Genomic DNA, 57671 nt, shown 5'->3' with positions numbered 1-57671 from the left:
TGCAATTGAAATTCTTTCCAAACTAGTAAGAATAATAGATGGACAAGATGAAGGAAATTTAATTCGATCATCGATAGACACTGTACATGTTGAAGATGTAAAAAGTGCTTCATCTCGATGTGTTAACTCGATAAAAAATTTTTGTAAATATATCGGTATCAAAAAAAATCCGACTCCGCATCAACTCAGACACACTATGGCATTTATTATCGTTTATCTAAGTAAAGGGAGTGGTCTAGAGTTAGCTAGACTTTTCCTGGGACACACTTCAATTACAATGACATTACGTTATTTAGGGCATTATAACCACTTGTATCAGACTGCAATCAAAGAATTAGAAGAAGATGATGCAAAATTACTTGCAACAGTTATTTCTGATGAAATTCGTGGTGGCAATAAATTGTATGGAAAAAAAGGAGAATATATTACTCAAGAAGGGGTATTTATGGGTAGTTATGCAGAAGAATTTGGAGACCTACTTGAGCTAAGTATTGTAGGTTTGGTAAAACAGGGAAAAATTGCAATTCTTCAAACTCCAGTATGTATCTGTATTCATGATCTCTCAAATCCCAAAGCAATGAATTGTCAACGAGGATTTGATATTGCTGATTTTACAGGTGAACGTCCATTGACTGCACGCTGTGAGCCAGGAGATTGCAATAATGCAGTATTTACAATATCAGATATCCAAAAACTGCAACAAGATCAGCTTGTAGAAGAGATACCTGAAGAATTCAAAGCACGTCTCATGAGGAATATGTATGTAGTTAATGATGGAGGGTTGGAAGAAATGATGACACCTCTAGAGAAAATTATTAAATCTTATGAAATGGATATAGGAGCATAAATGTCTGGTGGAAGATTAACTGAAGAAGAAAAAACATCAAAACTGATAGATTTAAATCAAGCAGTAGAGGACCTAAAAGAGCAGTCTACTATAGAAAAAAACCTTGTAACCTTTCCAAGAGTGTGTGAACTTGCAAATCAAGGTTGGGAAAAAAAAGGATGGAATTCTCCCATTAGTGAAGCATCACTAAAAAGCAAAAGTGAAAAAAGTTTCTGTAAAGAAGTACGAGACAAGATAATCACCTTTAAAGAAGAACGAAAAGAACTTAAATTGGCTGCTGACAAAAAGGTAGTTGGTGATATCAAAAATAAACAACATACTATCGATAACCTACTTATACGAATCTCAGAGTTACTTGATAATGAAATCATGTTGCAAAAAAGGCTCAAGGAGAAAGATCAAACGATACGAAGACTTAAAAAAGAAATTGATAAGGATTAAATTATGAATTTTAGATTAGAAACTGTTCCACATCCAAAAATAAATAATAGAGATATTACTTTTATACTTGAAAATAACGATATTCATTTACCTGCAGCTAAATTTTTAGCAAAAGAGGCTAGAAGTGGAGGAAAGAATGGAACAATAGGTGGAATTACTAGTCATTTACAAAGAGCCAAGCAGCTGCGTGAACTTTTTCACCATTTACAAGATATTGGTATCAACTGGCATGAAGCAACCGAATCGGATATTATCTCCATAAGGAATGCTATGTTGCATTGGGACTCAAATGATAATCCAGATAAAAATAATAAATACGATTATAAAAAAATCAAAAATAACACTATGAACAGCAAACTAAGTGTTTGGTTTAAGTTTTTTCAATATATGCAAGAGATCGAAGAAAGATGTGATATCGTACTTTCAACAAAGCTTGTAAAAATCAATAAATATTCAAGCAGTATGAAGAAGCATATAGAGGCCCGTAAGAAAGAAGTAGAATATATTGAAGTTTGGGACTTGATGGTTCCTTCGGATCACGTAAGTAAAACATTCAAAACCATTACACGAAAAGAATTTGAATATTTTAGTAAAAAGTTACGAGAAGATGATGTTGTTTACGAAATGATCGCTTTGGTGATGGCTACCACAGGATTACGTATTGATGCTGCTTTAAAGCTCCGTCCGGACCAATTCAGAAGTTATTTCAGATACTTCCACTCAGGCAAAAGCCTCAATAGTAAAGTTTCTCTTAGTTATATTGGGAAAGGGGACAAATATCTTGAATGTAAAATCCCGCTTCGTACGATCCATACACTCAAAGGCGAATATCTCAATCGTGCATATACAAAACGTCTTAAAAATCATGGAGAGAGAAGTAAAAGAGGCTTAGAAGAATATAATAATAAATATATGTGGTTTAACTCAAAAGGAAGACCAATTAATGCTACGGATGTTAGAAAAGCATTCAAAAAAGCCTCTTTGGCACTGGGAAGAACACAAAGGCCAATAACTCCACACTGGTTAAGACATAGTTTTGCAACATGGGCATTAATTGACTTTTCTGTACGAGAAGGAGTATTTTTAAAAGGAACAACACCGGATCCACTTTTTATAACGCTTCTTGCAGATCTACTTGGGCATGCAGATGAAAAGACTACGATGCAATATGTAAGAACAGCAATTGCAATTATCGAAATGGAGCGCCTTGAGAAAGAGAACCAGTCAGATAAATATTATGACGGTCCACTAATGACGTTCCAGCTATTTAGAGAAGATCCAGGGGCACAAGCAATTGTAAAACAAGAAGCCATAGATGAATTTGGAGAAAAATTTGATGAAAAATTGTTTGATCCTATTCAATATGCCCAATCACGAGGTATGTTGGTAGATAACTCTTACTAATTAAAAACCTCATAAAGTTATATATTGAGCCACTTGCAGATTCAACATCACAAAGTGGCTTATTGAGACTGTTCAGTATTTTGTGTCAACCGATAGATAAGAATTATATCATAATTAGTCGTCTATCAGTGATCGACTTCACATAAGAGAATCATCCGTTTTTTAGACTCTTTTGGGGATGTGCTTTCATTGATACTTTTCCTTATANCGATAGATAAGAATTATATCATAATTAGTCGTCTATCAGTGATCGACTTCACATAAGAGAATCATCCGTTTTTTAGACTCTTTTGGGGATGTGCTTTCATTGATACTTTTCCTTATAAAAACCTCCTATATAGAACATTTTATAAGGTTTTCTATTGAAGGGTACAATTTTATGGTCTGCAAACGCCGATACAGCGAATAACGTTATAAAATATGTTAGATTATAAGGTTTTAATAGATTGCTTCAAAAGGGTAAGCGCAAATAATGCGCCTCCCAAATTGTTTGATAATTGTTATTCCCTTTTAAAAAATAGAACATATAGGGATGGCAGTACCAGCAACGTTAAGATTGTTGAGGAGATAATTCCTCCTGTAACTACTACTGAAAGTGGATATTGTATTTCTGAACCTACGCCTGTAGCAAAAAGAAGTGGAAGAATACCAAAGAGCGTGGTAAATGCTGTCATAAGTACGGGTCTCAGTCTTAGCAAAGTGGCATTTTTTACCATATCTATCATTTTCACTTCTGGGAATTTTTTACGCAGATCATCAATGAATGATACGAGCACTATCCCGTTGAGTATTGCTATGGCAAAGATAGCAATAAACCCTACAATTGCAGAGACACTCAAATATTCCCCAGAGATGAGTAAGCCTACAATACCACCCATTAGCCCTAGTGGTACACCTAATAAAATTAAAAATGCTTTTTTAAACGAATTGAATGCTGTATAGAGCAATAACAAAATAAGCAAAATCGTGATAGGTATAATCATTGCAAGCGTTTGCGTAGCTTCTTGCATATTCTTAAAGTCACCCGCCCACTTGATGTAATAACCATCAGGAATAATGACCTGATCTCTTATCTTTATATCTGCTTCTTCAACAAACGTTGCAATATCACGATCTTCAACTTCTAGTGACAGAACCATATATCGACTCAAATCCTCACGTTTAATAAAGGCGGGTCCTTGTACTACACTAATATCACATACTTCCTGCAAGGAAACTATTTTTCCAGTATCTGAACGCAGGATCAATGTCTTTATTGCTTCTATATCTTTTTTTGCATTTTTTAATTTGGCTACAATGCCAAAGCGCTTCACTCCTTCTATCTTTTGTGAAACAGCTTCTTCTCCGATGCCATAACGAATGACTTGCATGACATCTTCTACACTGAGTCCATATCGAGAAAGGGCTAAGTAGTCTGGCTTGATATTGATTTGAGCTTGTCCTAATTGTGTTTCCACCTCTGCATGGTCAAGCCCTTCTATACCTTTCAATACTTGGGATATTTGTGCAGCAATATCAGACATTATTTTTTGGTCTTCACCATAGATTTTGACCGCAAGTTCTGCACTAACTCCCTCAAGAAGCTCTTCTATACGCATAGCAATAGGCTGAGTAGAGATAAATTGCAAATAGTTAAATTTTTCTTTGAGCTTCATTGTCATCTCTTTGTCAAGTACAGGGATTTCCTCAAACTCTGGATTAAGGGTCAAGAGTACCTCCATGTAATTTGCTTGTGCCGTTTCACCCTTTTCACTTCTTCCTACCATGCTCAACACAGAGAGTACTTCGTCAGGGTAGGTTTTGAGCAAAAATTTTTCTATGGCTTGTGCATTTTCTACATTTTGCGTAAGCGAAGTTCCAGGGATTGCAATAACCCTGTACATAATAGTTTCCTCATTAAGTTCAGGCATAAACTCTCTACCTTGCTGACTAAGCAGTCCAACCAAGATAAAGAATACAAAGAAAGTAATAGCTACCAACGTCTTTGCATGATGCAGAGAAAACACTAGCATAGGAGTATAAAATGCTTTGACAGCTGCCATAAGAGGACTGTTCGAATGTTTTCCTTCTTTGAGCATCATGTATGAGAGTACGGGAACCAGTAGAAGAGCCACAGCAAGAGAGCCAAGCATTACAAAAACGATGTCCAATGCCATAGGGGTATATAATTTCCCCGCAAGTCCCTCAAGGCTCAATAGTGGAATAAAGACCGCTGAAATAATAAGCAGAGCAAAGAGTACGGGCTTTGCCACTTCTGCTGTGGCTTCTGCGATCACTTCTGCGCGTGAAGCTTCAGGATTATCATGCAGTATCCTGAAGCTGTTTTCTACAACCACAATGGTGCCATCAACTATCATTCCTATGGCTATGGCAAGACCACTAAGACTCATGAGGTTAGCAGATATACCATATTCTTCCATCAATAAAAATGCAATGAGCAGAGAGATAGGAAGAGAGAGGATAACGATAAATGCAGAACGCAACTCAAACAGAAAAAGAAATAGTATGATTGCAACAAGTACTGATCCTGTCAGAAGTGCAGAAGTCATTGTGCTGACTGCTTTATGAGTAATTTCTGTTCTGTCGTAAATCACTTGTAGCTTTACTCCTTTAGGAAGTGCTGACTCAACCAGTGGCATCTTTTCCTTAATGAGCCCTACAACCTTGGCTGCATTGGTTTCTGAACGCTGAAGCACCATTCCAAAGACTCTTTCTTTTCCGTCTACACTTACTGCACCAAAGCGTGGGGCCTTTCCCTCCTGTACAGTGGCCACATCTTTTATGGTCACTACTTTGGCATCTTTTGTGCGTATGACAGTGTTGCGTATGTCATCCATTTTTTCATAGAGTCCCGCACCTCGTATAAGGTACTGCTCCCTATTGAATTCTAGATATTGTCCACCTACGGATTGATTACTCTTTTCTAATGCTTCAATCACTTCACTATAGGTGACATCGACTGCCTGCAGCCGTTTGGGATCCATGAGTACTTCATATTGTTTTTCGAAGCCTCCCCAAGAGATAACTTCTTCTACACCATCAACGGATTTAAGCAGTGGTGTAACTGCATACTCGTGCAATTGACGAAGTTGGCTGTGCGTATATTTATTGTCTTTGTCTTCAAGGGCGTACCATAACACCTGACCCAAACCTGTCGTATTTGGTCCCATGGTCGGGACACCCCATCCTTGAGGTATATCTACCGTATTTAGCCTTTCAGTGACGAGTTGACGCAAGAGATAGGTATCATAGCCGTCTTCAAAGAAAATAGAAACATATGAAAGCCCAAACATTGAGTTTGAGAGTATCATCTTGACCCCAGGCAAACCTGACATAGCAGCTTCTATAGGATAAGTAATGAGCTTCTCTATATCTTCTGCTGAATTACCAACACTCTCTGTATATATTACTACCTGCTTAGGGGTAATGTCTGGAAATGCATCTATGGGTATGTCTTTATACGCCTTGTAACCAAAACCAGATATGGCAATAAACAGCGCAAGTATAAGAAATTTGTACTGTATAAGTATTTCAAAAAAACGTTTCACAGCAACCTCCTAGTGACCGTGTTCGCCAAGCGAAGACTTCAGCATCATTGATTTCACGAAATAAACACCTTCGCTTACATACTCTTCATCTGCTTCTATGCCTTCGACAGCCACGTATTCGCCAGTATACGCAATGATATTAACAACTTTTGGCATGTATGGGACTTCTTCATCCTCGTCATGATCTTCGTGCTCACCTTCATCATTATCTTCTTTTTCATGTGCATCATGGTCATCTTTTTTATGAGTATCATGATCGTGTCCGTCGTGTTCATCTTCTTTATGTGCATCGTGATCATGTCCATCATGCTCATTTGCTTCATCATCATCGTGCTCGTCTTCTTCGTGTTTTGTCTCCACAAATACAACCCAGTTTCCTTGAAAAAGTGTTAATGCTGACTTCTTCACCATTACGGCATTTTGATAAGGAGCAAGCGATATATCCATCTCTGCGAAAGATCCAAGAAGGAGGCTTGAAGGACTTTTTTCTATTTGAAAAAGTACTTTCGCACGCTGCGTCTCCTCGTCAATGCTTGGTAGCAAGTGCACAAAATGAGAAGGGTATACTTTGTTTGCAACCTTCAACCATCCTTTGGCCTCTTTTGATACTTGCATCGCATCATCGACAGCAAGATATGCAACAGCATAATAATCTCTTTGGTCCACCAATGTCATTAAAGGCGTTTGGGCATTTACATTGCTGTGCAGTGGAGCTAAAATTTCTCCAACAACACCATCTGCATGTGCATAAAGCACAAATTGATCTGTTGCACTTTTAAGATCATCAGGATTAATACCTAAAGACTTCAATTGCGAAGACAAGGCGTTTTGCTTAGAACGTATCGCTTGCAGGGCTATAATAGCGTTGCTTAAGTCATTTTGTGAAGCTACACCTTTCTTATGGAGTTTCATAGTGTTGTTCTTTTGTGCCTCTGCAGCCTTGGATTGCTCCAGTAGTGCGAGATGCTCAGCAGTCATTTTAGAAAGCTCTATAGATGCTATAACGGCTGTTTTGTCACCTTTTTTTACATGTTGTCCTGGTGTAACAAAATAAGCTTCCAGATGTCCAGACAGTCTAGAAACAACCTCTTGTTTTTGGCCTGGCAGTTGTGTTATCTGCGCATTGGTTTGAATAACTTTTCCTAAAGGTTTTAGCTCAGCATGTTCAATTTTGATTTCACTTGCTAACCCTTTCAGCGGGAAGAGTAGAGACAGTAATAATATATATTTAGTCATTGTAAAGTCCTTGTATAAAACGTAATTCTATTTTTCGCTTGTTGATCATTGCTTGTGTTTTTAGTAATGATTTTTCTGTCTGTATGAGTTTGTTTTTTGCATTCATCATCACAAAGATAGAGCCTTGTGCTATTTTATAGCCTTCTAAAAGCAGCTCACTAAGTGCTTTCTGTTCACCCTCTAGTTTTTTGAGGGAGTAGTACTGTTGCGAAAGCTCTTTAATGGAAGATTTAAGTCTTTGCTTTTGTAGGTTGAGATCTAATTTAAGCTGTGCATTGTCAAGCTCCAGTTGCTGCATTTTAAGTTTTGCAAGTGCTTTTTCTTCTTCCTTGTTATGTTGTACAGCCAACGGAATGGAAATACCAAATCTTAAGATAGATTGGTCAGGCTCTTGCTCTATGCCAGCGCTTAATTCGTAGCTGTTAATGCTGCTGTCGTTCATGCGTATCTGGCTTGCTAAAACCTTTTCTTTTGCAGTTAAAATTTTCTCTTTAGGGCTAACTTTTAAAGCATTTTGAGTTTGATGTGAAACAGAATAGATGAATTTTTGATCCAAAGAAACCTTTTCACTAAAACCTGCAATAGATAAGAGTTGATAGTGTAGTGAGTTCATCTCTTGTTTTGTTGTATGTATCTGTGTTTTTAGCGCCAAAGTGTCTGTTTTTGCCTGAAGGTATGCTACTTTGTTTTCTGATCCATTTTTATAGCGATCTTCTACTATGCCTGTCACTTTATTTGATAGTGCATACTCTTGCTTTATCAACGAAAGCAGTTTGGCTTGATGGACATAATCAGTATAAAGCATTTCAAGCATTTTTATGTAACCTGCTTTTCCTTCAAGTATATATGCCTGTTGGAGCAGATTGGAAGCATTGGCTTTATCTTGAAGTCCTTCCAGATAGTTGCCTGTTCTGATTGTTTGAGAAGCGCTTATCTCATAGCCATATTCAGAGTCAGTAAAATCAGGGTTGTATCGTGCTGCCACTAGGTCCAGGGTCGGGTTTTGTGTTCTTAAAAGTATGTTATTCTCTTGCCTGTTTGCTTCAAGCGAGAGCTGCTGACTTTTAAGTACTTTCGAGTTTTCTTCTATATGTTTTTTAAACTTTGCATAGCTCATCCCAAAGAGAGAAAGCGACAAAGTTAAAAAAATCATGATGATTTTTTTCATTGTTTATTCCTGTAAATAATATTTTATGTGTTTTAAATAGAGTTATAGTGTTGTGGTGTGGTTAAGCGATAGGTGGTTTTATGGACATTTCTTTAGATGGGGGCGTATAGAATGTATTTTTTTGCTTTGGCTGTTCACTATATAGTAAATGATCAAAATTTATATCAGATACACTCATGATGGCAGTAAAATGAAAACAGTGATCCATGGTGCAGAGGTCAGCTGGATCAACGGTAACTTCTGTTACATGCGTATAGTCATACACTGTATTGTTGTGACAATCAGTACAATCATCTACTACAGCAATGATAGTGGCGTGAGCAATATTGAAAGACAATGAAAACAATAGTAAGAGTTTAATCATTGTACTTTTCAATATATTACCTTTTTGTATTTTGACTACTATAACTTAAAAATCTTTAACTCTTATTGCCTAAAAACTATATTGGCTATTCTTTTTGTATTGCATAGCCCATTTGCGCACATTTTATGATGAGCACTCACCACCTGAACAACATTCAGGACTCTTTCTGTTGAAGTAAGGCTTGATTAGGAAATAGCCTACAAAACCCCACAGTATCACTGAACTAAGAACGGAAATTATCCCTCCTTCCTCTTCCATGTGAACCAGAGATTTTGGATCAATAGCGTTACTGTCAAAAACGTAGTCCAGTCCTAGTCCAAAAAGAACACTTCCAATAATAATGCTGCCAAGATAAATATAAAGAGATCGTGTTCCAAGCATTTTTTTAACCACACCTATAGTCACAGTGTTGGTAGCTGGCCCAGCAGACAGAAAGACAAAGGCTGCACCTGCGCTTACTCCAGAAAGCATTAGTCCAGCTGCAATCGGCAAAGAGGCAGTCGCACACACATACATAGGTATGGCTATAGCGATAACGATCAGATAGCTTAGCCATGAATATTCTTGAAGTACTTGGGCAAGATTTTCTGGTATCGCTACAGTAATGAGTGCACCTATGATTAGCCCCCAAAAGAGAGGTTTTGCTATATCGCCTAAAAGTGTGACAAAAGCATAGTTCATTGCATCTTTAAAAGAGAACTTTTTATTCTCCTCGCAAGTGCTGCCACAACATGATGCTGTGCCCGAACTACATGACTCTTCTTGAGGCGTACCTAGAGTAAAATTCGTGGTCTTATTTGGTGCAACGGCAGAAAAAGATGAAGTAGCCTTTTTGATCGTTTGTGTGTTTTCATCAGGATCTTTGTCAAAGATGTTTGCTAGTATTCCAGCAAACATCGCAATAAACATAGAGGTAATGACACGGTAAACCGTAAAAATCCATCCAAACATACCATAGGTAGCCATAATCGAGTCTACACCTGTGATAGGAGTAGAGATGAGAAAGGAGAGCGTTGAACCTTTTGAAGCACCCGATTTCTTGATTGAGGCTGCAAGAGGAATCACGCCACAGGAGCAGACAGGTAGAGGTATGCCAAAAATGGTAGATTTTACTACTGAAGAGACATTGTCTTTTCCTAGATGCTTGGTCACAATGCTATCGGGCACTATCTCGTGGAGTATTCCAGCAAAAATAAGTCCAAACAAAATATATGGAGCCATAGCAAGACTAAGTTGCCAAAGTGCTTCAAAAAAGTGAGTAATTTCCATTTCTTCAACCTTTTATGTTATAATCATATAACGACATTGTTATATGAAATTGCTTTAAAAGAGATTAAAATGGAAAATATTGTTACTGTTGGGAAAATCTTATCGGATATAAATCGAGTAAAAATCTTAGGGCTACTGTTAAGAGATAAGGAGCTATGTGTGTGTGAGTTTTGTGATACTTTAAATCTCTCTCAGCCTCTTGTTTCTCGGCACTTAAAACAGATGAAGGAGTCAGGTATGATTACTTCGAAACAAGAAGGGAAATGGGTTATCTATTCCCTTCCAGATACACAAGATCAGATGGTGAATTGTTGCTTATCAGAAATAAAGAAGGCAGCAGATGATTTACCTCGCATAATTACTTGCTCACGTTAAACTTGTAGAGAAGATTAAACAGATTTGAATATAGAAAATAAAAATATCGTAAATTGTTTACTAGTATGACAATGATAGAGTTATAACAAATTTTTAAAAGGTTTTTGAAAATCTTATTATTCTCTAGGAGGAGATTACTCTATCATGCCTCTTGGATTATATCACAAAATTGTTATATGTATATAATACATATTCTTTAAACGTTATAAAATATATAATTTTATAAGGTTTTAGACAAGAGTTATTTATTTCTTTTTTTGTAGGATAAACTCTGACCTATCAGCCAGAGTATATTAATTAAAATCGATAGATCACTGATATCAATGCAAGCCCTCCAAGTGCCGCCATCAAATATGCGATTAAATTTGTAGCAGACCAAGGCATATCAGGGTACTCTTTCTGCATTGCCCGCATATCTCGTCTATGCTCGAACATGCCAAGTAGAAGCAAAATTATACCAATACATATTAATATGAATTCAAACTCACGTGCTCCAATGAGTGATACTTTGATGAGTGGTATTTTCCCGGATATTTCCAACTGAAAAAACTTGTATGCAGTAAAACCAAAGGTAATCAGTGATGTTCCTGTTCTAACCCATGCCATCATTGTACGTTGATATGCACCACGTGTACGCTCAAAAGCCAATCTTGTAGTAATTGGAATATGCTACAATCATAGTATGGAAGGAATCCTCCATAATTGAGAGGTTCTAAGGTTGAGTGAATACCAAGTAATTTATAGCACGAAAGGAAGAGATGAAAAATTATAATTATCATCAAAAAAGTTATAAGAATTATATGATACTTTTAGTAAATACTGTATTTCTATTACTATCAGTTAATTTATATGCAAAGGATAAAAATATGACTTCAATATATGACTTTAAAGTCAAAACTATTAATGGCACAGAAACAACGCTTGAACCTTACAAAGGCAAAGTATTGCTCATAGTCAATGTAGCTAGTAAATGTGGCTTCACACCTCAATATAATGGGCTAGAAGCACTTTACCAAAAATACAAAGAAAGTGGTCTGGTTGTACTTGGTTTTCCATCTAATCAATTTGGCTCTCAAGAGCCTGGAACAGAAGAAGAGATACAAAACTTCTGTCGTGTGAACTTTGGTGTGACTTTCCCGATGTTTTCAAAAATAAAAGTTAATGGTGAAAATACACATCCACTCTATGCTTATTTAAAATCTGAGCTACCTGGTTTTTTGGGAACAGAGTCAATAAAATGGAACTTTACAAAATTCCTAATTGACAAAAATGGAAAAGTTATTCAACGTTTTGGCTCAGCAACCAAACCCAAAGAAATTGAAAAAGAAATTAAATCACTACTCTAACAATATCTAGCTGTAGGATTCTAGATAAGAGAATCAATAGAATACTGGCAATTTATATCTTATCCATACTGTCCAGTTATAAGATTGGATAGAGTTAAACAATCCATTTAAATATTAAAATAAACTCATATATTTACATAACTACATTACAAGATTCATAATCAAAAAACAATTTTAAGGATATAAAGTTATTATACTTTTTTAGATAGTAGGGTATTTTAAAAGTATTAAATTAAATATACTAAAGTTAAAAATACTTAATTATACCGTTGATTTTTGTTCAATTAGATATTTCAACGATGTTTAGGGGTATTAAAGGCTATTATACTAAATTTAATTATAGAAAAGGTGTGCCATGTAACCAGTTTGGTTCCCAGGAACCAGGTTCTGAAAAAGAGATACAGAATTTTTGTCGTGTGAACTGTGGTGTGACTTTCCCTATGTTCTCCAAGATCAATGTCAACGGCGATGATACGCATCCACTTTACAGATATCTTAAATCAGAACAGCCGGGAATTTTGGGTACAGAAGCGATCAAATGGAACTTTACGAAATTCCTTGTGGATAGAGAGGGTAAGGTAGTTGAGCGTTTTGGTTCATCTACCAAACCTAAAGAACTCGAAGAAAAGATAGAAGCACTACTAAAATAGACCTGATCTGTTTACTCTATGTAATATATTATTGCACACGGAGTACATAGAGAGTCTCTACAATAATAAAAAGGAGACAAGTGATGAAAGTAGCACTGACTGGAGCCAGCGGGTTCGTTGGAACGGCTTTACAGAATCATTTTAAAGAGTGTAGTGTCATAGACAGGAAAGATGACATCTCTATGATAGTAAAAAAATTAGAAGACGTTAATGTTGTCATTAATCTTGCCGGTGCTCCTATTATCAAGCGATGGAGTGATCCTTATAAAAAAATTCTTCTTCAAAGCCGTATAGAAAGTACAGAACGATTGGTAAAAGCGATCAATCAAAGTCATGTGAAACATTTTATTTCTACTTCAGCCATTGGTATTTATCCTGATGATCAAAAATGTGATGAAAGCTGTACAGAAATAGCAGACGATTTTTTGGGTGAACTTGCCCATAAGTGGGAAGAGGAAGCTAGATTGTGTGAGAAACCAACCACTATATTACGTTTTGGTGTGATACTTGGCAAAGAGGGTGGTGCATTGGCACAGATGCTTACACCATTTAGATTGGGTGTTGGAGGCATTATTGGAAATGGGAAGATGATGACCAGTTGGATAGCTATGAAAGATCTGGTACGCATCTATCAATTCATTATTGATAAGCATCTTACCGGTGTTTTTAATGCTGTTTCCCCCAACCCTGTTACAAATTATGTTTTAACCAAAGCATTAGGAAAGGTTTTACATCGTCCTACCATACTGCCTATTCCTGAATTTGCTTTGCGCATCATGTATGGGGAAGCCAGCTCTGTCCTTACAGGTTCGAAAGAAGTCTATCCTACTGCACTCCAGGAACAAGGTTTTGTCTTTGAATATACAGACATAGAAAAAGCGCTAAAACACCAGTTAACCTAGTTTTTACAATGAATCGACATTATGAGGCTACGAACACAACCCTATTATTTGTAAAATAAACAAAAAAGTGAGGTTTCCGTGAAACGAGCCATAGTATTAATGAACATGGGTGGACCCAATAACTTGGATGAGGTAGAAGTTTTTTTGAACAATATGTTCAACGATAAACGCATTATTTCAGCACCAAAGCCTATACGTAAGATGTTAGCAAAACTTATTACATGGAGAAGAAAAGAAGAAGCCAAAAGCAGTTATGCTGCTTTAGGAGGAAGATCACCTTTGGTAGGGTATACAAAACAACTCATATCAAAACTTGAAGAGGGTATTGATGCTACCGTACATATGGCTATGCGTTATACCCCTCCTTATTCATTTGATGCACTTCAAGGACTTAAGCATGTGGATGAGATCTATGCTATCCCTCTATATCCGCATTACTCAAGTACAACGACACTTTCAAGTATGGAAGATCTCGAAGAGAGTATCAAAAAGCAGGGTATTCATGCAAAAGTAAAAACACTGCATAGTTATTACCGTCATCCAGATTATATCGCTGCAAGTGTAGAGCGGATCAAAGAGGCACTTGGTACAGACAATCCTGAAGAGTTTGAGTTGGTTTTTTCTGCACATGGACTACCCAAAAAGATCATAGATAATGGAGATAACTATCAGCGTCATATCAAGTACAATGTATATCATGCTCGTAAAGCATTGCTCGAAGCAGGTATTCAGTTTCATAAGACCCATCTTGCCTACCAGTCAAGACTTGGACCACTGGAATGGATACGTCCCTATCTTGAGGATAAACTCAAAAGTCTAAAGAAAAAAAAAGTTATTATCTATCCGATAGCCTTTACCATTGATAATTCTGAGACAGAGTTTGAACTTGATGTAGAGTATAGAGAGATCGCTGAAAAAATTGGGTTTGTGGAGTATCGTGTGGCAAAGGCCCCTAATGATCATCCCTCATTTGTCAAATGCATAGCAAATCTATATGAGAGTATGAAAGTCTCCTAATGATCGAGTATGCAGTAGTTGGTTCTGGTATAGGTGGCAGCAGCATGGCTGCATATCTGGATGCTAAAGGGTATGAGACTGTTTTGTTTGAAAAAGAGCCATATCTTGGTGGATGCAGTTCGACCTTTGTACATGGAGGTTATGCTTACAATACCGGTGCTACGACACTGGCTGGATATCAAGAGGGTCATATTGTAAAATCAATGTTTGACAAAATAGGCTTTACGCCTGAACTTCTGGTCACAGACCCTACAATCGTTATTATACAAAATGAAAAAATCACACCTCGTTTTTCCGACTTGGAAGATTTTTTAGAAGTGCTTGAAAAAAACTATCCTCATCCTAAAAATCGTGAATTTTGGACATTGGTTCATAGACTTGGAAAAGAGTTTTATGCTTTGCATGGACATTACTACTCTAATCGTTCTCTATGGCATAAACTTATATCACTGACAAGTTTTTTCCCTTTATTGGTCAGATTTCAACGTTTCTTACGGACCAATGCCTATGATTTTATCAACGATTTTTATGGAGATATTTCGGAAGAGTATCAAAAATTTCTAGAAGCACAGATCCTCATCGTTGCACAGGCTCATTCAAAAGAGATCAATTTTTTTACTGCAGCACTCTCTTTGGGATATTCTTTTAATGAAACTCATTATGTACCAGGTGGATTCGGAAGATTGTTTGATCAGATGACAGCAAAGATGAAGTATATCAAACGTAACACACAAATAGAAAAGATTGAACGACACAGTGATCATTTCACACTACATACCAAAAATGAGTCACTAAAAGCCAAAAAAGTGATACTGAACAGTACCATTTATGACAGCGAAAAACTTTTTAATGATGAAAAAGTAAAGAACTATTATCAAAAGTATGAAACACTCAACAATCACCAAAGTTCATTTATGCTCTATATGACAATAAGAAGTGACAAGAAGTATGAACATCATTATCAACTGATACAGGATGAACAATATACACACAGCATATCCAATGCAGTCTTTGTTTCTTTTTCAGATGTGACAGATAACATGCTTACACCTGAAGGGCACTATAGTGTGACAGCATCCATACATACTGATGTAAGGTTTTGGGAAGATAAGCAAACCTATCAGAGTAAAAAATCAGAACTTCAAACTCAAATGCTAAAGAGTATCTGTGCTATACTTGATATCAATGAAGAGGAGATAGTGCATCAGTTCGCTGCTACACCTAGAAGCTTCAAGCGTTATATTAACCGTTCACAACTTGGAGGAAATGCTATCACTATGAAAAACTTCCTACCAAAACTTCCTTCCAATGATACTCCAATTAAAGATTTATATCAGGTAGGTGATACAGTCTATGCAGCACAGGGATGGCCTGGAGTGATGTTGGGTGTTGAAAATCTCAGAGGATTGCTGGATGTATAATATCGCTTTGCGTATCAAGGTACTTGATTGGCTTTACATTTTACTTATTGGCGTTGTTTTTGCGATGTTGCTCTCTTCTTTAGGGTATGTGCTTTTAGGTCTTGAATGGGTCCAAGGTATGTATTTTGGAGCTATGCTTGGTTTTTCTATTACATTTTTCTCTCTTTTGTTCATTACGTTTATGAATCAAACTATTTTACCAAAGATCTCAAAAATATTTTGGCTACCATTGGCAATATTCTTCTCGTTTCTTTCTGGTTTTTTAGGTACTTTATTAAGTACTGAAATTGCAGAGTTATGGGATATTGATCTTATCCCCTTATTTCATACCCACCATGTCCAAATAGCTGTTACCATAGGTGTTCTGACGTATATAGTAGGTGCTTTGCTGTATCGTTTTGTAAAGATGCGTAATGAAAAAGAAGAGGTTGATCATCATTATTTGCAAAGCCGTCTCCGTTCATTGGAGACTCAGCTCAATCCACATTTTCTTTTTAATGCTTTGAATTCTATAGCAGAACTCATTCACCAAGATCCGAACAAAGCTGAGACTGCCATATTAAAAGTATCTACTTTTTTACGCAATACTATGGATGAAAAAGCACTCATTCCATTGAATGATGAACTCAGAAATGTGCGTGATTATGTCGAACTTGAGAATATACGTTTTTCAGGTAAGATCCATATGCATATTGATGATTCTATACCTAAGATAAAAGTACCGAAATTTTCCATTCAGTTACTTGTAGAGAATGCTATAAAGCATGGTTTTATAGACAAAAAAATATTAGAAATATCTCTATTTTATGATCAAAGTCAAAATACACTGATATTGAAAAATAATGGTAGAGCAATGAAAAACACCAAATTTGGAACCGGCTTAACGAATCTAGCCCAGCGTCTAAAGCTTCTCTGTAAGGGAAAGATAGAAATAACAGACAAAGAAACCCCCACTTTTACTATCTATTTAGGAGATTGTCATGAAAATACTCATCGTTGATGATGAAGCTTTAGCACTTAGCAGACTGAAAAGAATGCTTAATACACTTGGATATGAAGATATCATAGAAGCAGAGAGTGCGACAGGTGCACTTCAAGCGATCAAAGAGAATCATGTTGATCTGGCACTATTAGATATTAACATGCCTGGAAGCAGTGGACTTGAACTGGGGTATGAACTACGTTATCATCAGGAGGACATAGCCATCATATTTCAAACAGCGTATGATGAACATGCGCTTAAAGCGTTTGATATCGGTGCAGTAGGGTATCTGGTCAAACCTTTCAGTATAGAACAGTTAGAGCAGTGTATAGCACGTGTTAAAGTGGAAAGTAAAAGCAGTAATGATCTTCGTTTGATGAGTAAGACGGGTGAGAGCTATTATCTACTGAAACCAGAGGAGATCTATTATGTCAAAGCGGATCTCAGTGAAGTGATGTTACGTTCTTCGAAAGGATTTTCTTACTATGCCCAAAAGATCTCTGATCTTGAAAAAAGATTATTGGCTTATCATTTTGTACGTATCCATAGATCCTATCTGATCAATATTAACAAGATCAAAGAGATAGAGACCATAGAACAGAGTAAACTCCGTTTTTCATTTCAAGATATCCCTGATCAGATAGAATCCAGTAAAGATGGAGCAAAAGCATTTAGAAACCAATTTTCTGTCTAAAATGTTTTCACTCATTCTTCATGGAGTAAAGCATAGTGCTTGATGAAGTCTATAACTTTAAAGTTATTTTGTTATTATCGTCCGCTACATCAAAAATCGATTAAGGTTACTATGAATCAATATAACAGAGTCGTTATAAAAGTAGGAAGTTCTGTGTTAACAGAGAAGGGTGAGATCGCAAAAGAGCGTATGCTTAATCTCGTTTCTTTTATCGTAGAAGTTCGCAAAAAATATGAGGTTATATTTGTAAGTTCTGGTGCAGCAGCAGCAGGGTACACAGCTTTAAAATTAGACAAAAGAGAACATATTAGCAAGAAAGTCCTGGCTGCAATTGGACAGCCTATACTCATGAGCTCTTACAAAAAAAAGTTTGATATCTATGATACGGATATTGCTCAAATTCTTTTGACCGAAGATGATTTTAACTCCAGAAAACGTACAGAGATATTTAGCCAGATCATACAAACATCATTTAAAGAAGACATCATTCCTATTGTCAATGAGAATGATATTTCAAGTACACCTGATCAGATATTTGGAGATAATGATCTACTTGCAGCCAAAGTGACCCATCATACAGACTCGGATCTCTTGGTTATTTTGAGTGATATAGACGGTTACTATGACAGCAATCCAGATGAAAATCCTCATGCACAAATGTTAAAAGAAGTGAATAGTATTTCAGAAGATGAACTTGCTGCAGTATATAGACCTCATAATGAATTTACATCAGGCGGTCTATATACTAAGTTGGTTGCTGCAGATTTCCTGATCAATAAAAAACGTGAAATGTTTCTATGTAGCGGGTTTGATCTTTCGACTGCCTATGAGTTTCTCATGGATGGTAAACATACGAAAGGAACGCTTTTTAGAGCAAAGAACTAGTGCATCCTGACCATTTGGGATTGTAGATTCTGTTCATGCTTGGTATGCTCTTCCAGCATTCAACTTTTTACTACTGCTTCACGGCACTCTTTTATTTACACATATTATAATAATTACATTGATACCATAGAGTTAACTCTGTATAATAAGCAAGAATTGAAACATATGAAGGGTTATCTATGAATGATAAGATAAGAGAAATGATTGAAGAGATCGACAAGATGAAGGTGAAACTTGCAAAAGAGATCGACAAACAAGAGAATCATATCTCTTATGAGATCAAAAATGGCTATGTGACATTTGAACAAGAGGTTTTGGCCAAACAAAAAGAGAATATGAAAAATCTTTTAACCTGGTTTAGGGAAGTGCCTTTTTTACATTTGCTTACGGCACCTCTTATCTATGTGATGGTCATTCCTGCTATCATCTTTGACGTGTTGCTCTTTATCTATCAACAGATCGCATTCAGAATTTTTAAGTTTGAGTTTATCAAACGAAGTGACTATATGCACTTTGACCATCATTACCTTGGATATTTAAACGCTATTGAAAAGCTCAATTGTCTTTATTGCTCTTATTTTAATGGCCTAATGCTGTATGCTTCAGCCATTTCTGGTAGAACCGAACTCTACTTTTGTCCTATAAAACATGCGAAGAAGGTGATAGCGCAACATAAGTATTATGAGGAATTCCTCTCTTATGGTGATGAAGAGGATTATCAAGAGAAGTTAAAGGATCTTCGGGAAACTTCTCAACAGTAGAAAACAGTGAATTTTTAGATCACTAAAGGGCGCTTTTTTGCTTTCGTACGTAATTTATTGACAGATTTTAGCACAAAAGGGTGTTTTATGACCCAGATCTCAAATCTGTATTTGTAGGGAAAATCTATGATAAGCAATCCTATCAGGATGGTAAGTATTCCCTGACCGGGTAAAAAAAGCAGGAAAATACCTCCTATGATGAGCAGCACTCCAATGATATTTTTAAGGAATATAAACATAAAGCGTACCATTTTTGGTTTTTGACAGCATAGATACCTTTGGCGTTTTGGATGCGTAAAATAATCTGCAGGTATTTGAGTCACTATCCAAGGAATCAACAGTATCGAGGCGATAAAGCTCATGATCGACACTAGCGTTAACCCAAACAATAGATTTTCATGATTATCAATAAACTCCATCATTGCATTATTTCTATTTCTTTATTGTAGCATCAGCGGCGATACTGCTGTAAAGCGTACATATAGGAGTTGCGTTCATACGCAGCCGGGTTATCGGTATGGGTCAGAGAGATACTTCCTTTCATTTGCGAGATAGAGTCATACTCGTATTCCTGCATCCATTGGGTGATTTCATTGAGTATCACAGCTGCCTGGGCTTCTCCTTTGGTAAGAAGTATGGAAGCCAGTGCCACTGCATCTGCTCCACTCATGATGGCTTTGAGCACATCTTCACCGCTGTGTATCCCTGTACCCGCACACATTGAGCAGGAAAGCTTGTTATAGAGGATCGCACACCATCTTAAAGTTTCACTGATATTGGCTGGGCTGGTGATATTGGCACGCTGCAATGGAGTAAGAAGTTCAAGGTCCACATCCACACGTGCAGGATTGTCAAAAATGGTCAGACCGTTGGCTCCGGCTTCCACAAAGCGTTTTGCCATATTTGCAGGGCTGGAAAAATAGGCGTTCATTTTGACATTGAGGGGAATAGATATATGCTCTTTGACTTGCGTTACGGTGTCGACATACATTTGTTCTACGGTATGACCCTCCATATCTATAGAGGTAGGAATATAGGTGATGTTAAGTTCTAAAGCATCCGCACCGGCTTCTTGCAGTTTTTTGGCATATTTCACCCATCCTCCTGCAGAAACACCGTTCAGACTTGCGATAATCGGAATTTGGACAGCTTTTTTGGTTTTTCTAATCTCTTCAAGATAGTTTTCAGAGTGGAGATTCTCAAAATCCACTTCATTTGGCAGATAAGTAGTTGCTTCAGCATTAGCGTTACTGTGAATGTGCAAAAAATGGTCGATCTGATGGATCTCATGGTTAATCTCTTCTTCGAAGAGGGAATGCATGATGACAGCGGCGATACCGTTCTCTTCAAGCTTTTTTATGCTATCAAGAGATGCCGTTAACGGCGAAGCACTAGCAATAAGAGGATTTTTTAACTCCAGCCCTAAATGCGTAGTAGTCAGTTCCATGGTCAGACCTCCTTTTGTATTGGTTGATAATGTTCATATAGGTTTTGGTATCTTTTGTAGAGAGTCTGAGCTGTATGTGCCGCGGTTTTCAGGTAAGATCCTGCAGATTCAGCATTCATCTTCTCAACCATTTTAAATCGTGTTTCACGATACATAAAATCTTTGACATCTATTTTAGGACCTTTGTAGTCCAGTGTCATCGGATTTTCCCCTTCTTTGATCTTATCTGGGTTAAATCGGAAAATCGGCCATAATCCACTGTCAACAGCACGTTTTTGCTGATCAAACCCGTATTTTAGATCATACCCGTGGGCGATGCAGTGCGAGTAGGCAATGATGATGGAAGGACCTTCATAACACTCTGCTTCAACAAAGGCTTTGACCGTTGCTTTGTCGTTCGCACCCAGTGAGACTTTTGCTACATAGACATTTTCGTAATTGATGGCCATGGCAGCAAGATCTTTCGGTACCCCTGCCTTTCCGTCTGCAGCGAACTTGGCCACAGCACCCGTCAGGGTGGCTTTGGACTGCTGGCCGCCGGTGTTGGAGTAGACCTGGGTATCGAGTACCAGAATATTGACGTTTTTCCCGCTGGCAAGCACATGATCCAGACCGCCATAGCCGATGTCATAGGCCCAGCCGTCTCCCCCGATGATCCAAACAGATTTTTTCACAAGATAATCTGCGATCTCATGTAGTTTTTTTGCTTCATTGTCTTCACGTTCAGCAAGAGCAGATTTAAGCAGTGTAATCCGTTCCCTCTGCTCATTGAATTCTGTTTCATTCTTCTGAGAAGCACCCAGTATCGCTTCAACAAGTTTTTTGTCCAGACCATCTTGAAGTCCTTCAAGCAGGCTTCGGGCATGGGCTATGTGGTTATCGATGGCAAGGCGGAAGCCAAGCCCGAACTCTGCATTGTCTTCAAAGAGTGAATTGGACCAGGCCGGTCCGCGTCCTTCATCATTTTTTCTCCATGGTGTGGTAGGAAGATTCCCTCCGTAGATGGAACTGCATCCAGTGGCGTTGGCAACGACCATCCTGTCACCAAAAAGCTGTGTAGCAAGTTTAATGTACGGGGTCTCTCCGCACCCTGCACATGCACCGCTGAACTCAAAGAGAGGTTCAAGGAATTGTGACTCTTTTAGGTCATCATGGTCTAGTTTGGAACGCTCAACCTTTGGGAGTGAAGTAAAGTAATCCCACTGTGCAATCTTCTCTTCTTTAATGTCGGGAAGCGGGGTCATATTGATCGCTTTGAGGTTCGTTTGTGATTTGTTCTTTGCTGGGCACACTTCAGTGCAGAGCGAACATCCAGTACAGTCCTCGACCGCTACAGAGATATTGAAAAGATCATTTTCTCCGAATTTCTTTCCCTTGGCCAGTTTTGATAGAAACCCTTCAGGCGCTTCATCCATAAAGGAGACATCAAAGACATTGGAGCGAATGACCGAGTGGGGACAAGCAGAGACACATTTGTTGCACTGGATACAGGTATCAGGGTCCCATACAGGCACTTCATGGGCAATGTTCCGTTTTTCGTACTGTGTGGTCCCTGTGGGCCATGTCCCGTCAGCCGGGATCTTGGATACTGGAAGTTCATCTCCCATGTAGGCACTCATTTTTCCGATCACTTCAGAAACGAATGGGCTTAGTACCCCTTTGAGTACAGGCTGAAGCTCTTGGGTACTCTCTGCCTGTGTGGGAATATCGACTTCATAGAGATTCTCAAGTGTATTGTCCACGGCGGCAAAATTCATCTGTACAATGACATCACCTTTTTTTCCATAGCTTTTTTGGATCGAGTGTTTTATCTTGGCAATCGCTTCCTCTCTTGGAAGAATACCGCTGATGGCAAAGAAACAGGTCTGCATCACGGTATTGATACGAGACCCAATCTTACTTTCTTTGGCCACACTGTAGGCATCAATGACATAAAATTTAAGCCTTTTATCAATGATAAGTTTCAGGGTCACACGGGGAAGATGCTGCCATACTTCCTCTTTGTTGTGCGGGGTGTTCAGCAGAAAAACGGCACCTGGTTTAGCATGCTGCAGCAGATCGAGTTTTTCAAGAAATACAGATTGATGTACGGCGATAAAATCGGCTTCTTGTATCAGGTAGCTCGAGCGTATCGGATCGGGACCGAAACGAAGATGAGAAATGGTCATAGAACCGGATTTTTTGGAGTCATAGACAAAATACCCCTGGGCATAATAGTCTGTCTCTTCTCCGATGATCTTGATGGTATTTTTGTTGGCTCCTACCGTACCATCCGAGCCCAGTCCGTAAAAGAGGGCCTGAAACTGATTAGGGTTTTTTAAGATGAAATTATGATCATAATCAAGTGAAGTATGGGTAACATCATCGTCAATACCGATAGTAAAGTGATTTTTCGGAGATGCTTTTGAAAGTTCCTTGTAGATCGCTAGTATCATAGCAGGAGTAAACTCTTTGGACGAGAGGCCGTAGCGTCCCCCGATGATAGTTGGCAGCTCAAAAGGTAGTTCGGTACGATGTTCATACAGTGCACTCACTACATCATGATAGAGTGGTTCACCCAGACTCCCTGATTCTTTGGTACGGTCAAGCACGGCAATGGACTTGACTGAGCTTGGAAGTGCATCAATGAATGTTTCGACCGCAAAAGGCAATGCCAGCCGTATCTTTATCATGCCCACTTTTTCATCTTGCGCATTCAGATAGAGTACACTCTCTTCTACTGCCTGGGTACCAGAACCCATCAATACGATCACTCTCTCAGCATCTTCAACACCGACATAATCAAAAAGCCGGTAGGATCTTCCGGTTAATTCGGCAAAGGTATCCATCTGCTCCTGCAAGATCTTAGGCAGTGCCTGATAATACTTATTGACACTTTCACGCCCTTGAAAATAGACATCGGGGTTTTGGGATGTACCACGAAGTACAGGGAGGTCAGGTGTCAGACCCCGTTTATGGTGTGCTTCGACCAGATCAAGGTTGATCATGCTTTTGAGTACTTCATCAGGGAGTTTTTCGATACGATTCACTTCATGGGAGGTTCTAAATCCGTCAAAAAAATGTAAAAAAGGAATGCGTCCATGCAGGGTTGCTACCTGTGCAATAAGGGCAAAATCATGGGCTTCCTGTACGGAACCAGAGGCGAGTAGGGCAAACCCGGTCTGTCTTACTCCCATGACATCCTGATGGTCACCAAAAATGGAGAGTGCCTGGGCAGCAAGAGAGCGAGAAGCCACATGAAATACCGTCGAAGTGAGCTCTCCTGCGATCTTATACATATTGGGTATCATCAGCAGCAATCCCTGAGAAGCGGTAAAGGTCGTGGTCAGTGCACCTGCCTGCAAGGCACCGTGCACAGCACCGCTTGCGCCTCCTTCACTTTGCATTTCATACACTTCAGGCACCGTACCAAAAATATTCTTCTGTTTTTTGGCACTGTAAATATCACTGAATTCACCCATAGGAGAGGCGGGGGTGATAGGGTATATGGCAATGACCTCATTGATCTTGTGGGCTACCATTGCAACGGCTTCATTGCCGTCAACCATCATAGTTGAATGCTCTGCCATGATCATACTCCTTTAGTTGTCTGTCAAAAAGTTCATAAACTATATTGCCTTTAAGTGATCACAATATAAACGCATCAAATAGTATTTGCTAAGATGACTTGTATCGGTCATTCTTATATTGTAGCGTGTATCCCTAAAATATCTCTATGAAATATTTAAGCCTTCAATTTGATTTTATTGTTTTAATTATATTTTGCACTTATTTTGTTTTATGGTAAGATTTAATAAACTGCTCGAAAGGTGGAATAGGTATGAATGAATTAGAGTTGGGAGAACTTCTTTTAACTTTTGCCTTGGTATTTGCTTTCACTTATGCACTTGCTTTTTTACTTTCAAGATTTCGTATACCCAGTATACTTGCCGCACTATTTGTTGGAATTGCGCTTAGTTATACCTCTTTTTCTACATTGATCCACGGTAATCCTGATTTTGAAAGTACTTTTTCCTTTCTTTCTGATCTTGGTGTTCTTTTTCTACTTTTCTATATAGGCTTACAGATAGATTTGACTGAGATGAAGAAATCAAGTTCGGATATAGCATGGCTTACATTGTTCAATACGATCATTCCTTTTATCTTTGGTGTGATGGCTATGCTTTTATATGATTATGGATGGGCGATCGCATTGGTAATAGGTTTGACACGTATGCCAACGGCTGAAGCCGTTATCGTGCCTATCTTAGATGAGTATAAAATGCTCAAAACACGTATCGGTACGTTTATTATCGGTGCGGGAGTCCTTGATGATGTGATTGAAGTGATATTAGTTGGTATCGTTTCTATCTGGATAGGAGCAAGAACAGGCCAAAGTCATGGAGGGGTATTAGGGCTGTTTGCCGGTATTATGACATTTATTTTACTTTCTTGGATTTTATATCAATGGATGCCTAGGATTCTGCAAAAGTGGGAACCAAAAAATTTAAGTGCTCTGATGATCTTCTCATTGATCATTTTATTTGGTTTTGGCGGTTTTGGAGAGTATGTCGAACTGGGGATGGTTGTAGGTGCTATTACTGCAGGGATTATTATGCGTCCTCTTTTTGAACATGAAGAACAGAAGGGTGAATTGCTTGCTAAAACAACACAGACCTTAAGTTATGGTTTTTTTGGTGTAATCTTCTTCTTTTGGGTCGGGTTTAATGCTGATATGGAAGGATTCCTGCAGGAGCCGCTTTTAGCTATCATACTCTATCTTGCAGGTACATTTGGCAAGCTATTTGGTGTTTTGCTCATGGTACCAATGAAAAAAATGTGTCTAAAAGAGGCGATAATAGTAGGAGTAGGTCTTGATGCTAGACTGACAACAGAGATCATCGTTGCACAGTTACTTTTTAGTGCAGCGATCATCGATATAAAACTCTTTACGGCACTGGTCGCTGCATCCTCTTTTACTGCGATAACGGTACCCATCATCTTTTCACTCTTGATACGTTTTTGGGGTGACGAGGTTTACCATGAAAAATAGTGTTCAATGGCAGACAAAAGATATAAATGATCTCCTCAGTGCTTTAAACAGTGATATACAAACCGGATTAAGTGAAGAGGAAGCGAAACATAGGGTTGAAGTATATGGACCGAATGAACTTGTTCGTATAGAAAAATCTCCCTGGTATCAAGTATTTCTACGTCAGTTTACGAATGTACTTATCCTTATACTCATAGTTGCAGCAGCGATCTCTTTGGCCATTGGTGAATTGGGTGATGCTGTCACTATTTTAGTAATCATTGTACTTAACGGTATTCTCGGATTTGTTCAGGAGTTCAAGGCCGAAAATGCCATTGAAGTATTAAGAAAGATGTTGCATCCAAAGTGCAAGGTACTTCGTGCATCCAAAGAGCAGATCATTGATGCCAAAATGCTTGTTCCCGGAGATATTGTCTTATTGGAGATAGGTGACAGGGTACCTGCAGATCTGAGGCTTATTCAAAGTTTTAACCTAAAAGTGGATGAGTCTTCCCTGACAGGTGAATCCGCCTCAGTCTTTAAAAAAGTGGATACGGTAGATAAAGATACTCCTCTTTCAGAACAGTCTGATATGGCCTGGATGGGTACAGCAGTGGTGAATGGAAGAGGAACGGGGATAGTGGTTGAGACTGGTATGCAAACCCAGTTTGGAAAAATTGCACGTATGACGCAGAGTGTCGATACAGTCAAAACACCTCTACAAAAGAAACTTGCTGTATTGGGTAAAAAACTGGGGATCTATTCTGTAGCTATTTCTATACTTGTTGCTTTGATCGGATGGCTTCTTGGCAAAGATCTTTTTGAGATGTTTCTGACGGGGGTCGCATTGGCTGTTGCTGTGGTACCTGAAGGACTTCCTGCAGTTGTGACGATCACACTGGCACTTGGTATCAAGGCTATGGCAAAGCAAAAAGCACTTTTGAGACGCTTGCAGGCTGCAGAAACACTTGGTGCAGCAACCACGATATGTACAGATAAGACTGGAACATTGACGCAAAACCAGATGACTGTAAAAAAGATCTGGCTTCTCTCCGGAGAGATCGAAGTAACCGGAAGTGGCTATGAACCTAAGGGTCATTTTGAAGTAGCAGGGGAGAAGATCGATCATAAGAGCCATACAGACTTGATGATGCTGTTAAAAAGTGCTTTGATATGTAATCATGCCAAAGTACAAAAAAACAATGCAGATTGGGAAGTGATCGGTGAACCTACAGAAGCATCCTTGGTTGTTTCCGCCTACAAAGCAGGTCTTTATGATGATGAGAATGATACTAGAGTAAGCGAATTTTCTTTTAACTCCAGCCGGAAACGTATGAGCGTTATTGTACATGAAAAAGATACTTTGACAGCCTATGTCAAAGGTGCTCCGGAAGTCATCCTTGAAAGAAGTACTCAGGTGTTCAAAGATGGGAAGGTACTTCCTTTGGAAGAATCCTATAAAAAAGAGATTGAATCAGCGTATAAAAAGATGGCTACCAATGGACTACGAACACTTGCCATTGCTTTTAGGAGACTTCCTGTTGATACAACACTTTTAGAAGAGAGTGTTGAGAACTCATTGGTTTTACTTGGTTTTGTAGGGATCATAGATCCACCGCATGAAGAAGTTCCTGAAGCTATTCATATGGCTAAAACAGCTGGTATCGATATTATTATGATCACTGGGGATAATGCGGATACAGCACTCTCTATTGCCCACACGATCGGTCTGGAAGTAGACAGAGCGATAACATCAAGTGAACTTTCTCAAATGGATAATGATACATTAGGTACGGTATTACAGGAAAAGGTATTATTCGCAAGAGCAAGGCCCGAAGATAAACTCAGAATTGTAAATACCCTTAAAGCTAGAGATGAAGTGGTCGCAATGACTGGTGATGGGGTGAATGATGCTCCGGCACTGAAAGAAGCAGATATTGGTATAGCTATGGGGAAAAAAGGTACGGATGTCGCTAAAAGCGCTTCTGATATTGTATTAGTGGATGATAACTTTGCATCTATTATTAATGCAGTAAAAGAGGGACGACGGGAGTATGATAATATTAAAAAATTCGTGCAGTACCTTATGGCATCCAACAGTGGTGAGGTCATCGTCATCTTTTTAAATATTTTATTGGGCGGACCACTGGTCCTTATCCCTGTACAGATATTGTGGATGAATCTTATCACCGATGGTATGACAGCGATTGCTCTGGGTGTGGAACCGGCAGAAAAAGGTATTATGAAGCGACCGCCAAGAGAGGTAGATGAACCTATCCTTGACCGTGGTGGCACTATTATGATTGCTGTGTTAGGGACTTATGTAGGATTGGTAACGCTTTGGCTTTTTCATTACTATCTTGCAAAAGATCCTCAAAATGGCATGGTGCTTGCACAGACCATAGCATTTACGGGGATCATTATTCTTGAGAAGATGATCGTGCTGAATTTTCGTTCACTACGTGAGCCTATCAATGTCATAGGTTTTTTCACCAACAAGTGGCTTCTATTGGCTATCGCACTCACTTTGGGACTGCAGGCATGTGCCGTCTATGTGCCGTTTTTACAAAGTGCATTGCATACGACTGCTATGAGTTGGGAAGATTGGGGTATTATAGTGTTAGTCTCATTACCAATATTTATTTTGACAGAGCTTTATAAATGGATCAGGTGGACCAAATGGAAATAGATATCATAAGAAAAATTGCTATTACCCTTATCATAGGCTTTATGATAGGTTTACAACGTGAAATGCGTGAACATAGTAAAGAACATATTAGATCTGCAGGTACAAGAACATTTACACTGATCGCTCTTTTAGGGTATTTGAGTGCATGGATGCAGACATTTATACCATATTTTCTGCATGTATCACTTTTTTTATTTGGATCATTGATCTTAGCTACCTATGTCTATAAAACAGTTAAGAGTGATTCACATGGTACAACGACTGAGATCGCTGCATTTGTGACGTATATTCTGGGGATGATGATGTATCTCTCATTGGAAGATTATGCTGTATTCATAGCGGTGATCATGTTGCTGATACTGGAGATCAAAAGTACACTTGCTAAGGTAGAACAGGAGATCACACAGACCGATATCAAATCCGCCACGCTCTTTTTGGTCATGACCTTTGTTGTCCTGCCTCTGCTCCCCAATGAAATGGTCGATCCTTTTGGTGTGTTCAACCCCTATAAAACATGGCTGATGGTCGTTCTGATAGCCGGTATCTCTTTTATCGGTTACATAGCCATTAAGATACTTGGAAATAAAAGAGGGGTATATATGACGGGTATATTTGGAGGTCTTGTATCGTCAACCGCTGTCTCCATCAGCCTTTCAAAACTCTATGCATTGGAGAAAACATATCTGAAAAACTTTGCCGGTGGGATGGCCATTGCTTCAACGATTATGTATCTAAGGGTACTTGCTGAAACTGCCGTTTTCAATTCTGATCTCGCTAAGTCACTGGCACTCCCCTATATTTCAGGCACCATAGTGGGATTGGTATTTGTTTCGTATCTTTATAAACATGAAAAGGTCTATAAAGTAGAACATATAGCTGTGACCACCAATCCTCTTGAACTCTCACAGGCACTGAAGTTAGGTTTGCTGTTTGGAATTATTTTCGGTTCGATCTATATCTTTCAGTCAGAATTTGGAGATTCAGGTGTCTATATCATCTCCTTTTTATCGGGATTAACGGATGTAGATGCCATTACACTCTCTTTATCCCAGATTGCAACAGTGAAGATATCCGAACTTACAGCCATGTACGGGATCATGATTGCAACGGTTGTAAACTCTATCGTAAAACTGGGTATTGTTTTTGCTTTGGGAGGAAAAAAAGTAGGCATGATTATGGCCCTTTTTTATCTATTGAGTATAGGGGTGATGGTGATCACTTTTGGTATGATGCATATATAAGGTTTTCATAGAAGATATTTTTGATAGATTTCTGCTTCATAAACAGTTTAGAGTCTACGTTTAACCTGAGATTATTCTATCATATATATTTGTGTTATAATATCTAAGAGGTGCCTTGTTCTATCAATAAAGTACAAGGCAGATAGCATTATCATGATGAACTATAGGATAAGCAGATGGATAATGAAAACAAAAAGGATACTTTTGTAGACATTGGTCATGAATTGACGGATAAGGTAGAAGACCCCTTTATAGATTTTCTTCACAAGATCATACGTATGGCAGTAAAAGTGCTGGCGACTTTGATGGTTTTGGTTATTGTCTGGGGTATAGGTGATGTCATTTATGTTTTGTATCAGCGTCTAGCATCCCCGCCATATCTGCTGTTAAATATCAGTGATATTCTAGCGACTTTTGGTGCCTTTCTTGCCGTTCTGATCGCTATAGAGATCTTTATAAACATTACACTTTATCTCAAAACCAATGTGATACCCGTTAGACTGGTTGTTGCAACTGCACTCATGGCAATTTCACGAAAAGTAATCATTTTTGATTTTAAAGAGATCACACCTCTTTTTGTACTGAGCACAGCAGCGGTTGTCTTGGCTTTGGGGATCACATATTGGCTGATCACTAAGGAAACCTAACAACTGTCTAGAAAGGTGCAACCATGAAGAACCAAGTAGATACGTCGGTTTTGATATCAGAAGATTGGCACACTAAAAGTACAAATTCTGTCTTCACATTACTTGAAACATCTACAGATGGCCTTGATCAAGAAGAGGTAGAGAAGAGACTTGAATCGTATGGGCCAAATCAGCTTCCTGTAGTACAGACACGCAGTGCATTTTTACGCTTTATCTATCAATTTCATAATATATTGATCTACGTGCTGCTTGCTGCAGGTATAGTGACTGCTATATTGGAGCATTGGGTCGATGCCGGTGTGATCTTTGCTGTCGTACTTCTTAACGCATTAATCGGATTCATACAGGAGGGTAAAGCAGAGGATGCTTTGAGATCCATACAACAGATGCTTTCTCCTCATGCAATCGTGATACGTAATGGCCGACAGGGAACGATCCAGGCAGAAGATCTGGTGCCAGGAGATATCGTAACTTTGCAATCTGGTGATAAGGTACCAGCAGACTTGAGACTTTTTCGCGTCAAGGGACTTCAAATTCAGGAGTCGGCCTTGACAGGTGAGTCGATAGCGGTAGAGAAAATGACAGATCCTGTAGGAAAAGAGAGTGTGATAGGCGATCGGAGTTGCATGGCGTACTCGGGCACCATTGTCACACACGGTCAAGGCAGCGGCATCGTTATTGGCACGGGTGCACATACACAAATAGGCCGTATCAGCAGCCTGGTATCGGAGGTGGAAGCAGTGACGACGCCTCTACTTCGCCAAATGGCCCAGTTCGGCCGTTGGCTTACAATCGCTATTTTGGGTATTTCTCTGATCACCTTTGCCTTTGGCTTATGGGTCAGGGATTATGCTGCGTCTGAAATGTTTCTTGCTGCAGTCAGTCTGGCAGTCGCCGCTATCCCGGAAGGACTGCCTGCCATCATGACCATTACGCTTGCTATTGGTGTACAGCGAATGGCAAAACGTCATGCGATCATCCGTAAATTACCGGCGGTTGAAACACTCGGGGCGGTCACCGTGATCTGTTCGGATAAAACAGGTACCTTAACCCGTAATGAAATGACCGTCTCTACGATCGCGACGGCCAAAGATCTGTTTCAACTCAGCGGAACAGGCTATGACCCACATGGAGAGATCTCTTTATCTGGCAGAGCTGTTCTGGCAGAAGAGAGACCACTTTTAGAGGAAGTAGCCCGGGCTGCAATGCTTTGTAATGATGCATCATTGGAACAAAAGAATGGTGAATGGTTTGTACATGGTGATCCCATGGAGGGAGCCCTTCTGATAGCTGCTTTAAAGGCAGGACTGGATATGGAGATGGAAGCCAAAGAGTACCCTCGTACCGATCTTATCCCTTTTGAATCAGAACACCGTTTTATGGCGACACTCCACCATGACCATGCTGGTGATACTTTTATTTTTCTCAAGGGTGCCCCAGAGCAGATATTGGAGATGTGTACCTATCAGAGAAGTCTCGATGGTGACCAACCTTTGGATAAGCATTACTGGCTGGAGCGTATTGAAGAGCTTGCAGGGCATGGACAGCGTGTATTGGCCCTTGCTTCCAAGCCGGCAAAGCCTAAACAGGAGGAACTTGCATTCAGTGATCTAGAGGGAGGTCTGATCATGCTGGGTATGCTTGGTTTGATCGATCCACCTCGTGAAGAAGCGATTGAAGCGGTGCAGGTCTGTAACAAGGCAGGGATCAGAGTGAAAATGATCACAGGTGATCATGGTGCCACTGCACGTGCCATCGCCAAACAACTGAAACTTGTGAATACCGATGATGTGCTGACAGGGACAGAACTTGAATCCATGAGTGAGGAAGAGCTACGTCAACGCGTGCTGGACGTTGATATCTATGCACGTGTGAACCCTGAACATAAACTTTGTCTGGTACGATCATTACAGGAGCATGGTCTGATAGTAGCAATGACAGGTGACGGGGTGAACGATGCACCTGCACTCAAACGTGCTGATGTAGGTACTGCGATGGGGCATAATGGTACAGAAGCCGCAAAAGAAGCATCTGAAATGGTACTTGCAGATGATAATTTTGCTTCCATCATTCATGCGGTAGAAGAGGGTCGTACAGTCTATGATAATCTCAAAAAGGCCATACTTTTTATTCTTCCGACCAATGGCGGTGAGGCATTGATCATTCTGGCTGCTATTGCATTTGGCTTTCATCAGATGCCTCTTATCCCGGTGCAGATCCTTTGGGTAAATATGGTAACAGCTGTGACATTAGCGCTGTCACTGGCCTTTGAACCACCTGAGCAAAATGTTATGCAAAGACCCCCGCGTGATGCACATGAGCCTATACTTACAGGGTATCTTATTTGGCGTATTGCTTATGTTTCAATGATCTTGATGGGTGGTACATTTGGGCTTTTTATTTGGGAAATGGAACAGGGTGCTAGTATTGCGCATGCACAAACTGTAGCGGTAAACACTCTGATCATGTTTGAGATCTTTTATCTGTTCAACTCCCGTTATATCACAGGCTCGGTTTTGAACTGGGAAGGTTTATCTGGAAACCGTTATGTACTGATCGCTATTGCTATACTGGTCATACTGCAGCTTGGCTTTACCTATCTTGGACCAATGCAGTCTCTGTTCGGCAGTACGGCAATCGACTTTACCATATGGTTGCGTATAGTGTTGGTTGCATCTTCTGTACTCTTCCTTGTAGAGCTTGAAAAGTATGTTGTACGCTACAGGGATACAAATAAAAGGAGTGTGTAGATCGATGGATAGAGAGATTTGAACTGTATCTATTTATCTTGCCACTCTTCTAAAACAGCATTCAATGTGTATAAAAAGCTGATTTTAGTAGGCAAATGATGAGGGCATTGGGAAGAGTGGGAGAGATAACATAAACATTCATTATCCAAGTTATAATATTAAGAGAACAGATATGATCGCTATGCTATACTCCATCCTCATATAAAGGAAAGACTATGGCATATATAGATTTAACAACACAAAATTTTAATGAAACACTGGACAATAATGAAATAGTCATTATCGATTTTTGGGCAGAATGGTGTGGGCCTTGTAAGCAGTTCGCCCCAATTTTTGAAAGGGTAGCAGAAAAGTATCCTGATATTACCTTTGCCAAGGTCAATACTGAGGAACAACCTGCGATATCGGCGCAGTACGGTATCCGTTCGATTCCAACACTGATGGTCAGCAGAGATGGTATCATCTTGCTCAATCAAGCAGGTATGCTCCCTGAAGAAGCCTTTGATAAACTCATCACCCACGTGAAGGGACTTGATATGGATCAAATACGTGCAGAGATAGCCAAAGATGAAGAGGATGACGAGTAACACATCATAGTGATACTCATTCATTATCCTTTGCTGCATGTTCAGCTAGTGTGAATGCACCTTTACACTTCAGTGCATCAAACAATGCTTCATGTCGAAGAGTCTAAAAATCATCCTCGTCGTCATCATCGAAATCAAACTCTAACTTTACGGGTTCTTCTACCACTTCTTTTAACTCACTGATATCTTCAGCAGGGATACTCAGTACCATTGAAACAAAAGAGACCAAAGCATTATCATCTATAATTTCCTGGCATACATTAGAGGTGTTGTAAATCGTAAGTATGCCGTCTTTTATAAGTACATCTCTGGTTCCAATACCTAGTTCCGCCGCGAGATTATGCAACTCTGGACGCGTAAGATGGACCCCGCTAATTTTCATTGAGAAGCCTTTTCTTATCTTTCCTGGGTACATTTTTTTATCCTTTAAGTATGTCTTTTCGTCGATTATTTTCAGATTATAGCTGATATAGTATAGGCATACCTTAGCTTTTGGCTTTTGGAAGCTCTAAAAACCCTATATTTACTGAAGGATACAAGAAGCCTGAAGCTTAGATAAAAACACTGAAAAGTGCTTAAAAAATAGGTGGTAAAGGATCAATAGGTCACTCTGAAACGCAGATAATAGCTGTTCTCTACACTACCGAATTCACTCTCTTCTGTTCCTCTATAAAGCATTGCACCTATTGATACGGAAGCATCGTCACTGAGACTGTAAGTGAGAAGAGGGGAGATGAAACTACTTTGGTCTTCTGGACTGTGTATCATACTCAGTGTACCGCTATAAAGTAGGTTGAAGTCATAATAGGCAGAGGCTCCTATATAGTCTGAAGAGAGATGACGGTTATAACCCAAGCTGCTTTTCTGGAAGTTGAGTATTTCATCAGTTGTATAGGTTTTGGTAGAGTGCAGCCACTCGGCCATGACGGTCAGTCCATTGACAAAACCATAGTCTACACCCAATATGGTTTGATAAAAGGATCTATCTAGCAGTTTATCTTTGTAGTACCCGCCTTCACTTCGCCATTCTATGCCAGTATCAAAAAGATTACCTTCTATCTCATAGGCGATCATTTGGGCATCATTACTTGAAAAGAGATCCAGTGCGACATCCCCGATCTTGGTATTCCCTTTGATCCTTCCTGCATATTTGTAACTACCATCATGACGTTTAGCTACCACTCCCATCATCTGGCTGAGTGTTCCCAGTGCATAGGTATAGGAGAGAGAAAAGTTACCATAGATCTGGTCAGGTTCCAGTGCAAGAGGATTTCTAGGGTTAAAAAGATCGGTAGGTGTCCATATGCGTCCCACACCCATCGTGATCTTTTGTAGACCGAAGAGTATATTATGTTTTTCATCTGCGTAACCGATAGAAAAACGGTGCAGCCGTCCAAATACTTCGCCATTCCCATAGTTTTTGCTATGTGTCTCTATGTCAAAGGGGGTATCTGCTTGGATAGAGCGAAAAAACCCGTATTCAAAGCTATTTATATAGGTTTCTCCGTAGTAGTTATCTATATCTGCGATGATATGGGCAAACCAATTTCTTTCTGTCATATTATCGGTCAACCTTAGCCTGTTGTAGTTATAGAGTGTTCTTTCCTGTTGAGTATAGGGTATCTTTGAGATCGTATAGTTGGTGTTCTCTATGGTGATGTCGTGCTCTATGGCCATGATCGGCACGGTCAAACAGAGCAGGGCTAGAGAGTTAACGATCTTCAACGACAACTCCGTCATCCAGAACTATGATACGTTTGGACTGTTCCAGTACATACTTGTCATGGGAAGCAAAGATGACCGTCACATGCTCTTTTTCATTGAGTGTTCGCAGCATATTCATCAGACGTTCACTGTTCTTTGAATCAAGGTTTGCTGTGGGTTCATCAGCGAGTATCAGTTTGGGACGTGAAGCAACTGCACGTGCTACAGCCACACGCTGCTGCTGTCCACCGCTTATCTCACCGGGCAGTTTGTCAAGAAGGTCTTCGATCTGCAATATAGAAGCCAGTTCCATGATACGTGCATCGATCTCTTTTTGATCAAACTTGAGCAGTTTCATAATGAACCCTATGTTTTCTCTCACATTGAGTACATGGATGAGATTGTAGGCCTGAAAGATAAAACCGATATCATGCAGTCTCAGTTTTGCCATCTTCTCTTCACTATAAGCCGATATCTCTTCTCCTTCAAAAAATATCTCTCCGCTTGTGGCAGAGTCAAGTCCACCTATAATATTCAAAAGGGTGGTTTTTCCTGAACCTGACTCACCACTCAGGGTAGTGAACTCACCCTTTTCAAAGGTAAGATTGATATCGGTCAGGGCTTTGACCTCTTTGGGGGTATCAGGGTAGAATGTTTTGTAGACATGGTTGAGTTTCATAACATTTTTCCTTGTATAACTTGTATAGGTTTTATCTTTTTCAGTTTACGCAGAGGCCAGATCACTGAGAGCAGGGTAGCAAAAAATACAGCAAAGAATGCTTGAAAGAAATAGTAAAGATGCATATTGGCATACATGACTGCACTGTAGCCATAGAGTTCCAGACCGGCTTCAAAAGCGCGCATATCCACACCTGCAGTTGACATATACAAAAGGAATATCCATCCTCCCAAAGCACCTGCTATATAACCGATCAACCCGAGAAAAGAGGCTTCCATAATGATCTGGTTTCTAACGGTTCTGTAAGGGGTTCCTATGGCAAGCATAATACTGAATTCGCGCATTCTTTCTAGAACTGAGACAAGCATTACACCAAAAATTCCCAGTGCAGCGACGATAAAGACAATGGCATAAGAGGCCAAATTGAAGATATTCATCCACTCCTGCATCTGTATCAGTAAAGGGTAGAGTTCATCCCATCGGAGTACATCTATGGCAGGAAAACGTTTTTTCAGCTCTTTTTGTACTGTAATGATACTCTCAGAGTCTTTCACACGCAACGCTATCTGAGTAGCACTTTGATGCACATCGAGAAATGTGGACATCTTTTCCATAGAGACAAATACAGCCTGATCATCGATAGTAGGGTTACCGGTCTTGAGAATACCACTAATACGAAAAGAGATAGCATTGATCTCACCTGTTGCATCTTGCGCGGTGAAGATCACACGGCTTCCTATGTTAAGATTGAGTTTTTTAGCCAGTGCTGAACCGATCAATGCCTTTTGACTCTTTTCACCAAAACTGTACTCCCCTTGGGTGATGAAATCATTCAGTTCTCCGAAATTCTGTTCATTTGAAAGAGAGATGCCTTTGAGGACTGCCCCAAGAGACTTGTGTGCGGTAGCGATGAGACCTTCTTTTTCCAAACGCACGGAGTAAGCGTCTATAGCTTCTATCTTGGAAAAAGCCTCTATATAGTTTGAAATAGGCGTGAGTCTGTACTCCAGTGTTTTATTCAGTCTATACTTTTTGTTGTAGAGAGATATCTCTCCTGAATCACTGCGGATGGTCGTATTGATCAAATGGAGGATCATACCATCATAGAGTCCCTGGAGTCCAAGCAGACCAGTCAGACTCAGTGCGATCATCATAATCACCATCAAAGAACGGGTTTTACGTCTCCAAATACTCAGCCAGGCCAGTACGGTACTCAGTGGATATTTAGACATATCTCATCGCCTCCATTGCCGTGAGTTTATTGACCTTGAAGATCGGGTAGATAATGGCTGCCAGATTGAGTATAAAGATCGTCAGTGCATTCCATGAGATGGTAAAGAGATCAAAGTTCATTGGTATCTCATCACTGACCACACCATACTCTTTATAGGTCTCAGCAATACCCGATATCACGATAGGGTGAAGTTCAAAGTAGTAGGCGATGGATGCACCGATAAGGGTACCCAGAATGATGCTGATCGTAGCAAGTATCAGGATCTCAATGAAAAGCATGCCAAAGATATCTTTGGATGTCAGTCCCAAAGCACGTAACAGTCCTATTTCTCTGGCACGCGTATAGATACTGACATAAGAAAATATCATGATCACAAAAAAGATCACGATAAAGAAGATGGAGATGGAGATATACCCGAAAATAGAATCAACCAGCATCGCCTGTACCAGTGCGGTAAGAAGTGTTTTCCAATTGACCGATTCATACCCTGAAGGGAGTACATTTTGAAGTTTTGTGGTCATTGTATCTATCTTGTCATTATCATGGAAGTAGAGGGTAAAATAACTGGCTATATTTTGACTCATCATCAGGGTGTCCAGATAGGATTTGTTGACAAAAGCGGACTGGGAATCAAATTCGAAAAGGCCTGTTTTAAAGATCCCTTTCACAGTAAAAAGGTCTGCAGCGATGGAGTAATCGACGGAAGATCCCACCATGGCTATCTCGCTGCCTACCTCTGCATCCAAACGCTCTGCAAGTGAAGAGCCGATGTAGATGGCATTGGTATCATTATCATCGAGATAAGCACCTTTGATAAGAGAATCGTTCAATTTACTCAGTGTTTTTTCCCGGGAAGGAATGATCCCTCCAATCAAACTTCCTATGGTCTTTATCTCTCCTGATAGTAGCGCATAGGTCTCAAACCTTGGACTATAGTGTTTGATGGAAGGGTCATTTTTGAGAATAGTATCAATGTGATCTGCATCTTCTATGAGATGATCGTAACCGCCTTCATCTCTATACCCGTCAAGATTCACATGTGCATACCCGGTATAGATCTCCACCGAACTTTTAATGATCTGATGGTGTGAACCATCCATCAGTGCAACATAAGATATGAAGAGAATCGTACTGAAGGTGCTCAAAAGCAGGGTGGTGATACTTCTGCCTTTGGATTTTACAATATTTCTAAAAGCGAGTGAAAAAAGCACGGTCCTACCTTTTACCTTGAATAGCGTTTCAAAGCTTGTTTTGTAAAATACGAAGGATCTATTTTTGTATCAAAGTTGACCTTCTCAAAAATCACCTTCGTACGGTTTTTCTTTTTGTCCGGATCTAGAGGCTGGAGTTCCATGACCATAGGGATCGTGTGTGAACCATGCGCTTCTATTTTGGAGAAGGTCATTATCCTTACTTTTTTCATCATGTCATCGTAAAATATCTCTTTGATGGGGACAGCCTTTTTGAGATCGACATCAATGACGATCTTTCCCCAAACGACTGCGGCATTGGGTTTTGGTATCAGTTCCAAGGTAGCAAAATCACCTTTCTTTGAGAGAAGAGAGGCGCTGTAGTCCTCTTCCAAAGAGCTCTCTTTGACCATATCATCATTGGTGAAGTCACTTCCCATCCAGCTTTGCAGCATCATAGATGGTGGTATCTTGATGGTACGTTCTATCTTGGGAATATACTGCCACATTTGATTGTCGATCTTTAAAAAGGTGATGCCTTTGTCTTTTTTAGGGTAGAGTATTTTGATAAAACTCTTGTCGTTCCCCTCAGACCAGCTCTCTATCTTTACCGTGCGTTTGCCACGCTTAGAGGTAACGATCATACTCATAGTGGAGTACATGTAGTCACCACGGAGATTTTTTTCAAGTTTTTTGATGATGGCTTGGGCTTCGTTAGCGTGTAAAGAGAATGCAATAAAAAGCAGAGAGATGAAGTATTTCATATAAGCCCCTTTTTTTTATTATAGCAAAATTGTAGATAGGTTTATTTTAGTTTGTTGATTCTCTTTGCGTACGCTAAAAACACTATACCTAAAAACACGATGAATGCTGTGACATAGAGTGTAGAATTATAGTTTCCAAAATGATTGATAAGAGCAACACTGTAAAGCGGTGCACCGACTTGACCGATGCCGTAAGCAGAAGTCATGGATCCCATAAGCACCACCGGATTTTTCCCGGCCAGTTGACCGCCGAGATTCAGAAACAGTGCTACAAGGCCTATGAAAGTACTGCCGTATAGTGCACCGCTGAGCAGGTTGAGTATGATGTTGTTACTCCATGCGGGTATGAGAATACCTATGATCTGCAGAGCCATCGCGATGATGATGACATTGACGCTTCCATAGTAATGTGCCCATCTCATCCAAAGGATAGAAGAGGGGATACCTGCAATACCCACAACAAGCCAACCGAGATTTCCATACCCCTCCAATCCTTCAAGAGAATTAATGATGTCCGGTAAAAAAGTACCCTGCACGACAAAACCGACACCTTCTGTGAAATAGGCCAAGATAAGCAGTATGACATAGGGTGAGAATATCGACTTTGAGAGAGGATGTTTTACCGCATCTTTTTTGACCACTTTATCAAAAGAGAGAATATAAAGCGTATAAAAAGTGATGATAAAAGCAAACAGAGATAAAGCCAGCCAGGCATCACTCCATGTACCGTTTTTCAGCACATACTGGCTGAGAAGTTCAGAGATGACTATGGCAAAACCAATACCGCTGAAGTGGATGCCCATAGCCTTTGTTTTATTCTCAAAGTTCAGTTTTACCATGACGATCGCACCACCCACGATAAGGACCATGGCTGAACCAAAACCAGCGATAATCCTTGAGATAAGCCACAATGTTTCATTGGTAGTAGTTGCCAGCACCAGTGTTGTAAGGATACTGAGTATCATACCGATGCGAAAATATTTTACTTTTGTGTTGATATCTTTGATAAAGATAGAAAAAACAGCACCAGTCAGATAGCCTGCAAAATTTGAGGATGCCAAGACACCGGCATAGGTAAGTGACAAGAAGTCTTCAAGCATAGAAGGAAGAAGTGAAGTAAAAGCAAACCTTGCCACACCTACACCTACGACGATAGCGAGTATACCGGCCAGGAGTATAGCAGTATTATGGTTCTTATCAAAAAGAGTTTTTATCATAATGGTCTTTTTTTTCGAATTATAGTCACAGTAGACTTAATTATGAGTCGTAAAAAACGTCAAGTATAAGAGGAAGATATTTCTACTGTATTTACGTGTGTATAGTCTATATGATAGATTTGTAGGTCGGTTTTAATCTTATGTTATAAAAGATAGTTATACAATAATCATTATGCAGAAACAAAAATTCTATGGCTTTTTACGAAAACAGATCTTACTGACAATAGGGTTCTCTTTTATACCCGGTTTTGCATACCTTGGATTGGGCTGGATGAAGGGGGTCCTGATGCCAGCTTTAATCGTGAATGGTTTGGTCATACTGGTATCAGTATGGGGATGGAAGCTTTATAGAGACTTTGAATTTGAAGAGATGGATAAAGAGGAGCTGAAACATTGGTATAGAAAACTGACACTCTTTTTTTATATCATCTTCGGCTTATGGACCCTTGATTTTGTTGTCTATTCAGAAGAGATAGAGAGTAAACTTCATTATATCGCTGTTTGTACGCAAGTAGGTATCTCTATCGTAGCATCCATATTGCTCTTTTCAGAAAGAAAACTTTTTTATCCTATTTTATTGATCCTCATTTTACCTTTGATCGTCTATTCTCTGTTGATAGGAGAATTCTATGGTGATGTGCTTTCTCTCTTCTCTCTAATTTTTTTGGGTGTATTGATCTACGCATCAGACAATAGCTATAACCTGATCCAAAAAGCCTATTATCAGGCACAGCATGATGCATTGACAGGTTTATATAACAGTCGCTATTTTATCAATTATATGGATTATATGATTAAGAGAATTCACGCTTCAAAAAAATGTGCCTATCTTTTGCTTATCGATCTTGATCATTTCAAAACGATCAACGATTCACTGGGGCATGAATTGGGAGATAAAGTACTTCAGGAAGTTTCAAAACGTATTAGAGAGTATTGTGAAGATACGCATACGATCGCCCGTCTTGGAGGAGATGAATTTGCAATCATAAGTGATACATTATATGGTGATGGAACTTGTCAGGAGAGTGCTTACAGTTTTTCTGTGGAATTGTTGGGGATTTTGAAAGAGACCTATGTGGTGGATCGTCATCATCTATATATTAGTGCAAGTATCGGAGTCAATAATCTGGGCGGTTCATCAAAAGAAGCCAGACAATTCATAAAAGAAGCAGATATTGCTATGTATCAGGCAAAAGCACAGGGGCGTGATGGGATCATTTTATTCAATGATGAATTGGCCAAAGAGGTTGAATATCGTCTGGAGATCGAACGAAAACTTTATTTTGCTTTGGAACATAATGAAATTGAACTGCGCTACCAGCCACAGTTTAACAGGGATCAGAAGATCATTGGTTGTGAAGTACTTGTCCGATGGAACAGTCCAGATCTTGGACTTATCTCTCCGTTTGAATTTGTTTCGATCTCGGAAAAGACAGGGCTGATCATTGAACTGGGAAATTATATTATTGAAGAGGCTTTTAAAACACTTCAGGCATGGGAGATCATGGGCTTAGACCTAAAACAGTTCTCGATCAATATCAGTGTGAGACAATTTTTTCATAGTACTTTTTTAGATGAGGTGAAGCGGCTGTCTGACAAGTATCTCAATGAAGATACAAGAAAAAAGATCATTTTTGAAGTGACAGAGACGATCCTCATTGAAGATGTTTATAGAATCAGTGTCATCATCAATAAACTAAAGCAGTTGGATTTTTCATTTTCCATGGATGACTTTGGTACAGGATACTCCTCGCTCAGTGCGCTACGTGAAATGCCTATAGAAGAGTTGAAAATAGACCGTTCATTTGTGATCCATTTAGGTGAGCGCAAATCGGATGAACTGATGATTACTACGATTCTTTCCCTGGCGAAAATATATGATCTTAAAACGGTAGCAGAAGGTATAGAGACACAAGAACAATTTTTATTTCTATTGGAAAATGGCTGTGATATGTTTCAGGGGTATTATTTCTCAAAACCACTGTCAAAAGATCATTTTGAACTATTTTATAAAGAAAGCTTCTCTAAGAAATTAAGTATATGAAAAATTTATTGACATTTATAATAGCCTGTGATATGATTAAGTATAGTTGAGTCAACTTTAGTTACGAAGCTGGCTCATTAAAGGAGTCAACATGACATCTAACAAAGATATGAAATACTACACAAAAGAAGAGGGTAAAGACAGGATCATCTGTCTGCTCTGTCGCCACTCCTGTAAACTGAAAGAGGGACAGGTCGGTATCTGCGGAATCAACAAAAACGTAGGAGGAGAGCTTGAAACGCTTGTATATGGCCATCCTGTTGCAGTCCATGTGGATCCTGTAGAAAAAAAACCGCTGAATCATGTACTACCAGGCAGTACAGCACTCTCCTTTGGGACAGTTGGATGTAACTTCAAATGTCCGTTCTGTCAAAATTGGGATATCTCCCAGGAGAAAAAAGTCAATGAATCCATCAATGTAAGTCCTGAAGAAATGGTCGAATTGGCCATCTCACATGGTGCAGAATCCATTGCCTACACTTACAATGAACCCACGATCTTCTACCCTTATGCCAAAGATATCGGTGTGATTGCGAAAGCAAAAGGGCTTAAAAACCTTTTTGTCTCTAACGGCTTTGAATCACCAGAGGTCATAGCAGATATGGCAAGCTGGGTGGATGCTGCAAACATCGATCTTAAAAGCTGGGATGATGCCTACTATAGAAAGGTACTCAAAGGCGGGCTCGATGAGGTGAAAGACACACTTAAAAGAATGATAGATGCTGGGATATGGGTCGAGATCACGACACTGCTTATCGAGGGTGAGAACGACAGTGATAAAGACTTGGAAGAGATGGCATCGTACATCGCCAATGACCTTGGTAAACATGTGCCATGGCATTTAAGTGCGTTCCATCCTGATTATAAAATGATGGATCATGAGAGAACAAAAATAGACACACTGATGCGTGCAAAAAAGATAGGTGAAAAAGCAGGACTTTATTATATTTATCTAGGGAATGTACCGGTGCATGCTGATACACACTGTCCGCAATGTGGAACGTTACTCATAGACCGTTCAGGCTATGATGTAACAGTGAATAACTTGGAGAATGGGCACTGTCCGAAGTGTCATAGAGCGATAGAAGGAGTATGGTCATGAGTACACGAGAAGCTTCGGTAGCCGGACAGTTTTACCCATCCAGCCCGGATGAGATACACTCCATGCTGGAACATTATAATCAAATTATTGATGAGCATCTCAAAGAGAAGGATAGTGTGCTACACCTTAAACCAAGAGCGGTCATTGTACCGCATGCAGGATATGTCTACAGTGGTTTTACTGCGAATATCGCATTAAGACTGTTGTCAAATTCAGATGTCAAACGTGTGGTGATCATCGGTCCTAGTCATAGGGTTTACCTCACTGGAACAAGTATTTCTGAATTTGATACCTATCATACACCTCTTGGTGCATTGCTCATCGATAAACCATTGGTATTAGATCTGAAAGAACGGTTTGATATAGGATTTGTACCTGAAGCCCACCATGAGCACAGTACAGAAGTACAGGTCCCTTTTGTCAAAACCTATACACCGGATGTGTCCGTGGTCGAGTTGGTCTATGGTGATGAATCACCACAAAAGCTGGCAGAGGTCATCGAGTATCTTCTGGATGATCCTGAGACTGCAGTCGTGATCAGTACGGACTTAAGCCACTATTATGATATCAAAAAAGCCAATGCACTTGACAGTATCTGTTTGGATGCGGTGGAGAAACTGAGCACTGCTGAATTGCATGAAGGATGTGAAGCCTGTGGTAAGATCGGTGTAGAGGCGATGTTGCTTGCAGCAAAAAAGAACGGGTTAAGATCTGTGCTGTTGGATTATCGTACGAGTGCGGATGCCAGCGGAGATGAATCACAGGTTGTAGGGTATATGAGTGCAGCATTTGTGGAGCAGTAGATGAAGAAGATGGATAGACTCGTGGATAGTATGATCTCCTCGAATATGTTGAAAAGTCCACTGATCATTGATGCCTTTAGAACGATCGATAGAAAATACTTTGTACCTGAAGAATATGAAGATGAAGCCTACGCAGATATGCCTCTGCCCATAGGAGATTACCAAACCATATCCCAACCTTCCACAGTAGCCTTCATGTTGGAACGTCTTGACCCCCAGGATGGGAACACGGTGTTGGACATTGGTTCGGGGTCAGGATGGACCACAGCACTTCTTTGTTATATGGTAGGAAATAAAGGCAGTGTGATCGGGCTTGAAAGGATCAGTATATTGGTGGAGCAAGGAAGAGAAAACCTTTCCAAGTTTGGTTTTAATAGTCATTGTCACATAGAAAGGGCAGGAGATACGCTTGGCCTGCCGGGAAAACAGTTTGACAGGATACTGGTCTCTGCTTCAGCTGATGAAACTCCGGAAGAACTTTTTTTACAATTAAAAATAGGTGGTATCCTGGTGATACCTATAGGAGAGTCTATTTTTAAATTTACAAAGACTTCAGAAACAAAGATTGAAAAAGAAGAGTTTTACGGATTTGTGTTTGTACCGTTGATCTACTGACTTTTACAGGCTCAATATATACATACATTTTTTGTGTATCAAAATGGACAGATGATTAGATGCAACTCTCTGTATGTACACGTTTTTCATGATATGCATCCTTGATAATATCTATACCACCACGAATGACTATGATTGAAATAATCATACCAACAATCAGATCTGGTAATCTTGTCTCTAAAAGATATACAAATCCACCACCAATAATAATACCTACATTAGCAATCACATCATTTTTTGAAAATATCCAACTGGCACGCATATGAACCTCACCTTTTTTGTATTTTGAAATCAGGATCAAACAAATAATGTTTGCTACTAGAGCTGCCATCCCAACAAAAATCATCAGGAGTGACTCTGGTTCACTTCCATAAATCAATCGGCGTATAACATCTGCAAAAACCAATACTCCCAATATTACTTGAAAAATACCGCTTAAATGTGCGGCTTTTATTTTTACAAGCGGTGATTTTCCAACTGCATACAGCGCTATACCATAGACTGTTGCATCAGCCAACATATCAAGAGAATCTGCTATGAGGGCAGTTGACTCACTCAAGATGCCAAGTGTAATCTCAGCCATAAACATAAAGGCATTGATACTCAAGAGGATTTTTAATACCTTGCCTTCTAAACGATGATTGATTTCCGTGTCAGATCTACAACTTGCTATTTTTATTCCTTCTATCTATGATTGACAACAAGAATCTGAATCTTTCTGCATGGGAGGACAGGGGACTGAACCGTATGAACAAAAGACACAGCAATCACCCTTTTTAGGCTTAAGAATTGCACCGCAATTCTCACACTCATAAAACCATTGACACGCATCTGTTGGCATGATTTCTATTTTTTTATAACCACATTTAGAACATGTGATCTCAGATTCTAAAATAAGTTCTTTTTTCACTGAATCTCTATTCATTTTTAAAAATATTCTCCTCGTCTGCATATGTAATAGAGGAACACAAAACATCCCAGTAAGATGGACAGGTAGAGCTTCGTTAGGTTTTAAATGCCTCTACATCTCCAGGATGCCTTAACATCTTATTCACACTATCAAGATGCATCTCCTCTTCTACGATCATTTCTCTGGCGTATTCTTCCAATAACACGGAAGTACCACCTTCTGTTAGTTTCAATAATTCGTAGTAGGCATCAAGAGCTGTTTTTTCATGCTCCAGGCTTTCTCGGAGTATATCTCCAATGTCATGCTTCGCTGTTTCAAGTAACTTTCCAATACTGAGTGATGGATGACCACCCAAAAGCGTTACAAGTTCACCAGCCCTATGTGCATGAGTTAAACCTTCTTGCGCATTACTTTTCATCCAATCAACTATAGGTAACCTATTGTAGCCATAAACCATTAAAGAGTAATGGGTATAACGTACAACCCCGGCTAATTCGACCTCCATTATCCTGTTTAAGATCTCAATAGCATTTTTTGTATCTGTATTATTCATTTGTCTATCCTTTCCGTCAGCTTTTATTTTTTTGCATAGGAACAATTTTTAGTAGACCAAGTAAGCACTTGCTTGTTTTATTTGGACACTGTATCCAGAAATCGTATAAATATACAATACTACAATGTAATGAGTGTGTAATGGAAATTCAAATGCTGGTATTATTTACGATTGAAGTAGGGGTATTGCAAAATTACAGTATACGTTTCACCTTGGCCATTAAAAGTGGTGAGATCAAACTTACTGCCAGTACAATGATAAAGAGGTTTCCTCTCATAATATGAAAGACCTCTGAGATATCAGACCATGATTTCCCCATCACATAATAGCCAAAGATGAATTCAAACAGGAGTGTCATTAAAACCCATTGAAGTCCAATAACAAAGTAGGTAAGAGCATGATGTTTTCCAAATAGTGGAAAAGAGACATAGGTAACGATCAATACGATCATGGAGAGTGTGATACCACTCACCGGCACTGCCATATTTGGACCAATCATGCCAACTAAAACATTTTCTCTAAAGATACCGTTGATGATCGCCATGAAAGCTATGATCAACCAGATCATACTTGTTTTCAGAAAAAGATTGACTGTCATATGACACTCCTGAGGCAACATACATACAACCATTATCTCTTATTTTTGCTTTATTTCAGTAGGAAGGTTTTTTGATAGGTAGGTGGGATTATATGCTATAATCTTCCCCATGAATATTACAGAAAACCTACAAAAAGCAAAACAATTACTGGAAGAATCAGATGCACTTTTTATCACTGCAGGTGCAGGGATGGGTGTGGACAGTGGATTGCCTGACTTTAGAGGAGTGGAGGGCTTTTGGAATGCCTATCCAAAGGCCAAAGAGTTGGGGCTTCATTTTGAAGAGATGGCTAATCCGGAGTGGTTTGAGTCTGACCCTCGGTTGGCTTGGGCTTTTTATGGTCATAGATTACACCTTTACCGTGATACAGTACCTCATGAGGGCTTTAGAAAGCTTTTGGAACTATCTAATACTAAAAAATATGGAGCTCATATTTTTACCTCAAATGTAGATGGACAGTTTCAAAAATCTGGTTTCAAAGAGGAGCAGATCATGGAGTGTCACGGTTCCATTCACCATATGCAGTGTATCGATAATTGTCAAGGCATGCTTTGGAGTGCGAATGATACTTTTATAGAGATAGAAGAGGGGTTTAAAGCCAAAGAACCTTTACCTTCCTGTCCTTTCTGTGGGGCTATGGCACGCCCGAATATTTTGATGTTCGGGGATTTTGGTTGGGAGTATGCACGTACCGATGGACAAAGAGAGAGACTAAGTCGTTGGATGGACTCTTTGGAAAAGGAGGGGGTAAAGCTTGCTATCGTAGAGCTAGGGGCAGGAACTGCTGTACCAACGGTCAGAAATACGTCTGAACAGATAGCCAGAAGATTTGATGTTCCTTTGATACGTATCAACCCAAGAGAGAGTTTTGGAGCAGAGATAGGTCTTCCTATGGGTGCCGTTGAAGCATTGAAGAAGATTATTTAGATAATAGAGTATCTTTAAAATGCAGTATTGTTAAGCTCTTCTATGTCACTCATGGTTTGGCTTTGACTCTCTTTTTCTGATTCTTTAGCATTTAGGACCTTTACATCTATCTTTACGTTTGATAGTTCATTGGCTTCCGCCTCTCTGGTTACAGCCTCCACTTTATTTTTGATGGTAGTAGGATCTATTTTGGGAGAAAAAGGTTTTATTTTTGGTTGTCTTTGTGCCTTTTTGAGTGCTTTATGTATCTCGATCAAACCCGTTTCATAACTACATAATTTATCATAGTTCTCCATATCCCGTTCCAACATGGCTATGGTGTAACTTTCTATCATCCTTGTCTTTCGCAGGAGCATTTTTTGTGCATACTTTTCTCTTGCTATTTCCACACCCCGTTTAATTTCGGGAGACAGTGCATTTTCATAGGCTATTTTTGCTTTATTAGTGCCATTACCACTCTTTTTAATATAGAGTTTTTTGGCACCATCTGTGATATGTTTCATGCCAAATGCTTGGCTTACACCATCAAAAATATCCATATAGAGCCCTTGTTTTTTAGGGTTGGATGATGTATTGAGCGGATTGTCCAAGTAGTGCTGACACTGAAGATTTGATTTCATGATAAACTCGCCTATCATGGCATTACGATCTTCTTTTGTAGGTGACACTTTATCAACAGTAGCGATAAACATAGACCTATCTGTATGAAAACCGGCTACTTTGCGCTTTTTTTCCTCAGGTTCTGGCGTATCAGAACCACATCCATTGATAAGCAATAGAATAGATGCTGCTACCATAGTATGGATCTTATTTTTTATCATACATACACTCGCTTGTAATTAATATGATATTATACCATTTCGCTACAATTAATACTTTGATAGACTATCTGGAATTTTATACCTGATAACTATGATTATCTTCAGAATATATAGGCTTGATCAAGCAAAGTGGAAGGTTTGTTATGCGTTGTTTTTCTTGTTCAAAATTAAGTTTTAAGATCATTTGCAAGCAATGTGTAGAACACTTGTTTATACCTACGGTAAGTACTCGAAAAGTAGGAACACTGGATGTCATCAGCTTTTTTAAGTACTCCACACTGGAGACACTGCTACATAGTAAACATAAACCCGAAGGATACCGTATCTACAAAGCTTTGGCCCATATGACCATGAAACCATTTATTGAAGAGTTTGTAGAGTCTGATGAGAGAGCTGTTTATATAGTGGGCATAGATGAATATGTCAAAAGCGGATATTCTCATGTGGCACTGCTCACACAGGCGATGAAGACAAAAACCTCTATCATACAACACAGTGCACTCATGGCACAGAACAGGGTGAACTATTCGGGTAAAAACCTACAGTTCCGTTTGGAAAACCCGAGGGATTTTCTTTATAAAGGTAAGTCAGGTATAGATGTGATATTGGTAGATGATATCATCACAACGGGTATTACACTGCAAGAAGCACAAAAAGTACTGATATCTCACGGAGTCAATGTACTCTTCGCTTTGACTTTAGCTGATGCAGAGGAATCCTGATCTGTTGAATGCAGTAATATCTGTATACTCCTTAAGTGTAGCTAGAATGGTAAACATTATAAAATATGTTAAATTATAAGGTTTTAGAACTATAGGATACAATTTTTATTATAAACCAGTTAAGAATACTTTTCCTACACACTCTTTGCACATTATCGTCTTATACTTTAAGTTAAATCAATAAATAGAATTATCTAAATGTTATAAAATGGTTTAGATGCATGTGTGGCATCTTTAAATCAGATTCTAACACAATGAGGAGAATGTCATGTTTGATAACAAAAAATTTATACAACATACTTCGGGTGGGGGTATGTCGAACCAGGACTGGTGGCCTAACCAGTTGAAACTCGATATTTTGCACCAACACTCTTCACTATCCAATCCTATGGGTGATGATTTCAACTATGCTGAAGCCTTTAATAGTCTTGATCTTGAAGCTGTAAAAAAAGATCTCATTGCAGTGATGACCGACTCTCAGGATTGGTGGCCAGCAGATTTTGGTCACTATGGCCCACTGTTCATACGTATGGCATGGCACAGTGCAGGTACTTACCGTAGTGGTGACGGCCGTGGTGGTGGGGGGAGTGGAAATCAGCGTTTTGCACCCCTTAACAGCTGGCCTGATAATGTCAATCTCGATAAAGCACGTAGATTGATATGGCCAGTGAAGCAAAAGTATGGTCAAAAGATCTCCTGGGCTGACCTGATGATACTTGCAGGTAATGTTGCGATGGAATCCATGGGCTTTAAGACCTTTGGTTACGGAGGTGGACGTGAAGACATTTGGGAACCGGAAAAGGACATTTACTGGGGTATGGAAAGTACCTGGTTGGATGACAAGCGTTATTCCGGTGATCATGAGGAACTTGAAAATCCTCTTGCAGCCGTTCAAATGGGATTGATCTATGTAAACCCTGAAGGTCCCAACGGAAACCCGGATCCTCTTGAAGCAGCCAAGGATATCCGTGAAACCTTTGCCAGAATGGCCATGAACGATGAAGAGACAGTTGCCCTGATAGCGGGGGGACACACTTTTGGAAAATGCCATGGAGCCGGTGATGCAGCCCATGTCGGTCCAGAGCCTGAAGCAGCGGGGATCGAGGAACAGGGACTCGGTTGGAGCAGCAGTTACGGCACAGGAAAAGGTGGTGATACGATCGGTAGCGGACTGGAAGTGACCTGGACCAAGACACCGACACAATGGAGCAGTAACTTCTTAGAAAACCTTTTCGGCTATGAATGGGAACTGACAAAAAGCCCTGCAGGTGCCCATCAGTGGAGAGCGATAAACGCGGAGGATACGATACCGGATGCCCAGGATCCATCAAAACATCATACACCCACCATGTTGACCACAGACCTCTCGCTTCGTTTTGATCCTGTGTACGAAAGGATCTCACGACATTTCTTAGAAAATCCCACTGACTTTCAAGATGCCTATGCCCGTGCATGGTTCAAGTTGACCCACCGTGATATGGGACCGAAGTCACGATATCTGGGTCCTGAAGTACCGGATGAGGATCTCATCTGGCAAGATCCCATTCCTGCTGTGGATCATACTCTGATCGATGATGCAGATATTGCTTTGCTTAAGGCTAAAGTTCTTGATTCCGGACTCTCTGTCTCGGAACTGGTATCAACAGCCTGGGCATCTGCTTCAACCTTCCGTGGTTCTGATAAACGCGGCGGTGGTAACGGTGCACGTATCCGTCTGGCACCCCAGAAAGACTGGGAAGTAAACCAGCCAGATCAACTTTCAAAAGTACTTGCTATACTCCAAGGCATCCAGCACGAGTACACTGAGAGCCAGCCTGGAGACAAGAAGGTTTCACTCGCTGATCTTATCATACTGGCAGGCTGTGCAGGTGTTGAAGAGGCAGTGAAGCGTGCCGGTCATGATGTCACGGTGCCATTTACACCGGGCCGTATGGATGCTTTAGAGGAACAGACTGATGTGACTGCCTTTGATGTACTCGAACCGGTCGCGGATGGTTTCCGTAACTATTTGAAGACACAATTCTCCGTCTCTGCTGAAGAGATGCTTGTAGATCGGGCTCAACTGCTCACGCTAACAGCACCAGAGATGACTGTACTTCTTGGAGGCATGCGTGTTTTGGATACCAATGTTGATCAAGCGCAGCATGGCCTCTTTACTGAGCGTCCAGGGTTGCTGACGAACGATTTTTTCATCAATCTGCTTGATATGGGTACTGTATGGAAGGCAGTTTCAGAGGATAAGGATATCTTTGAAGGGTCTGACCGTGTGACAGGTGAGCCTAAGTGGACTGGGACACGTGTCGATCTGATCTTTGGTTCAAATTCCCAGCTACGTGCCCTGGCTGAAGTCTACGGAAGTTTGGATGCGCGAGAACGTTTTATCCATGACTTTATAGCCGCATGGACCAAGGTGATGAATCTGGATCGGTTCGATCTTGACGCGTAGTTGTGATATAAAGGATGGAGTTATCAGGATATTTCAACTCTAAGTATTGCATGGTACAATCCTTAAAAATACTGAGATCTGTGAAAATGCCATGGGTACTTGTGACAGGTTTTATAAGGATATAGAATGACTTTAGAAGAGATTGAGTTTGAGTTGGAGCTGGCAGGGTTGAGTAGAGAACAACAGGTGAAATTATTATCATTTGTAAAAATGAACGGTTTTGATGCAAAAACTCTCGATAAAAAACTGCAACTTATGGGCTATGAAGCGATCTTCAGTATATATGATGTAGAGGATGATCAAAAGTAGGATTGAACAGAAGTACTGTTTTACTTGTGTATGGCGGGACTTGGAGTATGCTTCATCCCATACAGGTCACCTTACGATCTCTGCATCATTACGTATCAACTCTATGATACCCCCCTCAACATTCAGTGGGGTAAATCCGTTTTTTTCTAAAATACGTGATGCTTTAATGCTTCTACTCCCTGACCGGCAATAGACCATAATAGGTTTGGATCTCACTTTTTCCAGCCTGATAAGACTACTATCAAGTTGTTGAACCGGTATGTTTATAGCATTCTTTAAGTGTTTTTCTTCATACTCTTTGACCGTTCTTACATCAAGCAGTGTAATGTTGCTATCATCGGCTAAACGTACGATAGCCTGTTTGGCATTGATAAACTCAAAGTCTGCGAATATCCAGCCTTTAGAGTATGCAAAAGAGATAAATAAGCCTGCCATTGCGATCCAGTAAAGTATCATTGTAGAAATGAAAAAAATGATAAGTCGTGTGATTCGCATATAACTCCTTTTCTCTAAACATCTTCATAGTCAAGTATATCCAATATGTGTATGTTGTATAAACATAAGTATGTATAATATTTAATCACTATAGAACTGATCTTCGTATCATTTTCATGTATACTTTACTATACTATTTATCTTGTCCTGAAGGAGTAAAAATGATAGGTATAAATCGTCTGAAAGGGCAGGGGAGCCCCTCTACTTTGTTTGCAGCATTTTTGTATTTTGATTTTAGTTTTATGGTCTGGACGATACTTGCACCACTTGCTACAGAGATCACGGACAGCTTGGCCAATTATGGATTTTTAATGACATCTTCCGAGACAGCAACACTTCTTTCGGTGCCCATACTGGTAGGGTCACTATTGCGTGTCGTACTCGGTTTTTTAGTCGGTAAAATCGGTGCTAAAAAGAGTGCTTTGGGAGCACAGGTTATTGTCATATTAACCCTGTTTTATGTGACATCATTTGGTGAGCATATCTCTTATGAAGAGTTGTTGTTCGTAGGTGTCGGACTTGGTTTTGCAGGGGCATCCTTTGCGGTGGCTTTACCCCAGGCAGGGCAATGGTATCCACCAAGATTACAAGGGGTTGTACTTGGTATCGCGGGTATAGGAAATATAGGTGTGGTACTTGGTTTTCTTTTTGCACCTAAGATCGCTGAGATCTGGGGATGGAAATCGGTATTTTTTGTAGTTGCAATTTTGTCTCTGCTCATTTTTGTCATGTATGTTTTAATGGCAAAAGATGCGCCCAAAGAAGTGTATGTCCCAAGACCCAAAAATCTCTCTGATTATATAAGGCTCTTAAAAGATAGGGATACATGGTGGTTCAACCTCTTTTATGCTGTGAGTTTTGGCGCTTTTGTAGGATTTGCCATGTATATGAAGGTCTATCTGATGGCGATGTATTCTAATGAGATGGCACTGTTTGGATCAGAAATATTGGGAGAAGAGAACATCCATGTGGTTGCGGGTTATTTTGCAGCATTTTGCATCATGGCTGGTGCGCTGCTTAGACCTGTAGGCGGAGCTGTCGCCGATAGAGTGGGAGGGATCAAGTCACTTTATATTTATTTTTCAAGTGTTACATTGCTTATCTTTATCAATGCCTTTATAGGATTGTCATTTTGGTTTGCGATTTTTGTTATGTTCCTTATTATGGCAAACCTTGGTATGGCAAATGGTGCTCTGTTTCAACTTGTACCACAGAGGTTTTCCAAAGATATAGGTATTATGACCGGTCTCATTGGAGCAGCCGGTGCACTTGGAGGGGTAGGAATTTTAGTAGTACTCGGAGCATCTACAATGATGTTTGGGGATTATACTATAGGGTTCCTGTTTATAGCTGCAAATGCCTTGATCGCTATGGCAGGACTAAGTTTGGTAAAGACTAGATGGCGAACCACATGGGGTGCCAAATCTGGAGGAATCATATGATTCCGAACTGTTTCATAATATTAATATTATGAAAATATAATACTATACTGATGTTGGTTCAATGTATGACCAATGTTTATACATAAAAACTTAGGAAATAAAGGGAGACAATGGAAGTAACAAACACAGAAGTCAATAAATATGTAGATATGGCAATACAGTACGGTACTGAATATGGCATAAAGGTGATCGGTGCTATCGCCATTTTTGTCATTGGTAAATGGGTGGCACATAAAATCTCTGCTTTCATTAAAAAACTTATGGAGCGCGGAGAGATCGATACGACGCTCAGTGCATTTATAGCAAGTGTCATCGATATACTTCTGCTGATTGTAGTGGTCTTAGCCGCGATCAATAATCTAGGTGTCGATACCACCTCGTTCATAGCGATATTGGGTGCGGCCGGTTTGGCTATAGGTTTGGCACTTCAGGGTACATTTGGAAATATCGGTGCGGGTGTGATCTTGATACTGTTCCGTCCTTTTGAAGTAGGGAACTTCGTTACCGTAGCAGGGGAGAGCGGCACAGTGGAGGCTATCACACTATTCAATACAACACTTTTAACACCGGACAATAAGGTCATTTTAATTCCAAACAGTGCGGTTGCTTCAGGGAATATCACGAATTTTTCCAAAAAAGAAGAACGCCGTGTTGATTTTGTATTTGGTATAGGTTATGATGATGATCTAAAACTGGCAAAGGCAACCCTACAAGAGATCATTGATGCGGACACACGTATATTGAAGGATCGCGCAAGTTTTATAGGTGTAGGTGAGCTTGGAGACAGTTCTGTGAACTTTACGGTACGTATATGGGTCAAAGCTGCAGATTACTGGGGTGTACATTTTGATACCATTGAAAAGGTAAAACTTACATTTGATGAAAAAGGTATCTCTATCCCTTACCCGCAAATGGATATTCACACACATGTGGCAAACGCTTAGATACTATCTTGATCATTTAAAAAATCAAACCTTATAGAATTATATATTTTATAAGGTTTTCTCTTCACACTAGTTTCACACTTCTATTTTATACTTCATCTGAATTTGGATAAAGCGTTTCTGATTTGAATATCAGATAAGCATTACAAAAAAATTAAAAGGATTTATAATGAAAAAATTAACAGCAATCTTACTTCTAACAATCGGTTTAGCTTCAAGCGCTATGGCACATCATCCTGCACCAGTAGATCAAGCTGGCTCAGGAATACCAGATAATTCTGGACACTGGGATGCATTTCTTGGTGGTCTCTAGTTCATTATATTAATATATTTTGGATAAAAAAAGCAAGGCGTATCCTAAGTTTGGGATATGCCTTTTTTTATTTCTTCGATCAAAACACCAATTTTTAAACTAATTTTTTTTGTTGCACCAGAACCTCATAAAGTTATATATTTTATAAGGTTTTGAGAACAAGACATATTGTCTTGTCCTATATTTATCACACTAATTCGCTTCTAACGATTTGAACCGCTTTAACCATATTACTTAGGCTAGGTTTTACTTCTTCCCACTTTCGTGTTTTTAGTCCACAGTCTGGATTGATCCAAAGCTGCTCTTTTGGAAGAACTTCAAGTAGTAGTTTGATCTGTTGTACGATTTCTTCAACACTAGGTACTCTTGGAGAGTGGATATCATATACACCTGGTCCAACTTCTTGCTTGTAGCCGACTTGTTTAAAGATTTTAAGCAGTTCATTGCCGCTTCTGGCTGTCTCTATCGAAATGACATCAGCATCCATCGCTTCAATGGTTTTGATGATATCATTGAATTCACTATAACACATATGTGTATGTATCTGTGTTTCTTCTTTTGCAGTGCTTACGGCAATTTTGAAGTCTCTGACTGCCCACGCTTCATACGTCTTTATATCCGCTTCTCTTAACGGGTATCCCTCTTTAAATGCCGCTTCATCAACTTGTATGATTTGAATGCCTGCATTTTGCAGGTCATCTATCTCATCACTTAAGGCCACAGCGATTTGCTTGGAAACTTCATCTCTTGGTTTATCATCCCTTACAAAAGACCAGTTGAGTATGGTAACGGGACCGGTTAACATTCCTTTCATGATTTTTTCTGTTTTACTTTGGGCATATTTCATCCATTCCACAGTCATGGGTTTTGGTCTGCTGATATCTCCGTAGATAAATGGTGGCTTTACACATCTGCTCCCATAGCTTTGTACCCAGCCATTTTGGCTAAATCCATATCCTTGGAGCTGCTCGCCAAAATATTCAACCATATCATTTCTTTCAGGCTCTCCATGGACTAATATATCAAGACCACACGCTTCCTGAAATGCCACACAGTCATCAATATAGGCTTTCATCTGCTGTTCATAGTCTTCTTTTGAAATGAGCCCGTTCTTAAACGCTTGTCTGGCCTTTCTCACTTCAGGTGTTTGAGGGAATGAACCTATCGTTGTTGTTGCCAGTTCTCTATAGCCTAAAATTTCTTTTTGAATTTTGATCCTTTCTTCATACTGACCGTCTCTGGTAAATTTATTAAAGTTGGCTACTTTGTTTTGTACATTTTTGTCATGTATAACAGTAGAGGTTTTTCTGTGTTTATTGGCTTGAGTATTGTTTTCCAGAACTACCTTTTCATGGTTGTTCAGACTCTCTTCCCCCTCAAAAAATAGTTTGGATATCAAAGAAACTTCATCCAGTTTTTCAACGGCATAGCTCAACCAGTTCTTAATCTCTCTATCCATTTTTTCTTCATACTTCAGTGTAAATGGCGTATGCAAAAGAGAACAAGAAGATGAAACAAACAGTTGTTCTTTTGGTACAACTTTTGCAATGTCCTCCAAAAGCTCTAGCGTACGCTTTATATCATTTTTCCAGATGTTTCTACCATCTACTACGCCTGCAATCAATTTTTTATCACTGTTGGCAATACGCGCTAAAGACTCCTTGTTTTTCTCTCCATACAAAAAGTCCAGTCCAAGCCCCCAGATCGGTGTATTGACCAAAATTCTAGTTGCTTCATTTGAGTGTTCAAAGTAAGTAGTCACAATGATTTTAATCGACTCAGAGATAGTCGAAAGCGCGTCATAGGTAGGTTTGATCAGGCTTAAAACTTTTGGGTCATTATCCTTTACAAAGATAGGTTCATCTATCTGTACGGTAATCTCATCATCAAGTGTAGCGATCTCTTTGAGCAATGATTCATAGATCGGTAACACTTTTGAGTGCAGCATATACGTATCTCCCCTGTCTACCCTTTTTGAGAGCCCCAGGAATGTGATCGGTCCGATAAGGTTAATCTTGGTCTTAATACCTTGTGCCTTTGCCTCTTTATATTCATTGATTATCTTCTCGCTGTTAAGTCGGTACTCATCTTCAAGGCTGAGTTCTGGCACGATGTAGTGATAATTGGTATTAAACCATTTGGTCATTTCCATGGCC

Annotated in this window: 53 protein-coding genes (2 of these 53 cut by a window edge); 31 read left to right on the top strand and 22 right to left on the bottom strand. The window is 39.6% G+C overall.

Features of this window, described 5'->3' with window-relative positions:
• The 3 genes in view from PF327_RS05120 to PF327_RS05110 are tightly spaced (at most 3 nt apart) and all read left to right on the top strand, a layout consistent with a single transcriptional unit that may run on beyond the window.
• Window positions 1–847, top strand: the 3' end of a protein-coding gene (locus PF327_RS05120) for a site-specific integrase (RefSeq protein ID WP_289401574.1). The gene continues 1040 nt to the left of window position 1, outside the view; 847 of the gene's 1887 nt are visible here — the last part of the coding sequence; the start codon falls outside the window, past its left edge; it ends in the stop codon at window positions 845–847.
• On the top strand, window positions 848–1288 hold the full coding sequence (locus PF327_RS05115) for a hypothetical protein (RefSeq protein ID WP_289401573.1): 441 nt from the start codon (window positions 848–850) through the stop codon (window positions 1286–1288).
• Window positions 1289–1291: 3 nt separating this feature from the next.
• Complete coding sequence (locus PF327_RS05110; protein ID WP_289401572.1) at window positions 1292–2692, top strand: tyrosine-type recombinase/integrase; 1401 nt, start codon at window positions 1292–1294, stop codon at window positions 2690–2692.
• Window positions 2693–3192: 500 nt separating this feature from the next.
• On the opposite strand, the gene PF327_RS05105 is transcribed toward PF327_RS05110, so the two are convergent.
• The 3 genes from PF327_RS05105 to PF327_RS05095 are packed head-to-tail and all read right to left on the bottom strand — an operon-like array spanning window position 3193 to window position 8644.
• Complete coding sequence (locus tag PF327_RS05105; RefSeq protein ID WP_289401571.1) at window positions 3193–6240, bottom strand: efflux RND transporter permease subunit; 3048 nt, start codon at window positions 6238–6240, stop codon at window positions 3193–3195.
• A 9-nt stretch (window positions 6241–6249) separates the two neighbouring features.
• The gene (locus PF327_RS05100; protein WP_289401570.1) at window positions 6250–7476 is read right to left on the bottom strand and encodes an efflux RND transporter periplasmic adaptor subunit; all 1227 of its coding nucleotides are present in this window, start codon (window positions 7474–7476) and stop codon (window positions 6250–6252) included.
• The gene (locus PF327_RS05095; protein WP_289401569.1) at window positions 7469–8644 is read right to left on the bottom strand and encodes a TolC family protein; all 1176 of its coding nucleotides are present in this window, start codon (window positions 8642–8644) and stop codon (window positions 7469–7471) included. The genes PF327_RS05100 and PF327_RS05095 overlap by 8 nt, the downstream gene beginning before the upstream one ends.
• Before the next feature lie 190 nt (window positions 8645–8834).
• Between PF327_RS05095 and PF327_RS05090 the strand changes: the two genes are divergently transcribed.
• The gene (locus tag PF327_RS05090) at window positions 8835–8984 is read left to right on the top strand and encodes a hypothetical protein (protein WP_289401568.1); all 150 of its coding nucleotides are present in this window, start codon (window positions 8835–8837) and stop codon (window positions 8982–8984) included.
• A gap of 147 nt (window positions 8985–9131) precedes the next feature.
• Here the strand turns inward: PF327_RS05090 and PF327_RS05085 are convergent, their stop codons facing one another.
• Window positions 9132–10277: an SO_0444 family Cu/Zn efflux transporter gene (locus PF327_RS05085; RefSeq protein WP_289401567.1), complete on the bottom strand. Its 1146-nt coding sequence runs from the start codon at window positions 10275–10277 to the stop codon at window positions 9132–9134.
• Between the two features lie 69 nt (window positions 10278–10346).
• Between PF327_RS05085 and PF327_RS05080 the strand changes: the two genes are divergently transcribed.
• Entirely contained in the window at window positions 10347–10652 is a 306-nt protein-coding gene (locus PF327_RS05080; RefSeq protein WP_289401566.1) for an ArsR/SmtB family transcription factor, read from the top strand.
• A 297-nt stretch (window positions 10653–10949) separates the two neighbouring features.
• Here PF327_RS05080 and PF327_RS05075 read toward each other — a convergent pair whose 3' ends face one another.
• Complete coding sequence (locus PF327_RS05075; RefSeq protein ID WP_289401565.1) at window positions 10950–11300, bottom strand: DUF202 domain-containing protein; 351 nt, start codon at window positions 11298–11300, stop codon at window positions 10950–10952.
• A gap of 218 nt (window positions 11301–11518) precedes the next feature.
• On the opposite strand from PF327_RS05075, the gene PF327_RS05070 reads away from it, so the two are divergent.
• The 9 genes from PF327_RS05070 to PF327_RS05030 all read left to right on the top strand — a co-directional run bounded on the left by PF327_RS05070 (window position 11519) and on the right by PF327_RS05030 (window position 19310).
• Window positions 11519–11998 (top strand): glutathione peroxidase, encoded by a 480-nt coding sequence (locus tag PF327_RS05070; protein WP_289401644.1) that lies wholly within the window; start codon window positions 11519–11521, stop codon window positions 11996–11998.
• A 350-nt stretch (window positions 11999–12348) separates the two neighbouring features.
• The gene (locus PF327_RS05065; RefSeq protein WP_289401564.1) at window positions 12349–12648 is read left to right on the top strand and encodes a glutathione peroxidase; all 300 of its coding nucleotides are present in this window, start codon (window positions 12349–12351) and stop codon (window positions 12646–12648) included.
• Between the two features lie 83 nt (window positions 12649–12731).
• Window positions 12732–13550 (top strand): TIGR01777 family oxidoreductase, encoded by an 819-nt coding sequence (locus PF327_RS05060; RefSeq protein WP_008242449.1) that lies wholly within the window; start codon window positions 12732–12734, stop codon window positions 13548–13550.
• 78 nt (window positions 13551–13628) lie between these two features.
• Window positions 13629–14567, top strand: a complete 939-nt coding sequence (hemH, locus tag PF327_RS05055; protein ID WP_289401563.1) for a ferrochelatase — start codon at window positions 13629–13631, stop codon at window positions 14565–14567.
• Complete coding sequence (locus PF327_RS05050; protein ID WP_008242458.1) at window positions 14567–15988, top strand: phytoene desaturase family protein; 1422 nt, start codon at window positions 14567–14569, stop codon at window positions 15986–15988. Before hemH ends, PF327_RS05050 begins: the two co-directional genes overlap by 1 nt.
• A complete protein-coding gene (locus PF327_RS05045; RefSeq protein ID WP_008242459.1) occupies window positions 15981–16988 on the top strand; it encodes a sensor histidine kinase in 1008 nt (335 codons plus the stop codon). The genes PF327_RS05050 and PF327_RS05045 overlap by 8 nt, the downstream gene beginning before the upstream one ends.
• The gene (locus PF327_RS05040) at window positions 16969–17664 is read left to right on the top strand and encodes a LytR/AlgR family response regulator transcription factor (RefSeq protein ID WP_008242460.1); all 696 of its coding nucleotides are present in this window, start codon (window positions 16969–16971) and stop codon (window positions 17662–17664) included. The genes PF327_RS05045 and PF327_RS05040 overlap by 20 nt, the downstream gene beginning before the upstream one ends.
• A gap of 111 nt (window positions 17665–17775) precedes the next feature.
• Complete coding sequence (gene proB / locus PF327_RS05035) at window positions 17776–18549, top strand: glutamate 5-kinase (RefSeq protein WP_037999868.1); 774 nt, start codon at window positions 17776–17778, stop codon at window positions 18547–18549.
• Window positions 18550–18728: 179 nt separating this feature from the next.
• A complete protein-coding gene (locus tag PF327_RS05030; protein ID WP_008242465.1) occupies window positions 18729–19310 on the top strand; it encodes a hypothetical protein in 582 nt (193 codons plus the stop codon).
• 14 nt (window positions 19311–19324) lie between these two features.
• Here the strand turns inward: PF327_RS05030 and PF327_RS05025 are convergent, their stop codons facing one another.
• Genes PF327_RS05025 through nifJ form a run of 3 tightly spaced genes read right to left on the bottom strand, consistent with a single transcriptional unit; the run spans window position 19325 to window position 24326 of the window.
• A complete protein-coding gene (locus tag PF327_RS05025) occupies window positions 19325–19732 on the bottom strand; it encodes a PGPGW domain-containing protein (RefSeq protein WP_037999870.1) in 408 nt (135 codons plus the stop codon).
• Between the two features lie 29 nt (window positions 19733–19761).
• Window positions 19762–20757 (bottom strand): dihydroorotate dehydrogenase-like protein, encoded by a 996-nt coding sequence (locus PF327_RS05020; RefSeq protein WP_008242469.1) that lies wholly within the window; start codon window positions 20755–20757, stop codon window positions 19762–19764.
• Between the two features lie 2 nt (window positions 20758–20759).
• A complete protein-coding gene (gene nifJ / locus PF327_RS05015; protein WP_008242471.1) occupies window positions 20760–24326 on the bottom strand; it encodes a pyruvate:ferredoxin (flavodoxin) oxidoreductase in 3567 nt (1188 codons plus the stop codon).
• 251 nt (window positions 24327–24577) lie between these two features.
• On the opposite strand from nifJ, the gene PF327_RS05010 reads away from it, so the two are divergent.
• From PF327_RS05010 to trxA, 6 genes are all read left to right on the top strand, one after another.
• Entirely contained in the window at window positions 24578–25789 is a 1212-nt protein-coding gene (locus PF327_RS05010; protein WP_008242473.1) for a cation:proton antiporter, read from the top strand.
• Window positions 25779–28457: a calcium-translocating P-type ATPase, SERCA-type gene (locus PF327_RS05005; protein ID WP_008242475.1), complete on the top strand. Its 2679-nt coding sequence runs from the start codon at window positions 25779–25781 to the stop codon at window positions 28455–28457. The genes PF327_RS05010 and PF327_RS05005 overlap by 11 nt, the downstream gene beginning before the upstream one ends.
• Window positions 28448–29698, top strand: a complete 1251-nt coding sequence (locus PF327_RS05000) for an MgtC/SapB family protein (protein WP_008242478.1) — start codon at window positions 28448–28450, stop codon at window positions 29696–29698. The genes PF327_RS05005 and PF327_RS05000 overlap by 10 nt, the downstream gene beginning before the upstream one ends.
• 176 nt (window positions 29699–29874) lie before the next feature.
• Complete coding sequence (locus PF327_RS04995; protein WP_289401562.1) at window positions 29875–30345, top strand: phosphate-starvation-inducible PsiE family protein; 471 nt, start codon at window positions 29875–29877, stop codon at window positions 30343–30345.
• A gap of 23 nt (window positions 30346–30368) precedes the next feature.
• Entirely contained in the window at window positions 30369–33095 is a 2727-nt protein-coding gene (locus PF327_RS04990) for a cation-transporting P-type ATPase (RefSeq protein WP_008242487.1), read from the top strand.
• Between the two features lie 215 nt (window positions 33096–33310).
• Window positions 33311–33682, top strand: a complete 372-nt coding sequence (gene trxA, locus PF327_RS04985; protein WP_008242488.1) for a thioredoxin — start codon at window positions 33311–33313, stop codon at window positions 33680–33682.
• A gap of 103 nt (window positions 33683–33785) precedes the next feature.
• Here trxA and PF327_RS04980 read toward each other — a convergent pair whose 3' ends face one another.
• The 7 genes from PF327_RS04980 to PF327_RS04950 all read right to left on the bottom strand — a co-directional run bounded on the left by PF327_RS04980 (window position 33786) and on the right by PF327_RS04950 (window position 40470).
• Window positions 33786–34064 carry a hypothetical protein gene (locus PF327_RS04980; RefSeq protein ID WP_155993680.1) on the bottom strand — a complete coding sequence of 93 codons (279 nt, stop codon included), beginning with the start codon at window positions 34062–34064 and terminating at the stop codon, window positions 33786–33788.
• Window positions 34065–34279: 215 nt separating this feature from the next.
• On the bottom strand, window positions 34280–35407 hold the full coding sequence (locus PF327_RS04975) for a hypothetical protein (protein WP_289401560.1): 1128 nt from the start codon (window positions 35405–35407) through the stop codon (window positions 34280–34282).
• Complete coding sequence (locus PF327_RS04970) at window positions 35394–36065, bottom strand: ABC transporter ATP-binding protein (protein ID WP_008242492.1); 672 nt, start codon at window positions 36063–36065, stop codon at window positions 35394–35396. Before PF327_RS04970 ends, PF327_RS04975 begins: the two co-directional genes overlap by 14 nt.
• A complete protein-coding gene (locus PF327_RS04965; protein ID WP_289401559.1) occupies window positions 36062–37297 on the bottom strand; it encodes an ABC transporter permease in 1236 nt (411 codons plus the stop codon). Before PF327_RS04965 ends, PF327_RS04970 begins: the two co-directional genes overlap by 4 nt.
• Window positions 37290–38510 carry an ABC transporter permease gene (locus PF327_RS04960; protein WP_289401558.1) on the bottom strand — a complete coding sequence of 407 codons (1221 nt, stop codon included), beginning with the start codon at window positions 38508–38510 and terminating at the stop codon, window positions 37290–37292. Before PF327_RS04960 ends, PF327_RS04965 begins: the two co-directional genes overlap by 8 nt.
• Before the next feature lie 11 nt (window positions 38511–38521).
• Window positions 38522–39253, bottom strand: coding sequence for an outer membrane lipoprotein-sorting protein (locus tag PF327_RS04955; RefSeq protein ID WP_289401557.1), 732 nt, complete (start codon window positions 39251–39253; stop codon window positions 38522–38524).
• Between the two features lie 41 nt (window positions 39254–39294).
• Window positions 39295–40470, bottom strand: a complete 1176-nt coding sequence (locus PF327_RS04950; protein ID WP_289401556.1) for a YbfB/YjiJ family MFS transporter — start codon at window positions 40468–40470, stop codon at window positions 39295–39297.
• Window positions 40471–40756: 286 nt separating this feature from the next.
• On the opposite strand from PF327_RS04950, the gene PF327_RS04945 reads away from it, so the two are divergent.
• The 4 genes from PF327_RS04945 (at window position 40757) to PF327_RS04930 (ending at window position 45034) form a co-directional block, all read left to right on the top strand.
• Window positions 40757–42514: a putative bifunctional diguanylate cyclase/phosphodiesterase gene (locus PF327_RS04945; RefSeq protein WP_289401555.1), complete on the top strand. Its 1758-nt coding sequence runs from the start codon at window positions 40757–40759 to the stop codon at window positions 42512–42514.
• Between the two features lie 91 nt (window positions 42515–42605).
• Window positions 42606–43616, top strand: a complete 1011-nt coding sequence (amrS, locus tag PF327_RS04940; protein WP_008242499.1) for an AmmeMemoRadiSam system radical SAM enzyme — start codon at window positions 42606–42608, stop codon at window positions 43614–43616.
• Entirely contained in the window at window positions 43613–44419 is an 807-nt protein-coding gene (gene amrB, locus PF327_RS04935) for an AmmeMemoRadiSam system protein B (protein ID WP_008242500.1), read from the top strand. Before amrS ends, amrB begins: the two co-directional genes overlap by 4 nt.
• Window positions 44420–45034 carry a protein-L-isoaspartate O-methyltransferase family protein gene (locus PF327_RS04930; RefSeq protein ID WP_008242511.1) on the top strand — a complete coding sequence of 205 codons (615 nt, stop codon included), beginning with the start codon at window positions 44420–44422 and terminating at the stop codon, window positions 45032–45034.
• 55 nt (window positions 45035–45089) lie between these two features.
• Here the strand turns inward: PF327_RS04930 and PF327_RS04925 are convergent, their stop codons facing one another.
• The 4 genes from PF327_RS04925 to PF327_RS04910 form a co-directional block, all read right to left on the bottom strand.
• A complete protein-coding gene (locus PF327_RS04925) occupies window positions 45090–45641 on the bottom strand; it encodes a cation efflux transmembrane domain-containing protein (protein WP_008242513.1) in 552 nt (183 codons plus the stop codon).
• An 81-nt stretch (window positions 45642–45722) separates the two neighbouring features.
• Window positions 45723–45959, bottom strand: coding sequence for a GDCCVxC domain-containing (seleno)protein (locus PF327_RS04920; RefSeq protein WP_289401553.1), 237 nt, complete (start codon window positions 45957–45959; stop codon window positions 45723–45725).
• 79 nt (window positions 45960–46038) lie between these two features.
• Window positions 46039–46497: a ferritin-like domain-containing protein gene (locus PF327_RS04915; RefSeq protein ID WP_008242516.1), complete on the bottom strand. Its 459-nt coding sequence runs from the start codon at window positions 46495–46497 to the stop codon at window positions 46039–46041.
• Between the two features lie 193 nt (window positions 46498–46690).
• On the bottom strand, window positions 46691–47095 hold the full coding sequence (locus PF327_RS04910; protein ID WP_008242517.1) for a hypothetical protein: 405 nt from the start codon (window positions 47093–47095) through the stop codon (window positions 46691–46693).
• A gap of 109 nt (window positions 47096–47204) precedes the next feature.
• On the opposite strand from PF327_RS04910, the gene PF327_RS04905 reads away from it, so the two are divergent.
• Window positions 47205–48023: an SIR2 family NAD-dependent protein deacylase gene (locus tag PF327_RS04905; RefSeq protein ID WP_289401551.1), complete on the top strand. Its 819-nt coding sequence runs from the start codon at window positions 47205–47207 to the stop codon at window positions 48021–48023.
• 14 nt (window positions 48024–48037) lie between these two features.
• Here the strand turns inward: PF327_RS04905 and PF327_RS04900 are convergent, their stop codons facing one another.
• Window positions 48038–48844 carry a hypothetical protein gene (locus PF327_RS04900; RefSeq protein ID WP_289401550.1) on the bottom strand — a complete coding sequence of 269 codons (807 nt, stop codon included), beginning with the start codon at window positions 48842–48844 and terminating at the stop codon, window positions 48038–48040.
• Between the two features lie 143 nt (window positions 48845–48987).
• Between PF327_RS04900 and PF327_RS04895 the strand changes: the two genes are divergently transcribed.
• From PF327_RS04895 to PF327_RS04885, 3 genes are all read left to right on the top strand, one after another.
• Window positions 48988–49566, top strand: a complete 579-nt coding sequence (locus tag PF327_RS04895) for a ComF family protein (protein WP_008242523.1) — start codon at window positions 48988–48990, stop codon at window positions 49564–49566.
• A 268-nt stretch (window positions 49567–49834) separates the two neighbouring features.
• The gene (gene katG / locus PF327_RS04890; RefSeq protein ID WP_289401549.1) at window positions 49835–52012 is read left to right on the top strand and encodes a catalase/peroxidase HPI; all 2178 of its coding nucleotides are present in this window, start codon (window positions 49835–49837) and stop codon (window positions 52010–52012) included.
• Window positions 52013–52138: 126 nt separating this feature from the next.
• Window positions 52139–52321, top strand: a complete 183-nt coding sequence (locus PF327_RS04885) for a hypothetical protein (RefSeq protein WP_289401548.1) — start codon at window positions 52139–52141, stop codon at window positions 52319–52321.
• Window positions 52322–52387: 66 nt separating this feature from the next.
• Here the strand turns inward: PF327_RS04885 and PF327_RS04880 are convergent, their stop codons facing one another.
• The gene (locus tag PF327_RS04880) at window positions 52388–52816 is read right to left on the bottom strand and encodes a rhodanese-like domain-containing protein (protein WP_289401546.1); all 429 of its coding nucleotides are present in this window, start codon (window positions 52814–52816) and stop codon (window positions 52388–52390) included.
• A gap of 161 nt (window positions 52817–52977) precedes the next feature.
• Here PF327_RS04880 and PF327_RS04875 point away from each other — a divergent pair, with 161 nt between their 5' ends.
• The 3 genes from PF327_RS04875 to PF327_RS04865 all read left to right on the top strand — a co-directional run bounded on the left by PF327_RS04875 (window position 52978) and on the right by PF327_RS04865 (window position 55515).
• The gene (locus tag PF327_RS04875) at window positions 52978–54258 is read left to right on the top strand and encodes an MFS transporter (RefSeq protein ID WP_008242532.1); all 1281 of its coding nucleotides are present in this window, start codon (window positions 52978–52980) and stop codon (window positions 54256–54258) included.
• Between the two features lie 110 nt (window positions 54259–54368).
• On the top strand, window positions 54369–55202 hold the full coding sequence (locus PF327_RS04870; protein WP_289401545.1) for a mechanosensitive ion channel family protein: 834 nt from the start codon (window positions 54369–54371) through the stop codon (window positions 55200–55202).
• Between the two features lie 169 nt (window positions 55203–55371).
• On the top strand, window positions 55372–55515 hold the full coding sequence (locus tag PF327_RS04865) for a hypothetical protein (RefSeq protein ID WP_155993683.1): 144 nt from the start codon (window positions 55372–55374) through the stop codon (window positions 55513–55515).
• A gap of 187 nt (window positions 55516–55702) precedes the next feature.
• Here PF327_RS04865 and metE read toward each other — a convergent pair whose 3' ends face one another.
• Window positions 55703–57671, bottom strand: partial view of a 5-methyltetrahydropteroyltriglutamate--homocysteine S-methyltransferase gene (gene metE, locus PF327_RS04860; protein ID WP_008242550.1) — the 3' portion only. It continues 311 nt past the right edge of the window; 1969 of the gene's 2280 nt are visible here — the last part of the coding sequence; the start codon falls outside the window, past its right edge; its stop codon occupies window positions 55703–55705.

Origin of the sequence: Sulfurovum xiamenensis, from assembly GCF_030347995.1 — a bacterium.
Classification (GTDB): domain Bacteria; phylum Campylobacterota; class Campylobacteria; order Campylobacterales; family Sulfurovaceae; genus Sulfurovum; species Sulfurovum xiamenensis.
This window is presented reverse-complemented; position numbering and strand designations above follow the sequence as displayed.

What these genes read in the sequence shown, in the direction of transcription:
- PF327_RS05115 (WP_289401573.1), top strand. Translation starts at nt 848, where the DNA reads ATGTCTGGTGGAAGATTAACTGAAGAAGAAAAAACATCAAAACTGATA.
- PF327_RS05110 (WP_289401572.1), top strand. Translation starts at nt 1,292, where the DNA reads ATGAATTTTAGATTAGAAACTGTTCCACATCCAAAAATAAATAATAGA.
- PF327_RS05100 (WP_289401570.1), bottom strand. Translation starts at nt 7,476, where the DNA reads ATGACTAAATATATATTATTACTGTCTCTACTCTTCCCGCTGAAAGGG.
- PF327_RS05095 (WP_289401569.1), bottom strand. Translation starts at nt 8,644, where the DNA reads ATGAAAAAAATCATCATGATTTTTTTAACTTTGTCGCTTTCTCTCTTT.
- PF327_RS05090 (WP_289401568.1), top strand. Translation starts at nt 8,835, where the DNA reads ATGAAAACAGTGATCCATGGTGCAGAGGTCAGCTGGATCAACGGTAAC.
- PF327_RS05085 (WP_289401567.1), bottom strand. Translation starts at nt 10,277, where the DNA reads ATGGAAATTACTCACTTTTTTGAAGCACTTTGGCAACTTAGTCTTGCT.
- PF327_RS05080 (WP_289401566.1), top strand. Translation starts at nt 10,347, where the DNA reads ATGGAAAATATTGTTACTGTTGGGAAAATCTTATCGGATATAAATCGA.
- PF327_RS05070 (WP_289401644.1), top strand. Translation starts at nt 11,519, where the DNA reads ATGACTTCAATATATGACTTTAAAGTCAAAACTATTAATGGCACAGAA.
- PF327_RS05060 (WP_008242449.1), top strand. Translation starts at nt 12,732, where the DNA reads ATGAAAGTAGCACTGACTGGAGCCAGCGGGTTCGTTGGAACGGCTTTA.
- PF327_RS05050 (WP_008242458.1), top strand. Translation starts at nt 14,567, where the DNA reads ATGATCGAGTATGCAGTAGTTGGTTCTGGTATAGGTGGCAGCAGCATG.
- PF327_RS05045 (WP_008242459.1), top strand. Translation starts at nt 15,981, where the DNA reads ATGTATAATATCGCTTTGCGTATCAAGGTACTTGATTGGCTTTACATT.
- PF327_RS05040 (WP_008242460.1), top strand. Translation starts at nt 16,969, where the DNA reads ATGAAAATACTCATCGTTGATGATGAAGCTTTAGCACTTAGCAGACTG.
- proB (WP_037999868.1), top strand. Translation starts at nt 17,776, where the DNA reads ATGAATCAATATAACAGAGTCGTTATAAAAGTAGGAAGTTCTGTGTTA.
- PF327_RS05030 (WP_008242465.1), top strand. Translation starts at nt 18,729, where the DNA reads ATGAATGATAAGATAAGAGAAATGATTGAAGAGATCGACAAGATGAAG.
- PF327_RS05025 (WP_037999870.1), bottom strand. Translation starts at nt 19,732, where the DNA reads ATGATGGAGTTTATTGATAATCATGAAAATCTATTGTTTGGGTTAACG.
- PF327_RS05020 (WP_008242469.1), bottom strand. Translation starts at nt 20,757, where the DNA reads ATGGAACTGACTACTACGCATTTAGGGCTGGAGTTAAAAAATCCTCTT.
- nifJ (WP_008242471.1), bottom strand. Translation starts at nt 24,326, where the DNA reads ATGGCAGAGCATTCAACTATGATGGTTGACGGCAATGAAGCCGTTGCA.
- PF327_RS05010 (WP_008242473.1), top strand. Translation starts at nt 24,578, where the DNA reads ATGAATGAATTAGAGTTGGGAGAACTTCTTTTAACTTTTGCCTTGGTA.
- PF327_RS05005 (WP_008242475.1), top strand. Translation starts at nt 25,779, where the DNA reads ATGAAAAATAGTGTTCAATGGCAGACAAAAGATATAAATGATCTCCTC.
- PF327_RS05000 (WP_008242478.1), top strand. Translation starts at nt 28,448, where the DNA reads ATGGAAATAGATATCATAAGAAAAATTGCTATTACCCTTATCATAGGC.
- PF327_RS04995 (WP_289401562.1), top strand. Translation starts at nt 29,875, where the DNA reads ATGGATAATGAAAACAAAAAGGATACTTTTGTAGACATTGGTCATGAA.
- PF327_RS04990 (WP_008242487.1), top strand. Translation starts at nt 30,369, where the DNA reads ATGAAGAACCAAGTAGATACGTCGGTTTTGATATCAGAAGATTGGCAC.
- trxA (WP_008242488.1), top strand. Translation starts at nt 33,311, where the DNA reads ATGGCATATATAGATTTAACAACACAAAATTTTAATGAAACACTGGAC.
- PF327_RS04980 (WP_155993680.1), bottom strand. Translation starts at nt 34,064, where the DNA reads ATGAAAATTAGCGGGGTCCATCTTACGCGTCCAGAGTTGCATAATCTC.
- PF327_RS04970 (WP_008242492.1), bottom strand. Translation starts at nt 36,065, where the DNA reads ATGAAACTCAACCATGTCTACAAAACATTCTACCCTGATACCCCCAAA.
- PF327_RS04965 (WP_289401559.1), bottom strand. Translation starts at nt 37,297, where the DNA reads ATGTCTAAATATCCACTGAGTACCGTACTGGCCTGGCTGAGTATTTGG.
- PF327_RS04955 (WP_289401557.1), bottom strand. Translation starts at nt 39,253, where the DNA reads ATGAAATACTTCATCTCTCTGCTTTTTATTGCATTCTCTTTACACGCT.
- PF327_RS04950 (WP_289401556.1), bottom strand. Translation starts at nt 40,470, where the DNA reads ATGATAAAAACTCTTTTTGATAAGAACCATAATACTGCTATACTCCTG.
- PF327_RS04945 (WP_289401555.1), top strand. Translation starts at nt 40,757, where the DNA reads ATGCCAGCTTTAATCGTGAATGGTTTGGTCATACTGGTATCAGTATGG.
- amrS (WP_008242499.1), top strand. Translation starts at nt 42,606, where the DNA reads ATGACATCTAACAAAGATATGAAATACTACACAAAAGAAGAGGGTAAA.
- amrB (WP_008242500.1), top strand. Translation starts at nt 43,613, where the DNA reads ATGAGTACACGAGAAGCTTCGGTAGCCGGACAGTTTTACCCATCCAGC.
- PF327_RS04930 (WP_008242511.1), top strand. Translation starts at nt 44,420, where the DNA reads ATGAAGAAGATGGATAGACTCGTGGATAGTATGATCTCCTCGAATATG.
- PF327_RS04920 (WP_289401553.1), bottom strand. Translation starts at nt 45,959, where the DNA reads ATGAATAGAGATTCAGTGAAAAAAGAACTTATTTTAGAATCTGAGATC.
- PF327_RS04915 (WP_008242516.1), bottom strand. Translation starts at nt 46,497, where the DNA reads ATGAATAATACAGATACAAAAAATGCTATTGAGATCTTAAACAGGATA.
- PF327_RS04910 (WP_008242517.1), bottom strand. Translation starts at nt 47,095, where the DNA reads ATGACAGTCAATCTTTTTCTGAAAACAAGTATGATCTGGTTGATCATA.
- PF327_RS04905 (WP_289401551.1), top strand. Translation starts at nt 47,205, where the DNA reads ATGAATATTACAGAAAACCTACAAAAAGCAAAACAATTACTGGAAGAA.
- PF327_RS04900 (WP_289401550.1), bottom strand. Translation starts at nt 48,844, where the DNA reads ATGATAAAAAATAAGATCCATACTATGGTAGCAGCATCTATTCTATTG.
- PF327_RS04895 (WP_008242523.1), top strand. Translation starts at nt 48,988, where the DNA reads ATGCGTTGTTTTTCTTGTTCAAAATTAAGTTTTAAGATCATTTGCAAG.
- katG (WP_289401549.1), top strand. Translation starts at nt 49,835, where the DNA reads ATGTTTGATAACAAAAAATTTATACAACATACTTCGGGTGGGGGTATG.
- PF327_RS04885 (WP_289401548.1), top strand. Translation starts at nt 52,139, where the DNA reads ATGACTTTAGAAGAGATTGAGTTTGAGTTGGAGCTGGCAGGGTTGAGT.
- PF327_RS04880 (WP_289401546.1), bottom strand. Translation starts at nt 52,816, where the DNA reads ATGCGAATCACACGACTTATCATTTTTTTCATTTCTACAATGATACTT.
- PF327_RS04875 (WP_008242532.1), top strand. Translation starts at nt 52,978, where the DNA reads ATGATAGGTATAAATCGTCTGAAAGGGCAGGGGAGCCCCTCTACTTTG.
- PF327_RS04870 (WP_289401545.1), top strand. Translation starts at nt 54,369, where the DNA reads ATGGAAGTAACAAACACAGAAGTCAATAAATATGTAGATATGGCAATA.
- PF327_RS04865 (WP_155993683.1), top strand. Translation starts at nt 55,372, where the DNA reads ATGAAAAAATTAACAGCAATCTTACTTCTAACAATCGGTTTAGCTTCA.